We start from the raw sequence: 57671 nt of genomic DNA, 5'->3' as shown, positions 1-57671 counted from the left end.
AGCGTGGTGTCGGCAGCGACGCTGGGTGCGGTGAAGGTCGCGGTCGCGGTGTTCGCGTTGGCGAGCGTCACGGCCGGGCCGCCGGTCTGGGCCCAGGCGACACCCGTCGCGCTGCCCGACGCTACCGTGCCCGTCAGCGTGACCGTCTTGCCTGCCGATGTCGCGCCCGAAGCGCCGGCCTGCACCGTCACCGCACGCCGCGGGTCATCCTCGTCGCAACCCGCGAGCAGCATGCCGCCGAACACCGCGGCGGTCGCGGCGGACAGGCCGCCCATCAGCGTCTGGCGACGCGAATAGCGCACCGCGATCAGATCGTTCAGATGCGGATTGGCGCTGGTGTTCGTGTCGATATCGCCATCGTGATAGGCCATCGTCATGTTCGTCGGAATTTTCATACGTCCCCCCGGATCGGCCGATCTGACCGCTGCGGGGAGCTTTGGCCGGGTAAAGCGGCAGTGCGGTGAAGGAACGGAGACACCTCCGCGTCAGTCGCGTGACGGTTCCGCGACACACACCGGACCGCATCTGGGCGATTGACTTCGCGACAGATTCGGCTATGCGGCGGCTTCGTTCGGCGGGTCCGCTTGCCGAACTCCGTCCGAGACAGTGGGTGCACCGGGTTTGCCGGCGCTTAATCTCCCACCTAGACGGGGAATGAGATTTTGCGGAGCGCTTCCGGCGCCTGCCCTCTCCCATGCCCCATCGACGAGACACCCGGAAGCGCGGGCTTGTCTGCGCCTCCGGTTAGTAACCGGGTCCACTGTGCAAATGGTGAACCTGAAAACGTGGAGAATGGCATGGATCGTGATCAAAAGACCGCGGCCGTAGCCGAGCTGAACCGCACCTTCTCCGAGGTCGGCGTCGTCGTTGTGACGCGCAACCTCGGCCTGACCGTCGCACAGTCCACTGTGCTGCGGAACAAGATGCGCGACGCCGGCGCGACCTACAAGGTCTCGAAGAACAAGCTTGCCAAGATCGCAATGGACGGCACCGACTACAGCTCGCTGGGCGACATGCTCACGGGTCCGGTCGGTCTGGCCAGCTCCATCGATCCCGTCGCGGCCGCCAAGGTGGCCGTGGAATTCGCGAAGACGAACGACAAGTTCGAAATCGTGGGTGGGGCGATGGGCGCGACGACCCTCGACGTCGACGGTGTGAAGGCGCTCGCAACGCTGCCCTCGCTGGATGAACTGCGTGCCAAGATCCTCGGCCTCATCGTGGCACCTGCCACGAAGCTGGCGACGATCACGCAGGCTCCGGCAGCGCAGCTCGCGCGCGTGCTTTCCGCCTACGCGGAGAAGGAAGCCGCCTGATCTTGCAGGCTCTTTCGTTACTTTTTGAACTGATGGGGCACATGCCCCGAGATGGAGATTTATCATGGCAGACCTGAACGCGCTCGTTGAGAGCCTGAGCGAACTGACCGTTCTCGAAGCAGCTGAGCTTTCGAAGCTGCTCGAAGAGAAGTGGGGCGTTTCGGCCGCAGCAGCGGTCGCAGCACCGGCAGCTGGCGGCGGCGCAGCCGCACCGGCCGCTGAAGAGCAGACCGAATTCGACGTCATCCTGACCGGCGACGGTGGCAAGAAGATCAACGTCATTAAGGAAGTCCGCGCGATCACGTCGCTCGGCCTGACCGAAGCAAAGACGCTGGTCGAGTCGGCTCCCAAGGCCGTCAAGGAAGGCGTGTCGAAGGACGAAGCCGCCAAGATCAAGGCACAGCTCGAAGCAGCTGGCGCGACCGTCGAGGTCAAGTAAGCCGCAGCTGGAGAGACGATTTAGCTTCGGCTAAATCGCACTCCAGCAAGGCCGGCCGGCGGCATTCATGCCGACCGACGAAGCAGGGGCTTTGCCCCTGCTGGCCGCAGCTAAAGAAAGGGCGGCCCCAGCGATGGGGTCGCCCTTTTTTCGTGCCTGATAGAAAACGACGGGGCCGGATCGATGCGACCCGGCCCCTCGCCTGCGCCCGCCTAGACTTCGATAGCGGGCGCATGGGGACGCGCGGCGATCCCGTCATACATGCGCGCGGGGATATCGAGCCAGAACGGCGCAAGCTTGGCCGAGTCGACCCGCTCAACACCGATCGCCCAGGCACGCGCGGTCTGACCGGCAATCGCCCCGCTGGCATAGCGGATGTTGACCGCGACGATCGGCACGAACATCGGCCGGTCGGCCGCGGTCATGCTGTGGATCGCCTCGCGCGACATGGCCGAGACCGTCCGGATCGTGCGTGACTCGCCCGGCGCGAGCGTGAACGGCGCGGTCGCCGGACGCGCGACCTGACCCGCATTCACCGCCGTCAGATCGGCGTCCTGTCCAGCATGCGCGCTCAGCAGGACCGCCTGGACCCGGATCGCCTCCGCGACGCCTGCGCCGACGTTCGTCACCACGAGCTCACATTCAGCCGTCGCGCTGAGGAGGTTCAGTCCAGCACGAAGCGGGCGCAGCTCGACCGACAGACGCGCCCGCTCCGGCTCGCGCGCACGCCGGTCGAGAAATTGCGGGGTTGCCGACGTCGCGGGCTCAGGCGCTGACGGCGGTACGATTGCCGGGGTCGGCGTCACCACCCGCGCGGGGCTCGGCGGGACCGGCGCCGGCGTGGGTAGCGGTCTTGCCGGCGGTGCTTCGGCGTCAATCAGCGGTTCGGGCTCGTGATAGTCCAGCCGATCATGCCGTTTACGCGGCCCCCTGCGCAGCAACCACAGCGCAATGACGACGATCGGAATGACCGCCAGCCACAGCCAGAACGGCATCGCCCTGCCCTGCTGTGGCGCGGCGATCGTGCGTTCGTTGGAAGCGGAGGACGGCGCGACGGCGGGGGCGACTTCGGGGCTCGCGGTGGTTGCCGGAACGGCTGGTGCCGGCGTGGTCGCCACCGGGGTGACGGTCGATGCGGGTGCCGAATCCACCCGACTGTCCGCTGCGTCCCGCGGTGCGACCGACGGCACGGCCTCGGTCGCACGCCTGGACGCCGTCGCGGCATCGACCCGCGCGGCCCTCGGCGTATCCGGGTCTGCACTGCGTGTCGCCGGCGCCCGCGCGGGGGTGCGGCTGCGCGTTGGCGCTTCCGCGGTCGTCGGAGCCGGCAGAACCAGTCGCGGCGTATCGGGTACGGGAACCGCTGCCGTCCCCGTGTCGCGGGCCTGTAGCGGCTCGAGCCCGCGAACCGTTCCGGCGGGCGCCGGTGGGGTCGACTGCTGCGACGCGGCGTCCGACGTCTGGCCCGCCTCCTGCGCGACCGCGGGCGGCGCCAGCGCCAGGCCAGCCGGCACGATCAGAAGCGCGCGGCGCCATTGTATGCTCATCGTCGAAAATTCCCTCCTGCAACGCTAGCGCGGGGAGGCCGAACGGGTCGCGGCGGCAAGCCGCCATGCGATGAGCCGCGCCGCGAGGGCGACCAGATGATCGTCCGCATCGCGAACTGCTGGCCTTCAGATCACGCGGACGTGCGCGAAGCTCCCCGCCGCCATCGGCCGCCCCCAGTAGAAGCCCTGTGCACAGCGAGCGCCCAGGTCACAGGCGATCGCGAGATGCTCTTCGGTCTCGACCCCCTCGACGACCGTGCTCAGCCCCCGCGCGTGGCAGGACCGGACGACCTCGCGCAGGATGCCGAGTTCGTGCACGTGCCGTGCGCAATGGCCGAAAAAGTCCTTGTCGATCTTCAGCTCGGCGATCGGCAACGTGAAGACGCGATCGAAATTCGTCGCCCCCTTGCCGAAATCGTCGAGCGAGAACACCACGCCCAGATCGCGCAACCCGTTCATGTCGCGGACCAGCCGCTGGGTATCGACCGGCCGGGCATCCTCGGTGATCTCGATGATCAGGACGCCCCGTCCCGGCCCGTTCGACGCGACGCCGCGTCGGCGCAGTTCATCGCCCAGCGCCGCCTGGAACACCGGATCGGCCAGCACCGCTTGGCTGCAGTTGATCGCGACCGGCGCGGACCGTTGCTCGACGCTCAGCGCAAGCCAGAGGTCGAGCGCGGCGGTGACCGCCTTCATCGTCGCTGCCGCCTCGATCCCCGCGTCAGTCATCGCGGCGAACAGCCATTCGGGGTTCACCCCCGGGATGTTGCGCAGCCGGGCGAGCGCTTCATAGCCGGCAACCTGATCGGTCGTCAGGTCGATCTTGGGCAGGAACTCGTAATGCAGGTTCGGCAGCAGCCGCGATCCTGCAAGCAGCGCCGCGATCATGCGCCGGTCGCCCGCAGCGTCTTCCGACCGGCCCGTTCCGGTCGCGAGCGACGCGAGGATCGCGGTGAGTGCGCCGATCTTGTAGGTCCGCTCGAGCGACCCGACGAGCGGATGCTCGCCGATCATCGCCTCGCCGAGGACGGCGGACGGATATTCGCCCGGCGGCCGCAACTCGATCACCGGGCAGATCCGGCCGTCGTGCCCGATCTGATCGAGCACGGTGATCAGATCGTCGCCCCGCGATTGCGCGTCGGCAATCACGACGTCAGGCGCGAACGCCGTTCCCGCCGCGATCTCCGCCGCATGGCCGATCCAGGCGACGGCATAGCCGCGCGACCGGAGCTCGGCATGCGCCTGGCACGATGCCGCATCGGCGGCATGGACGAACAGCAATCGCGGCAGCACGGCGCGCCCCTCCCCCGCCACAGGCAGATAAGCGGAGGCCGGGCTTGCCAGCCCCAGGCCGAAACCTGCTGCCGCACCCGGTGGGGGCGCCAGACTGGGATCGGCGCTCACGCGGACGGGTCCGACCGGGCGGCTATCGACATGGGCGTGAACTCGGCAATAGGGTGGACGCTGACGAATGACGGCTGAACGACACCGGCAAGGCCCCGCCGTGCGGCGGATTCAATCCCGGTAGCCAATTGGTATCTACTAATCCTGATCAGGACTGTCATCCCCGCGAACAGCGTCGCGTCCGCGCCAGGTCGCTCGTCGCCCAATAAGCCGTTGCGTGGCATTGTGATTTTATTACAAATATTTTTCCACGAGCCACTGCGCCGCGCTTTCCTGGCCGCAAGGGCATCCCGTCTTCGACATTTTCAGCGCGAGACCGGACCGCTTTGACAAGCGCCGGCCACCGTCCTATATAAGCCACTCACCACAGCATCCGGGAAATGACAGGCCGTCGCGCAGCATGTCGATCGTATTGGATGCCGGGGTTTCATTCGCCGAAAGCCGCCGCATGTGATTGCGCGCGGCCTTTTTGCGTTACTGCACGCCCCGTCCGGGGGTTCCCGGGCACGAAATTACGGCTGACCCGTCAGTTTATTGAGGGCAAATAACCTATGGCTTCCAAGGCGATCAACGAGGGCGCTGCCAAGCAGCGTCGCGACGGCGGCACCGCAAAGCGTCGCATCCGCAAGGTCTTCGGCAACATCCACGAAGTCGTGCAGATGCCGAACCTGATCGAGGTTCAGCGCGAGAGCTACGAGCAGTTCCTGCGCTCCGACAAGTCGATCGGCCATGTCTCGGGCCTCGAGAAGACGCTGCGCAGCGTATTCCCGATCCAGGATTTCGCCGGCACCGCCTATCTCGATTTCGACGATTACGTCCTTGAGCCGCCGAAGTTCGACGTCGAGGAATGCCGCCAGCGCGGGATCACCTATGCCGCGCCGATGCGCGTCACGCTGCGTCTGACTGCGTTCGAGGTCGATCCCGATACCGAGGCCAAGTCGGTCATCGATATCAAGGAGCAGGACGTGTACATGGGCGACATGCCGCTCATGACCGAGAACGGCACCTTCTTCATCAACGGCACCGAGCGCGTCATCGTCAGCCAGATGCACCGTTCGCCGGGCGTCCTGTTTGACCACGATCGCGGCAAGACGCACGCATCGGGCAAGTATCTGTTCGCAGCGCGCGTCATTCCGTATCGCGGCTCGTGGCTCGATTTCGAGTTCGATGCCAAGGACATCGTCAACGTCCGCATCGATCGCAAGCGCAAGCTGCCGGTCACGGCGCTGCTCTATGCGCTCGGCATGACGTCGGAAGAGATCCTCAACTACTTCTACAACCGCGTGACGTTCGTCCGCGGCCAGGGTGGCTGGATCGTTCCGTTCCAGGTCGAGAACTGGCGTGGCCAGAAGCCGATGTTCGACATCGTCGATGCGAAGACCGGCGAAGTCGTGTTCCCGAACGGCCAGAAGATCTCCCCGCGCGCCGCGAACAAGGCGTTCAAGGATGGTCTCACCGACCTGCTGATTCCGACCGAGGAAATCTTCGGCCGCTATTCGGCATACGACCTGATCGACGAGTCGACCGGCCGCATCTACATCGAAGCCGGTGACGAAGTGACCGCCGAGAACCTCGAGCTGCTCGACCAGGCAGGCATAGAGCGCCTCGACCTGCTCGACATCGATCACGTCGCAACGGGTCCTTGGATCCGCAACACGCTCAAGGTCGACAAGGCCGAAGAGCGCGAGCAGGCGCTGTCCGACATCTACCGCGTGATGCGCCCCGGCGAGCCCCCGACGCTGGAGACGGCCGAGGCGCTGTTCTCGGGTCTGTTCTTCGATCCGGATCGCTACGACCTGTCGGCCGTGGGCCGTGTGAAGCTCAACATGCGTCTCGACCTCGACGTCGAGGACACCGTCACGACGCTGCGCACCGAGGACATTCTTGAGGTCATCAAGACGCTCGTGAACCTCAAGGACGGCAAGGGCGAGATCGATGATATCGACAACCTCGGTAACCGTCGTGTCCGTTCGGTCGGCGAGCTGCTCGAGAACCAGTATCGCGTCGGCCTGCTCCGCATGGAGCGCGCCGTGAAGGAGCGCATGTCGTCGGTCGACGTGTCGACGGTCATGCCGAACGACCTGATCAACGCGAAGCCTGCGGTTGCCGCGGTCCGCGAATTCTTCGGCTCGTCGCAGCTGTCGCAGTTCATGGATCAGACCAACCCGCTGTCGGAAGTTACCCACAAGCGTCGTGTGTCGGCACTTGGACCAGGTGGTCTGACGCGTGAGCGCGCCGGCTTCGAAGTCCGCGACGTTCACCCGACGCATTATGGCCGCATCTGCCCGATCGAGACGCCGGAAGGCCCGAACATCGGTCTGATCAACAGCCTCGCGTCGTTCTCGCGCGTCAACAAGTACGGCTTCATCGAGACCCCGTACCGCAAGGTCGTCGACCACAAGGTGACCGACGACGTCGTGTACCTGTCGGCGATGGAAGAGGCTAAGCACACGATCGCGCAGGCCAACGCCGATCTGACCGGTGATGGCGGCTTCACCGAGGAGCTCGTCTCGTCGCGTCAGGCTGGCGAATTCCTGATGGCGCTGCCCGACAACATCACGCTGATGGACGTCAGCCCGAAGCAGCTCGTCTCGGTCGCCGCATCGCTTATTCCGTTCCTGGAAAACGATGACGCCAACCGCGCGCTGATGGGCTCGAACATGCAGCGTCAGGCCGTGCCGCTCGTCCAGGCCGAGGCGCCGTTCGTCGGCACCGGCATGGAAGAGACGGTCGCGCGTGACTCGGGTGCAGCCATCTCGGCCAAGCGTGCGGGCATCGTCGACCAGGTTGACGCGGCGCGTATCGTGATCCGGGCAACCGGCGAGATCGATGCCGGCAAGTCGGGCGTCGACATCTACACGCTGATGAAGTTCCAGCGTTCGAACCAGTCGACCTGCATCAACCAGCGTCCGCTGGTAAAGGTGGGCGACGTGGTCCGTGCCGGCGACGTGCTCGCCGACGGTCCGTCGACCGAGTTCGGCGAGCTGGCGCTGGGTCGCAACAGCCTCGTCGCGTTCATGCCGTGGAACGGCTACAACTACGAGGATTCGATCCTGATCTCCGAGCGGATCGTGAAGGACGACGTGTTCACGTCGATCCATATCGACGAGTTCGAGGTGATGGCCCGCGACACGAAGCTCGGGCCTGAGGATATCACGCGCGACATCCCGAACGTCGGCGAGGAAGCGCTGCGCAACCTCGACGAAGCGGGCATCGTCTACATCGGTGCAGAGGTCGAGCCGGGCGATATTCTCGCCGGCAAGATCACGCCGAAGGGTGAATCGCCGATGACGCCGGAGGAGAAGCTTCTCCGTGCGATCTTCGGCGAGAAGGCCAGCGACGTGCGCGACACGTCGCTTCGCCTGCCGCCGGGCGTGTCGGGTACGGTCGTCGACGTTCGCGTCTTCAACCGCCACGGCATCGACAAGGACGAGCGCGCGATGGCGATCGAGCGCGAGGAGATCGAGCGCTTGAAGAAGGATTCCGACGACGAGCGTTCGATCCTGAACCGTGCGACCTGGTCGCGTCTTCGCGAGATGCTGCTCGACCAGACGGCCACCTCGGCGCCCAAGGGCGTCAAGAAGGGCGTCGTGATCGACATGGATCTGCTCGACAGCGTCGACCGCCACGAGTGGTGGAAGTTCGCGGTCGCCGACGACAAGATCCAGAGCGATCTGGAAGCGGTCAAGATCCAGTATGACGATGCCGCCAAGCTGATCACGGACAAGTTCCACGATCGTCGCGAGAAGCTGGAGCGTGGTGACGAGCTGTCGCCGGGCGTGCTGAAGATGGTAAAGGTGTTCGTCGCGGTGAAGCGCAAGCTGCAGCCGGGCGACAAGATGGCCGGCCGTCACGGGAACAAGGGCGTCATCAGCCGCATTCTGCCGGCGGAGGACATGCCGTTCCTCGCCGACGGGACGCCGGTCGATATCGTGCTCAACCCGCTGGGCGTGCCGTCGCGCATGAACGTCGGGCAGATCTTCGAGACGCATCTGGGCTGGGCCGCACGCGGTCTGGGTCAGCAGATCACTCACGCGCTCGAAACCTGGCGCGAAGAGAATCCGGAGGCCAAGGCCGGAGCGATGCCGGAGGCGGTCCGCGATCGTCTCAAGACGGTCTATGGTGAGCAGTATCACGACGAGATCGACGCCCGTTCGGGTGACGAGATCATCGAGCTGGCCAAGAACCTGAAGGGCGGCGTGCCGATGGCGACGCCGGTGTTCGATGGTGCGCGCGAGGCGGACGTGTCGGCGATGCTGGAGCTGGCGGGTCTCGACCCGTCGGGCCAGTCGGACCTGTTCGACGGACGTACCGGCGACAAGTTCGATCGCAAGGTGACGGTTGGGTACATCTACATGCTCAAGCTCCACCATCTGGTCGACGACAAGATCCACGCACGGTCGATCGGGCCATACTCGCTCGTCACGCAGCAGCCGCTGGGTGGTAAGGCGCAGTTCGGTGGTCAGCGCTTCGGCGAGATGGAGGTCTGGGCACTCCAGGCCTACGGCGCGGCGTACACCTTGCAGGAAATGCTCACGGTGAAGTCGGACGACGTGGTCGGCCGCACCAAGGTCTACGAGGCGATCGTCAAGGGTGACGACACGTTCGAGGCGGGCATTCCGGAGAGCTTCAACGTGCTCGTCAAGGAAATGCGCTCGCTGGGCCTGAATGTGGACCTGAAGCAGTCGGAGCCCGGCTTCGACAGCGACGGCATCCAGATCGCGGCGGAGTAACGCGGTTGAACTAGCTCCCCTCCCGCGACGGGTTCCCATCAAAGTAATACTTTGATGGGGCCCTTCCGGGAGGGGCCGGGGGTGGGCTCCCGGCCGGTGATGGAGCGCCAAGATCGAACCGGGTGCCCACCCCTTCCCAAGCAAGAGCTTGGGCCCCTTCCCCTCCCGCTCGCGGGAGGGGAGTTGGAAGGATCAATATATGAACGAAATGACCCCCTTCGCCAATCCGGTCGCCAAGGCCGAGACGTTCGACCAGATCCAGATCGGCATCGCATCGCCGGACAAGATCCGCAGCTGGTCGTTCGGCGAGATCAAGAAGCCCGAGACCATCAACTATCGCACGTTCAAGCCCGAGCGTGACGGCCTGTTCTGCGCGCGCATCTTCGGTCCGATCAAGGATTACGAGTGCCTGTGCGGCAAGTACAAGCGCATGAAGTACAAGGGCATCGTCTGCGAGAAGTGCGGCGTCGAGGTTACCGTCTCGAAGGTCCGCCGCGAGCGGATGGGCCATATCGAGCTCGCCGCCCCGGTCGCGCACATCTGGTTCCTGAAATCGCTGCCGTCGCGCATCGGCCTGCTGCTCGACATGCAGCTGAAGCAGCTCGAGCGCGTGCTGTACTTCGAGGCGTACATCGTCATCGAGCCGGGCCTGACCCCGCTCGAAAAGTACCAGTTGATGACCGAGGACGAGCTCCTCGACGCGCAGGACCAGTATGGCGAGGACGCGTTCTCGGCCGGTATCGGCGCCGAGGCAGTCCGCATCATGCTGGAGTCGCTCGATCTCGAGGGTGAGCGTACCACGCTGCTCGAAGAGCTCGCGGTCACCAAGTCGGAGCTGAAGCCCAAGAAGATCATCAAGCGGCTGAAGGTCGTCGAGAGCTTCATCGATTCGGGCAACCGCCCCGAATGGATGATCCTCGAGGTCGTTCCGGTCATCCCGCCCGAGCTGCGCCCGCTGGTGCCGCTGGACGGTGGTCGTTTCGCGACGTCGGATCTGAACGATCTGTATCGCCGCGTGATCAACCGCAACAACCGCCTGAAGCGCCTGATGGAGCTTCGCGCGCCGGACATCATCGTCCGCAACGAGAAGCGCATGCTGCAGGAGGCCGTCGACGCACTGTTCGACAATGGTCGCCGCGGTCGCACGATCACGGGCGCCAACAAGCGTCCGCTCAAGTCGCTGTCCGACATGCTCAAGGGCAAGCAGGGCCGCTTCCGCCAGAACCTTCTCGGCAAGCGCGTCGATTACTCGGGTCGTTCGGTCATCGTGACCGGGCCTGAGCTCAAGCTTCACCAGTGCGGCCTGCCGAAGAAGATGGCGCTCGAGCTGTTCAAGCCGTTCATCTACGCACGCCTCGACGCCAAGGGCCTCAGCATGACGCTGAAGCAGGCGAAGAAGTGGGTCGAGAAGGAGCGCAAGGAAGTCTGGGACATCCTGGACGAGGTGATCCGCGAGCATCCGGTCATGCTGAACCGTGCGCCGACGCTTCACCGTCTCGGCATCCAGGCGTTCGAGCCGGTGCTGATCGAGGGTAAGGCGATCCAGCTTCACCCGCTGGTCTGTTCCGCGTTCAACGCCGATTTCGACGGCGATCAGATGGCCGTCCACGTCCCGCTGTCGCTCGAAGCGCAGCTGGAAGCGCGCGTCCTGATGATGTCGACGAACAACATCCTGTCGCCCGCCAACGGCAAGCCGATCATCGTGCCGTCGCAGGACATGGTGCTGGGTCTCTATTATCTGTCGATGATGAAGGAGAACGAGCCGGGCCAGGGCATGCTGCTCGGCGACATGGCCGAAGTGCATCAGGCGCTGAACGCCCAGGCCGTGACGCTGCACAGCAAGATCATCAGCCGCGTTCCGCAGACCGATGAGAACGGCAAGCAGTATCTCAAGCGCTATGAGACGACGCCGGGCCGCATGCTGCTCGGCGAGTGCCTGCCGCACAGCCACAAGGTGCCGTTCGACACCGTCAACCGCCTGCTCACCAAGAAGGACGTGGGCGACGTGATCGACGAGGTCTATCGTCACACCGGCCAGAAGGAGACCGTGCTGTTCGCCGATGCGATCATGACGCTCGGCTTCCGTCACGCGTTCCGCGCCGGCATCTCGTTCGGCAAGGACGACATGATCATTCCGGATGCCAAGGTCGGTCTGGTCGACGACACCAAGGCGCTCGTGAAGGACTTCGAGCAGCAGTATCAGGACGGTCTGATCACGCAGCAGGAGAAGTACAACAAGGTGATCGACGCCTGGAGCCGTTGCGGCGACCAGGTCGCGAACGCCATGATGGACGAGATCCGTGCGGTGAAGGTCGATACGGAGACCGGCCGTGAAAAGCCGATCAACTCGATCTACATGATGGCCCATTCGGGTGCTCGTGGTTCGCAGGCGCAGATCAAGCAGCTTGCCGGTATGCGTGGCCTAATGGCCAAGCCGTCGGGCGAGATCATCGAGACGCCGATCATCTCGAACTTCAAGGAAGGCCTGACCGTCCTTGAGTACTTCAACTCGACCCACGGCGCTCGTAAGGGCCTTGCGGATACGGCATTGAAGACGGCGAACTCGGGGTACCTCACGCGTCGTCTGGTCGACGTGTCGCAGGATTGCGTCATCATCGAACCGGATTGCGGCACCACGCGCGCACTCGAAATGAAGGCGATCCTTCAGGGTGGTTCGACGATCGCAAGCCTCGGCGAGCGCATCCTCGGTCGTACGACCGCGGAGGACATCACCGATCCGAAGACCGGCAAGGTCATCATCCCGTCGGGCACGCTGCTCGACGAGCCGATGATCACGACGATCGAAGGCCTCGGCACGCAGTCGTGCAAGATCCGCAGCCCGCTGGTCTGCGAATCCAAGATCGGCGTCTGCGGCAAGTGCTACGGGCGCGATCTCGCCCGCGGTACGCCGGTGAACATCGGTGAAGCTGTCGGCGTCATCGCCGCGCAGTCGATCGGTGAGCCGGGCACGCAGCTGACGATGCGTACGTTCCACATCGGTGGTGCAGCGCAGCTCAACGAGACGTCGAACCTCGAGGCGCATGCCGACGGTACGGTGCAGTTCCGCGATCTGCGTATCATCGTCGACCAGCGTGGCCGTCGCGTGGTGCTCAGCCGCTCGGGTGAAATCGCGATCGTCGACATGGACGGCCGCGAGCTCTCGGTCGATCGTATCCCTTACGGTGCGTACGTGCTGTTCGACGATGGCCACATCGTGTCGCGCGGCGACCGGATGGCCGAGTGGGATCCGTTCACCATGCCGGTGATCACGGAGAACCCGGGCACGATCAAGTATGTCGACCTGATTGAGGGCAAGACGCTCACCGAGCAGACCGACGAAGCCACGGGCATCGCCCAGCGCGTCGTGATCGAATATCGTGCAGCGACGAAGTCGAAGGAGGATCTGCGTCCGCGCATGACCCTGCTCGACGAGACGTCGGGCGAGACCGGCCGCTACATGCTGGCGATCGGTGCGACGCTGTCGGTCGAGGATGGCGCACAGGTGTTCGGCGGCGACGTCGTGGCCCGCGTCAGCCGCGAGAGCGCCAAGACGCGCGACATCACCGGTGGTCTGCCGCGCGTTGCCGAGCTGTTCGAGGCGCGTATCCCCAAGGACTCGGCGATCATCGCCAAGATCTCGGGCCGCGTCGTGTTCGGCAAGGATTACAAGGCGAAGCGCAAGATCGGCATCCAGCCCGAGGATGGCGGCGACGTCGTCGAGTATCTGGTGCCGAAGTCGAAGGTCATCGACGTGCAGGAAGGCGATTACGTCAAGCGCGGCGACAACCTGATCGGCGGCTCGCCCGATCCGCATGACATCCTCGAGACGATGGGTATCGAGCCCCTCGCCGAGTATCTCGTGTCGGAAATCCAGGAGGTCTATCGACTCCAGGGCGTGAAGATCAACGACAAGCACATCGAGACGATCGTTCGTCAGATGCTGCAGAAGGTCGAGATCACCGATGGCGGCGACACCACGCTGCTGAAGGGCGAGCAGGTCGATCGCGAGGAAATGGACGCGACGAACGAGAAGCTCGACAAGAAGCAGACCCGTGCACAGGGCAAGCCCATCCTGCTCGGTATCACCAAGGCGTCGCTGCAGACCCGCAGCTTCATCTCGGCGGCATCGTTCCAGGAGACCACCCGCGTCCTCACTGAGGCCGCGGTCCAGGGTAAGCAGGACATGCTGATGGGCCTGAAGGAGAACGTGATCGTCGGCCGGCTCATCCCGGCAGGCACCGGCGCAGGTCTCAACCGCCTGCGGGTCGTGGCGAACAGCCGCGATGCCTCGATGCGCGTCGCCCAGCGCAAGATGGCCGAAGCCTCGATCATCGCGCCGAAGTCGGCGAAGGAAGAGCATGACGCCGAACTCGCCCGCTCGCCGCGCGATTCCGGCGGCACGGGGGACGACGCGCTTGGCGAAGTCGTGACCTCGGGCACCGGCACCGATGCGGATGCCGGCGANCCTTTGTCGTTTCTGGCGACTGGCGGGGCGAACGGGTCGAACCGCGCGCCTCGGTGGGTCAGCCGGTGCCTTCGCCCATCGTTCGCGGGATCGTCCGGAGCTGCTGGCCGGTGACGCGCAGCTCGTTGAACGCGGGCGGACTGCCGCGCGTCCGCTTGGACAGGGTGCCGGCACCGATCATGCGGATCTCCCGGCCGCTGCGTTCGACGGGAATGTCGAAGGGATCGTGGACATGACCTGACAGCACGGCATGCGCTCCCGCATCGGCCAGTGCGGTCAATGCGCTGTCACCATGGCGGGTCTTTGCTGTCCCGGTCGTGCCGCCTTCGATCAGCGGATGGTGCGCGGCAACGAAGACCAAGTGATCCTGCGGTACATCCTCGATCATCGCCAGCGCGCGCGACAGCGACCCCGGGCTGACACGCCCCTTCGACCAGTTCCAGCGCCACTGCGCGCGGGCCGTCGTCTTGAGCGGGACGATCGTGATCCCGGGCAGTTCCAGGGGCTTCTCGATCATCGACTCAACCGCGGCATAACGCTGATAGGGCGAGAAGAACCTGCGGAACGGGTCCCAATAATAGGGGATGTCGTGATTGCCGACCTCGAGCGTGACAGGCACGCCAAGGCTGCGCAACCAGTCGCCGCCACGCTGGAACTCCTCCTTCGTGGCGCGCATTGTCAGATCGCCGGTCATGATCACCGCATCGGGCCGCTCCGCCGCGACACAGGCGGAGAACCAGGCGAGCGCTGCCGGATCCTCCGCCCCGAAATGAACGTCGCTGACGTGAAACAGCGTGTGCGAGCGTCCTGAAACATCTGACATGTCAGGCAAGTTCGGCCAGCGTCTTGGGCTGGTGCATCGGACACCCGTTGAACGTCCCGCGGAATCCCGCCGAGAGCTCATAGGTTTCCTTGCGGACGCGATTGACGCCGCCCAGCGGCTGATGGTCGACCACGCCGTGCCACACGCTATACGCCAGCGCATCGTCGGTATGATCGGTCACGCCGTGCTCCCAGGAGATTTGTGGCGCCACCTCGAGCGTGGCGACCGTGACGAACGGGCTCGCCTGCTGATCCCATTCCACCGTCGCATCTTCGATCGGCATCGCGTCGAGATCGGTGTTCAACTGGACGCGCAGTTCCCAGACACCGCCATGCTCGATCAGCTGCTCGCGCACGACCTCGCGCAGCGCATCGGGGCGCGCGGTGATGTCGACCGTATCGCCGGTCAGGCGCGTCAGCGCGGGCGAGACCGGGAACAGCGCGACCTTGGCGATATAGTCGCCATAGCGCAGCGGCGTCTGCGAGAAATAGGTCTCGCCAAGCGGGTGAACGGGTTTAGCACCGCCGAGCGTCTTCAGCGTCGCAGACTCCGCCCCGACCGCCTCCAGTGCGGATTCGACGACGCGGAAGGTCGCCGACATCGCCTTCTTCACACCGTCGAACCGGTCGGTCGTCTTGGCGAGCAGCTTGAGGTTCATCGAGAACGCCTTGGGATCGGGTGCCGCAAAGACCGGCGCGTTGACCATGATGAAATCCTGCGTCGTCTCGCCTTCCGAGCCCGGCAGGCGATCGCCCTGGACATCCAGGATCTTCAGCGCGACGCCCCGCGGCAGGCTGACGCTGTCATCGAGAATGTCGCCCGCGTTCGTCGAGATGCGCAGCACCGCCTCATGACGCCCCGGCTGTGCGAAAATGCCCTGCGCGAGCGTTTCGGGCAGGCCGTCAGCGATGGTCAGCGTGCCGCGCGCGATGCCATGCGCCTTGGCATGAACCGCGCGCACGGCATGCGCATAGTCCTGCGACGTGGTCTCTAGGATCTCGCGAAAGCTGTCCTTGAGCGATGCCAGCGTCTCGGCCTCGTCGTCGGCGATGGTTTCGACCGAGGGGGCGAATCGTACGGGCTGGGTGGACATGCGGATCTCCTGTCGTTTCCGATCCAAACCCGCCGAACTCCGCGACGTTCCCGCTGCCCGGGCGATCGGTACGATCCCGCACGCTGTTGCAAAGCACCGCGCCCCGGTCCACGCGGTCGGCGCCCATCGAAGGAGAAACCGATGCAGATTCCCGTCGTCACCGCCCCCACGATCGCGATCGTCGGATCCGCGGCGCGGTTTCCGGTCCGCCGGATCTTCTGCGTCGGGCAGAATTACGCCGACCACGCGCGCGAAATGGGGTCGGATCCCGATCGGCAGCAGCCCTTCTTCTTCTCCAAGCCCGCCGATGCCGTCGTGCCCGGTGGCGGCACCCTGCCCTATCCGAGCATGACGCAGGATCTGCATCACGAGGTCGAACTGGTCGTCGCGCTGGGCGCAGGCGGACGGGACATCGATGCGACGGCGGCGACGGCGAAGATCTTCGGTCATGCGGTCGGTATCGACCTGACGCGGCGCGACCTGCAGGCGGTGGCCAAGGCGGCCGGGCGGCCATGGGACATGGCCAAGGGGTTCGACCGGTCCGCCCCGATCGGCGCGCTCACCCCCGGCGCGCCGCCCGAAACGGGTGCGATCGGGCTGACGATCGACGGCGAACCGCGCCAGTCGGGCGACCTGTCGATGATGATCTGGTCGGTTGCCGAAGTGATCGCCGCGCTGTCGCGTCAGGTCGAACTCGCCCCCGGCGATCTGATCTTCACCGGCACCCCCGCGGGCGTCGGGCCGATCCTGCCCGAGGCACAGGTTCGCGCGACGATCACCGATCTCGAGCCGCTCGAGATCCTGTTCGACGCCTGATCGACCCCTGATCGACGTGGCGGGGGCGATGTTTTTGTATAAATATAGTCGTCCCCGACCTTAGTCGGCTTTCCTTTGTCGCCGCCCGCCCGCATGCATCCCCTTCATAAAAAGGGGATGATGATGGCGGATGGATCAACCGGCGGGCTGCTCGACCGGGCACGGACGGTAGCAGGGCCGGGCTTTGATCGCTGGCTGGTGCCGCCCTGCGCGCTCGCCATCCATCTGTGCATCGGCATGGCCTATGGCTTCAGCGTGTTCTGGCTGCCGCTGTCGCGCGCGATCGGGATCACTGATCCGGTGGTCTGCGAAAGCATGACGCTGGCCCAGGCGCTGACGACCACGACCTGCGACTGGCGGGTCAGCGACCTCGTCTGGACCTACACGCTCTTCTTCGTCGTCCTCGGCGCCGCCGCGGCGATCTGGGGCGGCTGGCTCGAACGCGCCGGTCCGCGCAAGGCCGGCGTCGTCGCCGCCTTCTGCTGGTGCGGCGGGATGGGGATCGGCGCGATCGGCGTCTCGATGCACCAGTTGTGGCTCATCTGGCTCGGTTCGGGCGTGATCGGCGGCATCGGTCTGGGTCTCGGCTATATCTCGCCCGTCTCGACGCTGATCAAATGGTTTCCCGACCGGCGCGGCATGGCGACGGGCATGGCGATCATGGGCTTTGGCGGCGGCGCGATGATCGGCAGCCCGCTCGCCAACTCCTTGATGAAGCACTTCTCCGGCCCGACCGGCGTCGGCGTCTGGCAGACGTTCCTCGTCCTCGCGGTCATCTACTTCGTGTTCATGATGGCCGGCGCGCTCGGCTACCGCGTCCCTGCCGAGGGCTGGAAGCCCGCCGGCTGGACCCCGCCGACCGATGCCAAGGCAACGATCAGCCGGTTCAACGTCGATCTGAAGGATGCGCACAAGACGCCGCAATTCTGGCTCATCTGGATCGTCCTGCTGCTCAACGTGTCCGCGTCGATCGGCATCATCGGTGTCGCCTCGCCGATGCTCCAGGAGATCTTCGGCGGTCGCCTGATCGGCGCGCCGGGCGTGCTCTTCACCGCATTCAGCGACAGCCAGAAGGTCGCCGCGGCCGCGGTCGGCGCCGGGTTCGTCGGCGCGATCAGCCTGTTCAACATCGGTGGCCGCTTCTTCTGGGCGTGGTTCTCCGATCGTCTGGGTCGCAAGCCGCTCTACGCGGTGATCCTGGCGATCAGCGCTGTGCTCTACGGTATCGCCGCCCCGGCACTCGCCGGCAGCAGCCTCGGTCTCTTCATCCTCGTCTTCTGTATCCTCGCCTCCACTTATGGCGGCGGCTTCGCGACCGTGCCCGCCTATCTGGCGGACATATTCGGGACGAAGTTCGTCGGTGCGATCCACGGCCGGCTGCTGACCGCCTGGTCGACCGCGGGCGTTGTCGGGCCGCTGCTCGTCGCCAACATGCGCGACGGCCGGATCGCCGCAGGGATCCCGCGCGATCAGGTCTATCAGCCGATCTTCCTGATGCTCGCGGCGATGCTCGTGGTCGGCTTCGTCGCCAACCTGTTCGTCAAGCCGGTGGCAAGCCGCTTCCACATGCCGGTCACCGAGGGCGTGGCGTCGACGACTGCCGTCGACGCCACGACGGCCACCACCAGCGCACAGCATCGCGGCGGATCGCGGTCGACCGTCATCCTCGCTTGGCTGGCGGTGGGCGTGCCGATCCTCTGGGGGATCTACATGACGCTGTCGAAGGCGGTCATTCTGATCAAGTGACCGAACGCGACACCGCGGTCGCATCGCCGGACAGGCGATTGCGACCCGGTGGTCGGCGTGGAATGGGATTTGCGTTGGCGCCGACGGTGTCGGCGTGGAGCGGGTGAAGGGAATCGAACCCTCGTCACTTGCTTGGGAAGCAAAAGCTCTACCATTGAGCTACACCCGCATATCGACTGTGCGTCCGTGCGGCGGATGGGCGCCGGCGGTCGCGATGCGATGGCGAGCGTCTATCGGCTCGGCGAGAGCGACGCAAGATGCTTCTCGACGTGGAATGGCGCGCTGTCTTTGGAGATGCGCGGCCTGACGTAATGAAACTGTCACCGCCGTGTCACCACGCTGCCATTGGTCTGCAATAGGCACCCCGGCAAGCCAGCCCATAGCTGGACCAATCGGGGGACCATCATGATCATCGGCCTGTCACACCGCGCCCGCGGTCCTGCTGTCTTGCGCGCGCTTCTCATCGGCAGTGCGATGATCCCGCTCGCGATCGGGATTGCCCGTGCCGAACCGGTCGATGGCCCCGCCGCAGCCGCAGCCCCCGCCCCGCGTGGCAATGCCAGCATCACCGGGACGATCTCGCAGGCCGGCAGCGGCGATTATCTCGACGGCGCGTCGGTTTCGATTCCGGCACTGGGCCTCGCGACCGCGGCGGATCGCGCGGGCCGGTTCACGCTGGCCGGGATCCCCGCCGGGACGCATGACGTCGTCGTCCGCTATGTCGGCTTTCCCGATGCCCGGCGCAGCGTCACGGTCACCGACGCGGCGGTCGTGCTCGATGTCGCGATGACGATCGAGACCAGTGCCGACGGCGACGAGATCGTCGTTTCGGGATCGCGCCCCATCGCCGAGTCCGAAGCGGCAGCGCTGCAGATCCAGCGGACCAGCCCCTCGCTCGTCTCGGTAATCGCGTCGGATTCGATCGGGCGCCTGCCCGACCAGAATGTCGCGCAGGCGGTCAGCCGCCTGCCCGGCGTCGGCGTCCAGCGCGACCAGGGCCAGGCCCGCTACATCACGCTGCGCGGCAGCCCGATCAACTGGACGACGCTGTCGTTCGACGGGATCAACGTGGTCAGCCCGGAGGGGCGCGACGCACGGTTCGATTCGATCCCCTCGGCGATCGCGTCGCAGATCATCGTGCGGAAAGCGGTGACCCCCGACATGACCGGCGAGACGATCGCGGGCAATGTCGACATCATCACCCGCTCGGCGTTCGACTATCCGGGGCTCAAGGTTCAGGCCAAGGGCGGCCTCGGCCATGTCGAGCTCGGCAAGAAGACCGAATATGAAGGCTCGCTCGTCGTATCCGACCGGTTCGACACGGGGATCGGCGAATTCGGCATCGTCTCGTCCGCCAGCCTCTATCGCCGCGGCATGGTCACCGACAATTTCGAGACCGATTTCGAAGCGGTCGACCGCGACCTGCGCCCCGGGTACGAGACGCGCAACTGGGCGCGCGAGACCGAAAACAAGCTCTACCGGCTGACGCGCAAGAACTATTCGCTGTCGAGCCGGCTCGACTGGCGCCCCGCCCCCGGCCACAAGCTGTTCGCCGAGACGATCTACTCGGCGTTCGAGGATGACGAGCAGCGCAACAATTACATCTTCGATCTGGACGACCAGCAGTCGCGCACCCCGAACGGCACCGCAGCTTGCGCGGTCAATGCGCGCCCGGCCTCGGGCACCACGGGCTATGCCGATGTCTGCACGGGCAACACCCCCCTGCTCGGCACGGTGTACGGGATCGATCTCAATTCGAACTTCACGGTGCGCAAGTACAAGCAGTCGGTGTTCACCAACACGCTGGGCGGCGATCACGAACTCGGCGACTGGAAGGTCGCGTGGCGCGGCAACTACACCCGGTCGATCGACGACCGGTCGCAGCCTGCGCAGCTCAACTATGACAGCCCCTCGTTCGGCACCAACGGTGCGAATGCCGCCAACCGCCTGACCGTCGGCTATGACCTGACCGACCCGCAGCTCGCCAAGGTGCAGCTGTACCGGACGATCCGCAACGCAGATGGCAGCTTTTCGCGCGGCGACCGGGTCACGGCGATCGAGGATTTCCCGCGCACCCTGTCGCGCCTGCGCTCGCTCAAGGCGCAGGACGTGACCGAGGCCTATACCGCCAAGCTCGACATCAGCCGCGAGGCGTCGGTGTTCGGCGCCTCGACGATCCTCGCCGCCGGCGTGCGCTATGACGACCGCACCAAGACGTCGAACGAATATCTCCTCGACCTGTCGACGCCCGCGCAGTTCGCCGCGGCGGGTATCGCGACGAACTATTCGGCGATCGCCAAGCCCGGCGGGTTTCAGGGCGAGATCCCGCTCGGCTACACCTTCCAGTATTTCGACCGCGACAAGGTTCTCGGACTGGTCGATCAGGCCAAGGCGGTCGGCAGCTATGTTCGCAGCGACGCCAATTTCTACGACGTCGGCGAAAAAGTCTATTCGGCCTATGCGATGGCGACCGCGACGACCGGCTGGGGCAGCATCATCGGCGGCGCCCGCGTCGAGCATATCCGCAACGACGCACGTGCCTTCTCGATCGGCACGGTCGGCACCGGCAGCGCGGCGACGACGGTCACAACACCGATCGACGTGAAGTCGAGCCAGACGCTGGTCTATCCCAGCCTCCACCTCAACTGGGACGTCGACGACCGGATGAAGGCACGGCTGTCGTTCAACACCGGCGCCGCGCGTCCGGATTATGATCAGCTGCGCCCCAATCTCAGCTATAACGATGCGAACGCCACCATCTCCGGCGGCAATCCTGATGCGAAGCCCGAAAAGGCGAAGGGCGTCGATCTCTATGTCGAATATTACACGATGCCGCGCGGCTTCCTGTCGATCGGCGCCTATTACAAGGACGTCACCGACGTCCTGTTCGATTCGACGCAGACGTTCGGGCGGACGACGCTGAACACCGGCGGCGTCGATCGATCGGGCTATCTCTATTCGACGATCGTCAACGGCGGCAGCGGCTATATCATGGGCATCGAGGGTGCGATCCAGCAGCAGCTCGAGCCCTTCACCGCCGATCTCGGGCTGCCCGAATGGATGGGTGGCTTCGGCGTCCAGCTCAACGCGACGATCAACAAGAGCCGCGCCGAGACGCCGGGGACCGCGGCCCTGCCCTCGCGCAAGGTGCCGCTGCCCGGTGCGTCGGACGCGATCTACAATCTGATCGCCTATTACGAGAAATACGGTTTTTCGGCGCGGGTGTCCTATCAGAACCGCTCGGCATGGCTCGATGCGATCGGCGGCACCGACACGATCGGCGGCGTCGTCCGCGGCATCGACGGCGGCGATTTCTACTGGGCGAAGGACAATGAGCTCGACGCCAGCGTGCGGTACGCAATCAACAACAATGTCGAGATCTACGGCGATTTCGCCAACCTCCTGAACGGCCCGGGCCGCCGCTATGCCGGCTCGTCCGCCTATACGATCGAGCATGAGACGTTCGGGCGGCGCTATACCGGCGGCGTGCGGGTGACCTTCTGATGCGCGCTTTGCCGCTCGTCGCGCTGATCCTCGCCGGGTGCGCGACCACGAGCGTGCCCCAGACGGCCACCGCGCCGCTGGTCGCGGCGACCGCGGAAACCGATCCGGTCGACACCGCGGCGGATGCGGCGGACGATCCCGCGATCTGGCGCAACCCCGCGGACCCGGCGAAGAGCCTGGTCATCGGGACGGACAAGAAGGCGGGGATCCACGTCTACAGTCTGGCGGGCAAGCGGCTGAGTTTCACGCCCGCCGACCGGCTGAACAATGTCGACCTTCGCACGGTCGGCACGCGCGTCATCGCGGCGGCGAGCGACCGCGCCGATGTCGATACCGCGCATGTGTCACTGTTCACGCTCGACACCGCGGCGGCGAGGCTCGTGCCGCTCGGCCGCTTCCCGGTCGGCCCGGGCGAGGCTTACGGCATGTGCCTGTGGACGCGCGCGCGCGATCACGCGCTGTTCGGCTTCGTCGTACTGAAGGACGGGCGGATCGATCAGGTCGCCATCGACGTCTCGCGCACGGTCCCCAAGGTCACGACGGTCCGGTCGATGAAGCTCGCGAGCCAGGCCGAGGGCTGCGTCGTCGACGACCGGACCGGGCGGCTCTACGTCGCGGAGGAAGATGTCGGGCTCTGGCGGTTCGACGCGGATCCGGCGGCTCAGGGGACCGCGACGCCGATCGCGCAGGTCGACGGCAAGACGCTCGTCGCCGATGCGGAAGGCCTCGCGCTCGCGCCCTCGGGCCGCCGCGGCGGCTATCTGGTCGTCTCGAGCCAGGGCGACAACGCCTATACGCTCTACCGCCTGCCTGGCGTCACCTATGCGGGGCGGTTCCGGATCGGCGGCGGGGCGATCGACGGGACCAGCGACACCGACGGCATCGACCTGATGCTCGGCGATTTCGGCCCGGCCTATCCGGGCGGCCTGTTCGTCGCGCAGGACGGCGACAACGCCCCCGACACGCAGAACTTCAAGTTCGTCAGCTGGACCGCCGTGCGCCGCGCCCTGCGCCGCTAGCCCGCGACGTCCGCAGGGAACGTCTGGGGCCATCCCGCGCTATAGGAGCTGGCATCGATCGGCGTATCGAGAGGCCGCAGATCCGAGGACGATGATGACCCAGACCCGTACCGCGACGCTGCACCGGATGGTGCTGCCCGATCACACCTGCCCGTTCGGCGTCCGCGCGAAGCAGCTGCTTCAGGCCGAAGGCTATGACGTCGACGACCAGATCCTCCGCGATCGGGATGCGGTCGAGGCGTTCAAGGCCGAGCACGGCATCGCGACAACCCCGCTGATCGTCATCGATGGCGAGACGATCGGTGGCTGCGATGATCTCGAACGCTATCTGGCGGAGCGCTGAGCGATGGCCCATCCTGATCACCATCCGGTCGCGTCGCCCGTTCCGGCGCATGCGCCACCGCCACCGCCAGCACTGTCGCGGACCGCTGCCGCGCTGATCGTCGTGTCGGTCCTCGGCGTCAGCGCCGCGATCGGTCGCCGCAATGCGCCCGATCCCTCCCACCCGCGGACCCGCCGCTGGTACAAGCGGCTCGACAAGCCCAGCTATACCCCGCCCGATGCCGTGTTCGGCGCGGTGTGGCCGGTGCTCGAGACCGGGCTCGCGGTCGGCGGATATCGTCTGCTCCGCCAGCCCTCAGGGCCACGTCGCACGAGTGCGGTCGGGCTGTGGCTGCTCAACACCGCGATGGTCGGCGGCTGGACCGAGATCTTCTTTCGCAAGCGGGCGCTTCGATCCGGTGCAGTCGTCGCAGGCACGATGGTCGCAACTGGCGGCGCATATGTCGCGGCGGCGGCGAAGGTCGATCGTCCCGCGGCGCTGCTCGGCGTGCCGTTCGTGGGCTGGCTCGGCTTTGCGACGTTGCTCGCCACGCGCATCAGCGCACGCAACCCCGTCGCCGACGCGGCGGACGCCCGGTGACCGATCTGGTCGTCTGGCATGACGGCGACTGCCCGTTATGCCGGCGCGAGATCGCGCTCATGCGGCGGCTCGACCGGCGCGGCGCGATCACCTTCGTCGATGCCACCGATCCCGATGCGAGTTGCCCGATCGACCGCCGGGACCTTCTCGCGCGGTTTCATGCGCGTGAAGACGGGACGATGCTGTCGGGCGCGGCGGCGTTCGCCGCGATGTGGCGCGCAATCCCGGTCCTGCGGCCGCTCGGCCTGCTCGCACGCAACGGCACGGCGCTCCGCCTGCTCGAACGTGCCTATCTCGGCTTCCTCGTGGTCCGACCCCGCCTGCAGGCCGCGCTACGCGGCCGACAGGCGGGCGAGCGGCGGCGTTAAAGCCCGGCGTTGCGCCGGACGGCGGCGCCCACCGCCGACCAGTCGACATCCTCCCCCTCCTGCGCGATCGCGGCGCGCAGATGATCGCGCACCACGCCGAGCAGCGGCATCGGCGTACGCAGTCGGCCCGCCGCGGTGTCGACGAGGTTCATGTCCTTCAGCCCCAGTGGCGCGGCAAAACCTGCGGGCGTGAACCGCTGTTCGACCAGCATCTCGCCATACGTCTTGTAGACCGGGGCATTGAACAGCGTGCCCGTCAGCACCTCGAGCAGCAGCGCCGGTTCGACCCCGCCCTTTTCCGCGAGCGTCATCGCCTCCGCCATCGCCTCGACCGCCGCCATGATCATGAAATTGCCGCTGAGCTTCACCAGATTGGCGGCGGACGGCGCCTCGCCGACGCGGAACACGCGCTGGCTGATGGCATTCAGTGCGGGCTCGCACCGGGCGATCAGATCGTCGCGTCCCGCCGCAACGACGAACAGCATCGCCGCCGCCGCCGCGGGCGGACGACCGAAGACGGGGGCCGCGACATAGCCACCGGCCCCGTCCTGGTCCGCCGTCAGCCGCTCCGCCAGCGCGACGCTGATCGTGCTGTGCGATACATGTACCGCCGGCGCGCCGAGGATCCCGCCATCGCCGTAGACCACCGCCTCCAGCGCGGCATCGTCCGCCAGCATCGTCATCACCACGTCGCCCTGCGCCGCTTCGGCGGGCGTCGCGGCGCGAGTCGCGCCACGTTCGACCAGCGCATCGGCCTTGTCCGGCGAGCGGTTCCACACCGTCACCTCATGACCCGTCTCGACCAGATTGGTGGCCATCGCATGCCCCATCTGGCCCAGACCGATAAACCCGATTCTCATGATCATAATCCCTTGTCCGACCGCAGCAGGATCACCCGCCGGTCCTGCCCCGCCCAACGCGCGGGCGGCGCGGATGTTCGACGCGAGCGATCCGGTCGCTCGGTCCCGGAACGTCCGGGATACTGGACGTTTTTCCACTTGTGCCTATATACCGACTGGTATGAATAGCTTGTGCACGCTCACCGCCCCCAAGGGCCGCCCCCGCGAGTTCGATCTCGAGGAGGCGCTTGCGGCCGCGCTGCGCGTTTTCTGGCGAAACGGCTATGAGGCGGCGTCGATGGCCGAACTCACGGCCGAGATGAAGATCACCAAGCCGAGCCTCTATGCCGCGTTCGGCAACAAGGAAGCGTTGTTTCACAAGGCGCTCGACCTCTATGAGCGCGAAAAGCTCGCTTATATGACCTCCGCGCTCGATGCGCCGACCGCCAAGGCCGTGGCCGAGCGGCTGCTGCGCGGGGCACTCCAGATGCAGACGAGCACCTGCGATCCCAAGGGGTGCCTGAGCATCATCAGCAGCGTCGCCTGCGGCGTCGAGGCTGAACCGATCAAGGCCGAGGTCGCCAAACGCCGCGAGTCGTCGCAGGCTGCGCTGATCCGCCGGTTCGACGAGGCCAAGGCTGCGGGCGAGTTCCCCGACGGTCTCGAGTCGCCCGCTCTCGCGCGCTATCTGTTCGCGGTCATGCAAGGGCTGGCGATCCAGGGCGGATCGGGCGCCACCTGTGGCGAGCTCAATCAGCTTGTCGACACCTGCATGATGGTCTGGCCGACGCGCTAGGCGCCGGGGCACGCACGCCTCCGTCGCGCGCTCCCCTGCCCCCGGCACGGTCGCTGCCGGTCAGGATTACCCTCTGGTCTGTCCGTCTGACGCGATCTGCATCAGCACAGGTCCTTCGGCCGCAGTATCAGCCGGCGCTGGCCTGTCGATCGCCGCCTTCGACGCCGCCCTGACGACAGCCGAGCGCAGTGCCTCGACGCCATAGGGCTTTGGCAGCAGGATCGCCTGGGGATCCCACGGTACGAGTGCGACCTCGCTGTCGCCCGTTGCGAACACGACGCCGATCCCCGGCAGATGCACGCGGATCTCCTCGGCGAGCTCCGGGCCGGACAGCCCGGGCAGGTTGACGTCGCTGACCAGCACATCGACCGGGCTCGCCTGCAGCAGCGCCAGCGCCGCTTCGGCGCTGGCCGCCTCGATCACCGCCATGCCCAGATCGCGCAGCATCTCGGCCGCACCCGCACGGATCACCGCATCGTCCTCGACGAGCAGAACGCGAACCGGGACGTCGCTGTCCGACCGCTGCGCGTCATCGCAGCCATCCGCCGCGCGCCGCCGCGCGCGCTGCCCGGCGAGAACCTGTTCGAACTTCCGCGCGAGCGCCTCGCGCGTATAGGGCTTGGACAACAGCTCGACGCCCACGTCGAGCCGGCCGCCATGCACGATCGAATTCTCCGTATAGCCCGACGTGAACAGCACCGCGAGATCGGGGATCCGCTCGCGCGCGCGACGGGCGAGCTCGGGGCTCTTCAGCGTCCCCGGCATCACCACGTCGGTGAACAGCATGTCGATCGGCACGCCGCTTTCGATGACGTTCAGCGCACTGCCCGCGTCGACCGCCTTGAGCACGCCATAGCCAAGGTCGCCGAGCATCTCGACGACGGTCGCACGGACTTCGTCGTCGTCCTCGACCACCAGCACGGTTTCGGTCCCGCCGATGATCGGCCCACCGCTGGTCGCGACCTCGACGTCTTCGGGGCCCATCGCGCGCGGCAAATAGAGCTTGATCGTCGTGCCTTCGCCGACCTCGCTGTAGATCTTCACATGGCCGCCCGATTGCTTGACGAAGCCATAGACCATCGACAGCCCGAGCCCGGATCCCTTGCCCTCGCTCTTGGTCGAGAAGAACGGCTCGAACACCTTGTCGATGATGTCGGGCGCCATGCCGCTGCCCGTGTCGGTGACCGCCAGCATGACATATTGCCCCGCCGCGACCTCCAGATGGCCGCGTGCATAGGCGTCGTCGAGGCTCGCATTGCCGAGCTCGATCGTCAGCTTGCCGCGCCCCTCCATCGCGTCGCGCGCATTGATCGCGAGGTTGAGCAACGCGTTCTCGATCTGCGTCGGGTCGATGAACGTGTTCCACAGCCCACCACCGACGACCGTCTCCACTTCGATCGCCTCGCCGATCGCACGCCGCAGCATGTCGTCCATCCCGCGTACGAACCGCGTGACGTTGACCACCTTGGGTTCGAGCGCCTGACGTCGGCCGAAGGCGAGCAACTGCGCCGCAAGCTTGGCGCCGCGTTCGATCCCCGCCATCGCGTTGCTGACCCGGCGCTCGGCGCGCGCGTTCCCGGCGATGTCCTTGCCGAGCAGCTGCAGATTGCCTGAGACGACCTGAAGCAAATTGTTGAAGTCGTGCGCGACACCGCCGGTCAGCTTGCCGATCGTCTCCATCTTCTGCGCCTGGGCGAGCCCCGCTTCGGCAAGCCGACGCTCCTCGATCTCGCGGATGACGCGCGCCTCGAGCGTCTCGTTGAGGACGCGCAGCTGACGCTCGGCGCGTTCACGGTGGCTGATCTGTCGTTCGGGCTGCAGCGTGCGATTGACGCGCTCCTCGACGTCGAAGACCAGCACGTAGAAGCCGTTGATCGCCCCATCGGGTTCGATCCGCGGGATATAGCGCAGCTCGGACGCGCGGTCGCCGCCGTCGCGGTGCGGCAGCCGCGCATCGGCGGTTACCGTCTCGCCAGCCAGAGCCCGGTCCATCATCGGCTGGCGTACGGCAAAGGCGGGCTTACCGATGACGTCGCGGACATGCCGTCCGACGACCTGGGCGGGTGTCAGCCCGACCCAGTCCTCGTAAAAGCTATTGGCGAAACGATAGACATAGTCACGATCGATATAGGAAATCAGCACGGGCAGCGCGTCGGTGACGATCCGCAGCTCCGATTCGCTCCGAGCCAGCTGCCGTTCCGCCGCCACCCGCTCGCTATTGTCGATCACGGTACCCAGCACGCCGCCGACGCTGCCGTCGAAATCATGCACCGGGGTGTAGAAGAGGTCGAGCGTCACCGCGTGCGCCGCGCCGTCATGGTGGAGCGTCATCGGCTGGTCGCGAAACAGCATGACCTCGCCGCGCATCACCTCGCCCAGCACGTGGCGGTTGAAGTCCGCTTGCTCGGGCCAGACGTCGACGGCGCGCGCACCGATCGCGGCCGGGTGCTTGCCGCCCGCGATCCTGGCATAGCCGTCATTATACAGCATCAGGCCGTCAGCGCCCCACATCAGCACCTTGGCGACGGGCGAGTTGACCACCGTATTGACGGTCGAGCGAAGCTGCGGGGACCAGGCGTCGATCGCGCCGAGTGGCGTCGCGCTCCAGTCATGCGCTCGTATCGCTGCGCCACATGTCCCGCCGGCGATCGGCCAGGCCACCGGGGTGGCGGCGCCGGATCGCCCCAGCCGGTCGCGCAGCAGCGTCAGGGTCTCAGCGGCAACCGCATCAGCGCTCACGCCGGTGCCGGCAATTACCTGGGCATCGATGAAGCGGTCGAGTTCGGACGCGAGCACCGGGTTGCGGGTCTGTCGGGTAACCATGCCACCGGGGTAGCTTTCCGACCGCGCCTGTCAATCGCGCTTGGCATCGGCACCGGACTTGGCAGACGGAGCGAGCCGCGCGCACGACCGACGTGCACGCGGCGAGAAGCCCCTCAGTCGAGGGGCTTGGTCACCGGCCGCCACATCACGAAGGCGAGCGCCACCAGCGGCAAAACCGCCATACAGCCCACGATCATCAGCATCAGATTGCTTGCAGTCATCCAGCCTCTCCTTCGTATTTTTACGAAGGCTGACGGGTATTGCCGTGCTTTGCAAGCGGCTTGGCCCAGCGGGCCGTCCACCAACCTGGAGTACGCCCGCGGCGTCAGATGCCTTCGGGTGTCACCACGCGACCGGTCGCCTCGAGCGCGCTGACCAGATCGGCGATGCAGCGATCGACCAGCGCGGCATCCGCACTGCGCACGACGAAATTCGCGCCCGTCCGGCCGTCGCGGAAAAACGGGTAGCTGCCGACCGCGACGCCGTCATGCGCCTTTTCGGCATCGCGCAGCAGGTCGGCGACTTCGCTCTCCGCCACCCAGCAGCCGATCGTCTTCGACACGACCGGGCGTCCGCCCTCGAGCGTGCCGGTCAGCGCATCGAGCATGCCGGCGGTGATGTGCGGCACCCCCGCCATGATGAAGATGTTGCCGATCCGGATCCCCGGCGCGCCCGATACCTTGTTGTCGATCAGGTCCGCACCGACCGGCACGCGCGCCATCCGCGCACGCGCCTCGGTCAGCCCGCCGCGGGTCGCATAATAGGCCTCCAGCACCGCCATCGCCCGCGGATGATGCTCGACCGCGACACCCAGCGCCTCGGCGATCGAATCGACGGTGATGTCGTCATGCGTCGGGCCGATCCCGCCCGTGGTGAACAGATAGTCGTTGCGTGCGCGCAGGGTGTTCACCGCCTCGACGATCGCCTCGGTCCGGTCGGCGACGACGCGCACTTCGGCCAGCCGGATGCCCTGCACGTTGAGCCAGGCCGCGATCTGCGCGACGTTCTTGTCCTGCGTGCGGCCCGACAGGATCTCGTCGCCGATGATCGTCAGTGCGGCCGTCCAGATGCGTTCCTGTGTCATGGCCCTTCGCATAGCCTCGCAAAAGTTGCGCCGCCACGCTATATCGCTCGCCATGACCGAATATGTAACCGTCACGTCCGACGCGCCGGACGCGCGCACCGGCGCCATCAAGCTCCACGGCCCCGCTGCCTTTGAAGGCATGATGAAGGCCGGGCGGCTCGCCGCCGAGACGCTCGACATGATCGTGCCGCACATGGTGCCGGGCGTGACCACTGCGGAGATCGACCGGCTGATCTACGACTTCGTCACAGCCGCCGGCGCGGTGCCGGCGACGCTCGGCTATCGTGGCTATACGCACAGCGTCTGCATCTCGATCAACCATGTCGTCTGCCACGGCATCCCGAGCGAGAAGACGCTGAAGTCGGGCGATATCGTCAATGTCGACGTCACGCCGCTGCTCGACGGCTGGCACGGCGACACGAGCCGGATGTACCTGATCGGCGACGTGCCGATCAAGGCGCGGCGCCTCGTCGAGGTGACCTATGAATGCCTGATGCTCGGCATCGAGCAGGCGAAGCCCGGCAACCGCATGGGCGACGTCGCCCATGCGATCCAGCGTCATGCCGAGAAGCACCGCTACGGCGTGGTCCGCGATTTCTGCGGGCACGGCGTCGGCCGCCTCTTCCATGACGCCCCCGAAGTCGTCCATGTCGGCAAGCCCGGCACCGGCCCCGAACTGCGCCCCGGCATGATCTTCACGATCGAACCGATGATCAACATTGGCCGCCCCGACGTTAAGCTGCTCGACGACGGCTGGACCGCGGTGACGCGCGACCGTTCGCTGTCGGCGCAGTTCGAGCATTCGATCGGCATCACCGAGACCGGCTGCGACATCTTCACGCTCAGCCCCAAAGGTTACACGCAGCCGCCCTACGGGTGATACGCACGGGAGGGGGGCGCAATCGCCCCCCTCCCCTCAGCCTGACGAAAGTCAGGATCCAGAGCCGCAAGGCGCGTACCTCGTTACCCTAGATCCTGACGTCCGTCAGGATGACGACGCAAAGTGGGATGACGACTACAGGTCGCGGCAGAGGATCGCAGCCTTCCGCAACTCTACCTCCGCGCTTTCACCGGCGGCCGCATCACCCTTCGCTTCGAGACCCCTAGTCTGCACCGTCAGCTCGGCCGGCCCCTCGATCGGCACAGGATACCCTTGGGCGACTGGCTGCAGGCCTTCGTCGCCTTGTCATAGGCCGCCTGGGTCTGCTCGCCCGACGGCCGGACCATGAACGACACCATCGACGACCCGCCAAACAGATGCGATCCAAGACCCATCGTATTGACGCGCCATTCGGTGGCCCGCGCGGGCTTCGATCCGGCCTGCTTCATGTTGAGTTTGGGAGCAAGCCGCTCGCAGAAACTCGTCGGTGCCTGCGCGGGCAGTTGCATCGCCGTGCTCCCCAGCGCCGCAATCGCCAGTATCGACGCGAGCTTCATTTACCCCCCCCCCCGAATGACGACCGCCCTGCCATATACCGGGCGGTATCGACGGGAAGTCTGACGCCGTTTGATGACATGGCAATTGCACGTCGCCAATCCCTCGCGCTTCGAGCAGGATCGACGCTGGCAAGTCGCCCCCCACCCCGCTAAAGCCCGCCCCATGACCGAGATCACACCGCAGATCGTCGCCGACCACGGCCTGTCCCCCGAAGAATATGAGCGCGTGCTCCACGCGATCAGCCGCGAGCCCAATCTCGTCGAGCTTGGCATCTTCTCGGTGATGTGGTCCGAGCATTGCAGCTACAAGTCGAGCAAGATCCACCTGATGAAGCTGCCCACCAAGGGCGAGCGCGTCATCTGCGGCCCGGGCGAGAATGCCGGCGTCGTCGATATCGGCGACAACCAGGCGGCGATCTTCAAGATGGAGAGCCACAACCACCCGTCCTACATCGAACCCTATCAGGGCGCGGCGACCGGCGTCGGCGGCATCCTGCGCGACGTCTTCACGATGGGCGCGCGGCCGATCGCCAACATGAACGCGCTGCGCTTCGGCCGGCCCGATCACCCCAAGATGCGCCACCTGATCTCGGGCGTTGTTCACGGCATCGGCGGCTATGGCAATTGCGTCGGCGTGCCGACGGTCGGCGGCGAGGTGAACTTTCACGCGGCGTATGACGGCAACATCCTGGTCAACGCGATGACCGTCGGGATCGCTGATCAAGACAAGATCTTCTATTCGGCCGCCAGCGGTATCGGCAATCCGATCGTCTATGTCGGTTCCAAGACCGGTCGCGACGGCATCCACGGCGCGACGATGGCGAGCGCGGACTTCGGCGAGGATTCGGACGCCAAGCGCCCGACCGTCCAGGTCGGCGATCCCTTTACCGAAAAGCTGCTGATCGAGGCCTGCCTCGAACTCATGGCGACCGACGTCATCGTCGCGATCCAGGACATGGGCGCCGCCGGCCTCACCTCCTCATCGGTCGAGATGGCGTCGAAGGGCGGAGTCGGTATCGAACTCGTCATGGACGACGTGCCGCAGCGCGAGACCGGCATGACCCCGTACGAGATGATGCTGAGCGAAAGCCAGGAGCGGATGCTCATGGTGCTGAAGCCCGGCCGCGAGGCCGAGGCCGAGGCGATCTTCAAGAAGTGGGAGCTCGATTTCGCGGTGATCGGCCGCGTCACCGACACCGGCCGCATGGTGCTGACGTTCAAGGGCGAGACGGTTTGCGACATTCCGCTCGGGCCGCTGGCCGACGAGGCACCGCTCTACGATCGCCCGCACGTGCCGACGCCCAAGCCCGCACCGCTCGAAAACGTGCCGCACAGCAACGACATTGCTGCCGATCTGGTGACGCTGATGGGCTCGCCCGACATCGCCTCGCGCCGCTGGATCTGGGAGCAATATGACCACATGGTCGGTGCCGACACCGTGCAGCGCCCCGGTGGCGATGCCGCCGTCGTCCGCGTCCACGGCACGCAGAAGGCGCTGGCGATGACCACCGACTGCACGCCGCGCTATTGCTTCGCCGACCCCGTCGAGGGCGGCAAGCAGGCGGTCGCGGAAGCATGGCGCAACCTCACCGCGGTCGGCGCGCTGCCGTTGGCAGTGACCAACTGCCTCAACTTCGCCAACCCGCAGCGCCCCGAGATCATGGGCCAGATCGTCGGCTGCCTCGAGGGGATGAGCGACGCGTGCATCGCGCTCGACTTCCCGATCGTCTCGGGCAACGTCTCGCTCTACAATGAATCCAAGGCGACCGGCGGCGGCTCGGCGATCCTGCCGACGCCTGCAATCGGCGCAATCGGCCTGCTCGCCGACTGGCAGAAGAATGCGACGATCGCGTTCAAGGGATCGGGCGACATCATCCTCGCGGTCGGCACGCGACACGGCCATCTCGGCCAGTCGCTGTGGCTGCGCGAATGCCATGGCCGCGAGGAAGGCCCCCCGCCCGCGGTCGATCTGGCGGCGGAGCGTCGCGTCGGCGACCTCATCCGCAACGCGATCGCCGAGGGCCAGCTGTCGGCGGTCCACGACGTCTCGGACGGCGGCATCGCCGTGACACTGGCCGAAATGGCGCTCGCAGGCGGCATCGGCGCGATGATCGACCGCAAGCAGCCCTTCGACTGCGCACGCGCGTTCTTCGCGGAAGACCAGGGCGTCTATATCGTCACCGTCGAGGATCACGCGCTGCTCGACTTCCTCGGCGCCGCACATGCCGCCGATGTCGAGGCCGAACCGCTCGGCCGTACCGGCGGCAAGCGCCTGATCTTCGAACGCCCCGACCGCGACGACGTGATCGCACTCGACACGCTGCGCGCCGCGCATGAGGGCTTCTTCCCGAATTTGATGGGGGCAGACGCCGCGCTGGCCTGAACAACAACGCGGCATTAGTTGCGAATCAGACGCAAAAGCGCTTGCGACTGGTTCGCATTATCGCTAATTGGAAGCTCTCACGAGGGAGCTTCCATGGTCGTCTGCGTCTGCAATGCCATTCGAGAATCCGACGTCCGCAGCTGTGCGCGGGGCGGGTGCACGACGCCCTGCCAGGCGTTCCGTTCGCTGGGCCGTCAGCCGAAATGCGGTCAGTGCACATCGGTCGCCCGGGCGATCATCAACGAGGAACGCGCCGCAGCCTGACCGGGCGCGGCACCACGCGGCGCGATCCCGTCGCCCTTGCCGCCACGAACGTAAAACCGCTACATGCCGCTCAGAGGTGACGGAGTTATGGCAATGCGCGGCGATCCCACGGTAATTGATTTCCTGAACGAGGCGCTCAAGAACGAGTTGACCGCGGTCAACCAATATTGGCTCCATTATCGGATGCTCGAGCATTGGGGCGTCTACAAGCTCGCCCAGTATGAGCGCATGGAGTCGATCGACGAGATGAAGCATGCCGACTGGTTGTCGGAGCGCATCCTGTTTCTCGATGGCCTGCCCAATTTCCAGCTGCTCGGTCGGCTGCGCATCGGCGAGACCGTCGAGGAGGTTTTGAAGTCGGACCTCGCGCTTGAGGTCGAGGCGACGATCCAGCTGAAGAGCGCGATCGCCTATTGCGAAGAAGTGAAGGACTATATCAGCCGCGACCTGTTCGCGCGCATCCTTGCCAGCGAGGAAGAGCATGTCGACACGATCGAACGCCAGTTCGAGATGATCGCGCGGATGGGCATCCACAACTACATCCAGCTCAACTCGATCTCCGAGCATGATTCGCCCAAGGCCGGCGCAGCACCCTATTTGAAAGGCTGAACCCGTCTGCCGGTCGTCGTCCACGGCGACCGGCAGCGCGCGCCGCCGGCGTGCTTATTCGGCGCCAAACCCCGATGGGACGGCACGCCGCCCGAACCCGCCCGCCGCGGGACGGCGAGGGACCAGCGGATTGGCCTCGCGCTCGAGAAGCGTTAGCGTTTCGCCAAACAGCGGCCGCAACCGCGCGACATGCTCGAGCGCGGCATCCGGGGTATCGTGAAGCTCGACACAGTCGCGTGCGATCGTTTCGATCGTCTCGGCGAGATCGGCCAGCGGCTCGGCGCCAAACTGGCGCGCCTCGCCCTTAAGGGTGTGGGCTGGAATAATCAGCGCCGCCGCGCTGCCGGCGCGCATCGCCGCTTCGATCGTGGCGACCGATTTCACGCCGTCTTCGCGGAAATAGCCGAGGATGCGGATGAACCCGCCGCCAAGCTCGCTGCGGGCCTGTTGAAACGCCGGCCAGTCGACCAGGGTGTTTCCTTCGAATGACACTGACGCCTACTCCCGTTTGGCCGGCCCGCCATGAACGTCGACGGTCAGCCTATCGCTATTCCGTAAAGACATTGTTGCTGTCGGACCCGCGTGTCACGACAAATATTGGCGCGACTGGATCGGAAATGATCGCCATGTCCGCGCCCGCCGCCGCGGCGACCGCCGCCAGCTCGGTAGGCGCACGCGGATCATCGGCGCGGACTTCGATCCGAACAGCGGCCGGCATCCCGTCCGAGCCTGATCCCTCGCCCGCCTGACGCAGCGTTCTAGCCAGCCGCATCGCGGGCCAGGGGCACCGCATGCCCCGCGCGTCGATCCGGACCACCCCGGACGCCACCGCCTAGTAGCCGCCGCCGCCGCCGCGATTATCGTCATACGGGTTCTTCGGCGCGCGAAACATCAGCCGGACCGGCACCGCGCCGAAGCCCAGATCCTTGCGCATCGAATTGACCAGATAGCGCTCGTAGCTCGCCGGCAGCTGGTCGACGCGCGTGCCGAAGATCACGAAGCTCGGCGGACGCGTCTTGACCTGCGTGACATAGCGCATCTTGATCCGCTTGCCGCCCGGCGCCGGCGGCGGCGTCGCCTCGATCGCGCGTTCGAACCAGCGGTTGAGCTCGCCGGTGCCGACGCGCTTCGACCAGGCGTCGCGCGTGTCGAAACACGCTTGGAGCAGTTGGTCGATGCCCTTGCCGGTCGCGCCCGACACGGTCATCACGGTCACGCCCTTGACCTGGCTGAGCCCGTCCTCGAGCGCGCGCTTGACGCCGTTGAACAACGACGACGCGCTCTCGGCGATATCCCATTTGTTCAGTGCGATGACGAGCGCACGGCCCTCCTGCAGCACCTTGTCGGCAATCCGCAGATCCTGCGCCTCGAGCCCCAGCGTGGCGTCAAGCAGCAGCACGACGACCTCGGCGAAGTCGACCGCGTGGAGCGCGTCCTCGACCGACATCTTCTCGAGCTTGTCCTGGACCTTCGCACGCTTGCGCATGCCCGCCGTATCGATCAGCCGGACCTTGCGCGATTCGCCGCCGGTCGGATGCCAGTCGTAATCGACGCTGATCGAATCGCGCGTGATGCCGGCCTCGGGACCGGTGATCATCCGGTCCTCGCCCAAGATGCGGTTGACCAGCGTCGACTTGCCCGCGTTTGGACGTCCGACGATCGCGAGCTTCAGCGGCCCCTCATATTCATTGTCGGGCTGTTCCTCCGGAACCTCGTCCTTGCCTTCGAGCAGCGGGAGCAATGCCTCGAACAGGTCGCCCATGCCCTCGCCATGCTCGGCGGACAGTTCGACAGGATCGCCGAAGCCGAGCGCCAGCGACTCGAGCACGCCGTCATTGCCCGCGCGGCCCTCCGCCTTGTTGGCGACGAGCACGACCGGCACGTCGGCGGTGCGCAGCCAGCGGGCGATCTCCTCGTCGAGCGGCACGATGCCGGCGCGCGCGTCGAACAGGAACAATGCGACATCGGCCTGGCCGACCGCAGCCTCGGTCTGCTGACGCATCCGCCCGGGCAGCGTCTGCGCGTCATGATCCTCGTATCCGGCGGTATCGATGATGCGGAAATCGAGCCCTATCAGCGACGCATCGCCCTCGCGGCGATCGCGCGTGACGCCGGGCCGGTCGTCGACCAGCGCGAGCTTCTTGCCGACGAGGCGGTTGAACAGGGTCGACTTGCCGACATTGGGGCGGCCGACGATTGCGACCACAGGGAGTTTGGACATGCCGTGCCCTTAGCGCGGGAACGCTCCGTCGTCACCTGTTACCCCTCTCCCACCGGGAGAGGGGTGATGGCTCACCGATAGGCGGTGATCTTGCCCTTCTGGTCGAGCGTGTAGAGCGTCGAGTTCGCGACGATCGGCGGCAGCGTGAAGGGCGTCTTGGTCTCGATCGTGCTGCCGACCGCGCCATCGCCCGGATTGACCGAGACGATCTCGCCACGCGAATTGGTCAGGATCAGGCGTCCGCCCGCCAGGATCGGGCCATACCAGGTCACCGGCCCCTTCTTCTTCTTCTCGTTATCGAACCGCTGCAGCTGCGCAATCCAGCGTGCCTTGCCGTTCGACCGCGACAGGCAGACCAGCCGCGCATCGTCGGTGACCACGAACAGCCATTCGCCCGCGATCCAGGGGGTCGAGATGCCCGCGAAATTCTGTTCCCACAGACGCTGGCCGGTCGAGAGTTCGAGCGCGACCATGCGCCCGCCCTGCCCGACGGCGTAGACACGGCCGCCATCGATGACCGGGGCGGCATCGATATCCGACAGGCTCGACACCGATGTGGTGATCGACGTGCGCGACAACGCGTCCTGCCACAGGATACGGCCATTCTCGTAGCGATAGGCGCTGAGTTCGCCGCTCGAGAAGCCCGAGACGACCGTGCCCTGGCTGACCGCGGGTGCCGCGACGCCGAACACGCCCTGCGTCTCGAGCGTGCCCGACTGAACCCACTGGACCTTGCCGTCGCCCTGGTTGAGCGAGAAGATCTGGTTGTCCTGCGTCAGGACGTAGACCGCACCGTTCGACACGGTCGGCGAGCCACGCAGCGGGCCGCCGGGCTTCGCGCGCCACAGGATCGCGCCATCCGACGCGTTCATCGCGACCACGTCGCCGACGCCGTCGGTCGCATAGACCTTACCGTCGTCATAGCTCACGCCGCCGCCGAAACGCGCGGACTGGTTGATCTTGCCCTCGGTGATCGGCGTGGTCCACAACGCCCCGCCGGTGTCGGACTTGAACGCATGCGCGACGCCGTGGACGTCCATCACGAACAGCTTGTTCTCACCGACGACGGGCGGCGCGGCCATGCGTTCGCGGTTGGAGCCACCGTCGATCGAGGCCTGCCATGCCTTGGTGGGCTGCGCGGCGAGCGCAAGCTGGCCCATCGACTTGGCGGGATTGCCGCCCGGCTGTGCCCAGGCGTCGTTGACCGAGGGGGCGGGCAGAAGGACCTGCACATCGGCGATCGTCGCGTCGGTCTCGACCCCGTTTTCGGAGGTCAGGATCGATACCCGGTTTCCGACCGTCGGGGTCTTCTTGACGCCACCCTTGAAAATGCCGCAGCCGCTCAAGGCCATGAGCGCAGCCACCGCGACCGTCACCCGATAAGACTTCGTCATTGCGCGTTGGTATCCTCGTTTGATGCAGCAGCAGCGGCGGTCCCGGCCGTCCCGGTGCTGGCAACGGCGTCGACGCCCAGTACACCGGCCATCTGAACAGCGCGTTGACGAATCGTCTCGGGCACGCCGGGATCAGCCGCGATCTGGCCGAAAAGCGTCCCGGCCTGCTTAGTCTGGTTCATCCGGACATAGGCGACCGCGACCATCTCGCCCGCGCTGCCGAGCCAGGGATTGCCCGTGACCGCAAGCGGACGCAGCCGCTCGACCACGACCTGCGGCTTGAGCGTGTCATATTCCGCCGACGTCTGTCGGACCAGCGCAAGGTCGCGGAACGGCTTGGCGACCGACGTGTCAGCAGCGATCGCCGCCAGCTTGGCTGCGGCGCCCTTCATATCCTCTTTCTGAAGAAGGATATCCGCCTCGGTGAACCGCGCCAGCGCGCTGTACCCGGCACGGTCGGACGCGGCGAGCTTGGTCAGCGTCGTGTTCGCCTCGGCGACCTTGTCCGCGGCCAGCGCGTCATAAGCGGCCTGGAGCTGCTCACCCTCGACACCCGCCTGGGTTTCGGTGCGGTGCTGATAATAGAGGAATCCGGCCAGCGCGACGAGTGCTGCGACCACCCCGAGCGCGACCCATTTGCCCCAGGTCGTCCAGAAACCCGCGAGCTGATCGCGGCGCAGTTCTTCGTCGACCTCGCGGAGGAACGCTTCATCGGTTTTCGGCGGCAGGGCCAAGGGTGACTCCGGAGACAAAGGGAGGAAAGGATATCGGGGGATGGTGGAATGGCGCGGACCTTAGCCGCCACGCGTCCGAAACAAAAGCCGGATCAATCCACCTTGCCGGCGCGCGGCGCATAGCTCTGGTCGGGTCCCGGAAAGGCACGACTGCGAACCTCGTCGGCATAGGTCTCCGCCGCGCCCGAGATCTTGGCGGCGAGATCCTCGAACCGCTTCACGAACTTGGCGGTACGGTCGAACAGGCCGAGCATGTCCTCCGCGACGAGCACCTGGCCATCGCACTCGACCGATGCGCCGATGCCGATCGTCGGACAGGCGACCGCGCGCGTGATCTCGATCGCGATCGGCTCGACGACGCCCTCGATCACCAGCGCGAATGCGCCCGCCTCGGCAACGGCCTTGGCATCCGCGACGATCTTCGCCGCCTCTTCGGGCGTACGGCCGCGCGCGCCATAGCCGCCCAGCACGTTGACCGCCTGCGGGGTGAGGCCGACATGCCCCATCACCGGAATCCCGCGCTCGACCAGGAACTGCACGGTCGGCGCCATCGCGGTACCGCCCTCGAGCTTCACCGCCGCCGCGCCGGTCTGCTTCAGCAGCCAGGCGGCGCTTTCGAACGCCTTTTCGGGAGACGCTTCATAGCTGCCGAACGGCATGTCGATCACGACCACCGCGTGATAGCTGCCGCGCACCACCGCCGCGCCGTGCGCCGCCATCATCTCGAGCGTGACGGGCACGGTCGAGGGCAGGCCATAGATCACCTGCCCCAGGCTGTCGCCGACCAGCAGCATGTCGCAATGCGGATCGAGCAGCTGCGCGTTGCGCACCGTATAGGCGGTGAGCATGACGAGCGGCACCTGCCCCTTTTGCCGGCGGATCGCGGGGATCGTCAGCCGCTTGAGCGGGGCGGGCGTCGGGTTGGCGCGACTCGTCGCGGTGTCGAGCGTGTAGGTCGTGGACATGGGCGCGCGTTCTAGCGAAGCCGACGCCGCTCGCCCAGCCCGCCCGGTCGCGCCCGCCCAGGCGGCGCGGCTCAGCCGACCGTCACGCCCTTCCAGAAGGCATAGCGATCCTTGATCTCGGCCGCGGCGGATTTGGGATCGGGATAGTACCAGACCGCATCGACGTTGCGCTTGGCGTCGACGACCAGCGTCTTGTAGCGCGCGGTGCCCTTCCACGGGCAGTTCGACTGCGTCGCGCTGTCTTCGAGCAGCGTGGGATCGACGCTGTCCGCGGGGAAATAGTGATTGCCCTCGACGACGACGGTATCGTCGGACCGGGCGATCTCTTGGCCGTTCCATGTAGCGACAGGCATGCTCGTCTCCTTCAGGCGTTCCCCAGCCCCGCCGCCTCATACCGCTCGGGCTTGAACCCGACCAGCAGTGTCACGCCGGTATCGAGCACGGGGCGCTTGATCATCGACGGCTGCGCGACCATCAGCGCGACCGCCTTGTCCGCGTCCAGATCGGCGCGGTCAGACTCGGGCAATGTCCGGAACGTGGTGCCGGCGCGGTTCAGCAACGCCTCCCATCCGACCTGGCAGATCCAGTCGCGCAGCCGTGCGTCATCGATCCCGGCAGTCTTGTAGTCATGAAACACATAGGCGACACCGTGCGCATCGAGCCACGCGCGCGCCTTCTTCATCGTGTCGCAATTCCTGATCCCGAACAGCGTGATCGTCAAAATCGCTTCCCCCAAAAACACCCTGCCGCGCACCCCGCGCGCCATCGCCTGTTAGTTCCGATAGCAGATACGCCTGCCGATCGCACAACGGCCGTGGTGCGGATTTTTGCCAGGGACAGTGGAACCTCGACGCCGCGAAATGGCTGTACGATGTACGGAATGACCAAGACAAGTTGCGGACATAGAAGGCTTTTCGGCGGGATGCTGTGAAAGACCTGTCGAGTCCGATGACGGCAGGCGATGGGAGCGGGATGATGACGGACAAGGCTGCAGAAGCGCGACAACTGAACCTCATCACCCTCTTATTCGCAATCCTCGCATTTGGCGGCATTCTCGCGCTGGGCAGTGTCGACGCGAAGACGAAGCAGCAGCGGTACCGGATTGCGAAGACCTACCAGATCTCCGAACGGCAGAAGCTCGAACGCCGGCGCGCCCGTGCCGTGCAGGGGGTTATTGCCTCCACCTCTGCGCAGAGCGCCCCCTGACAGCAGCCTCCGCATATCCGGCCGGTGAAGCCGGTAGCATGAACCCGCCCGCGCGTTTAACGATGGAGCCATGACGCATTCATTCTACGCGATCCACACGCACGGCCTGATCCGGGTTGCCGCAGCGACCCCGCGGGCATCGGTCGGGGATACCGCCGCCAATGCCGCGGCGACGATCGCGCTGGCGACGCAGGCGGATGCGCAGCATGTCGACCTCGTCGTCTTTCCCGAACTCAACCTCACCTCCTATGCGCTCGACGATCTGCATCTGCAGACCGCGCAGCAGCGTGCGACGGTGGCGGCGATCGATCGCGTCGTCGCGGCGAGTGCGACGCTGCGGCCGGTGCTGCTGGTCGGCGCGGCGCTGGTGCGCGCGGGGCGGCTGTATAATTGCGCGGTGGCGATCGCGCGCGGTCGCGTGCTCGGGGTCGTGCCCAAGACCTTCCTGCCCAACTACCGCGAATTCTACGAAAAGCGCTGGTTCGCGAGCGGAGCGGGCATGACGGGGCTGTCGATCGATCTCGGCGGCGAGTCCGTGCCGTTCGGCACCGACCTGATCTTTGCGGCGCGCGACCTGCCCGGCTTCGTGGTCCATGCGGAGATCTGCGAGGATTACTGGGCCCCTACCCCGCCGTCGACCGCGGGCGCGCTGGCCGGCGCGCTGATCTGCTGCAACCTGTCCGCGTCGAACATCGTCATCGGCAAGGCGCGTGAGCGCGAGATGCTCGCGGCGGCGCAGTCGGCGCGCGCGGTCTGCGCCTATGTCTATTCCGCGGCGGGCCCGGGCGAGAGCACGACCGAGGTCGCATGGGACGGCCAGGGGCTGATCCACGAGCTCGGCGAACAGCTCGCGCAATCGCGCCGCTTCGCGACCGAGCCGGATCTGGTCGTCGCGGACGTCGATTGCGAGCGGATCGCGCAGGAACGGCTGCGGACCGGCACGTTCAACGACGCGGCGGCGTTTGCGGGGCATCCCGAGACGCGCGTCCGGCGGATCGCGTTCGATCACCTGACCGATCCTGCCGTCGCGGACGTCGGGCTCGAACGCGTCGTCCCCCGCTTCCCGTTCGTCCCCAACGACCCCGCCCGCCGCGACGAGGATTGCTACGAAGCGTTCAACATCCAGGTGGAGGCGCTGGCGAAGCGGCTCGAGGCGGCGCGGGCGCGCACGCTGGTGATCGGCGTGTCGGGCGGGCTCGATTCGACGCACGCGCTGATCGTCGCGGCCAAGGCGATGGACCGGCTCGGCCGCCCGCGCGCCGACATCCTCGGCTTCACCATGCCCGGCTTCGCGACGGGCGAGGGCACGAAGGCGAATGCCTGGGCGCTGATGCGCGCGCTGGGCATCACCGCCGAGGAAATCGACATCCGCCCCGCGGCGCGGCGGATGCTCGAGGACATGCGGCATCCCTTTGCCGATGGCGAGCCGACCTATGACATCACCTTCGAGAACGTCCAGGCGGGGTTGCGGACCGATTATCTGTTCCGTCTCGCCAACCAGCGCGGCGGGATCGTGGTCGGCACGGGCGACCTTAGCGAGATGGCGCTGGGCTGGTGCACCTACGGGGTCGGCGACCAGATGAGCCATTATGCGGTCAACGCGGGCGTGCCCAAGACGCTGATACAGTTCCTGATCCGCTGGTGCATTCGGACCGGCCAGTATGACGCGGCAACCGATGCGATCCTGTCGACGATCGTCGCGCAGGAAATCTCTCCCGAACTCGTCCCCGCGGGGGCGGACGGCGCGCTGCAAAGCACCGAATCGATGATCGGGCCTTATGCACTGAACGATTTCTTCGCGAATTACGTGATCCGCTATGGCCTCGCGCCGTCGAAGATCGCGTTTCTCGCCTGGCATGCCTGGCGCGATGCGGAGCGCGGGGCATGGCCCGCGGACCTGCCGGCGACTGCGCGCGTCGCCTATGACCTGCCGACGATAACCGCATGGCTCGAAAGGTTTCTTCAGCGCTTTTTCGCGACGAGCCAGTTCAAGCGATCTGCATTGCCGAACGGGCCAAAGGTCTCCGCGGGCGGCGCATTGTCGCCGCGCGGCGACTGGCGCGCACCGTCGGATGGAACCGCGCGGGTCTGGATCGACGAATTGCGCTCAGCCGTTCCGCAGGCCGAGCCGGGCGACCTTGCATAAATTGCGTGCCGCGCGCATTATGAAAATCCTATGACAGTGGCTCCACCGGATGGATCGCGCGATCGCCGGATCGAGATCCCATCTAACCTTTGGCTGATTCACCCGGCAGGCCGCGCGCTTTTGCCCCTCGCACTCGCGCGTCGCATCTCGGCGAACACGGTGTCGGTGGCCGGACTGGTCCTGGGGGGCGCCGCTGCGCTGGCTTATACGCATTGGGGCAATCCTGCCTTGGCGCTGGTCGGCCTGGCCCTGTCAATCGGGTGGCTGATCGCCGATGGTCTGGACGGCATGGTCGCCCGCGCGACCAAGACCGCGAGCCCGCTCGGGCGGATGCTCGACGGTCTGTGCGATCACGGCGTGTTTGCGCTCATCTATATCTCGCTGGCCCTCACCATCGACACGCCAGAGGCCTGGATCCTCGCGGTGGCGGCCGGTGGCGCGCACGCGGTGCAGTCCAACATGTACGAGGGTGAGCGCTCGCGCTTCCATCGCCGGATCCGCGGTGTCGCACTCGACGCGCCGCCGGTGCCGACCGGCAACGCGCTCGTCCGCTTCTATGACGGGGTGGCCGGCAGCATCGACCGGATCGCGATGCCGTTCGAACGCACGCTCGGTCAGGCCAGCGATCCTGTCGCGCTTGGCCAGAGCTATGCCGCGCGCGCAGTGGCGCCATTGCGCTTCATGGCCTTGCTAACCGCGAATGTCAGAGTATGGGCGATCTTCGTCGCCTGCTTTGCGGGCAACCCGCGCATCTTCTGGTGGTTCGAGATCGTCCCTCTGACGCTCGTCGCCATCGTCGGGCTCGTCTGGCACCGTCGTGTCGAACGGGCTTTCGTCCGTAATACCACACCGCCGCGATCGAAGACCGCGTCGCGCATGCATCTTTCGTAAGGAACAGGGTCAGTAATGAATAGCATTCGGATCGCCGTGGTCGGCATCGGCAACTGCGCGAGCTCGCTCGTCCAGGGTCTCGAGCATTATCGCGAGGGGGCAAACGACCAGGTCGGCCTGATGCATTTCGACATGGGTGGCTACAAGCCGAGCGACATCAAGGTCGTCGCGGCCTGGGACGTCGATCGTCGCAAGGTCGGCAAGGACGTCGCCGAGGCGATCTTCGCCAAGCCCAACTGCACCGCAGTGTTCGCCCCCAATGTCGGCAACACCGGCACCATCGTGAAGATGGGCAAGACACTCGACGGCGTCGCCGACCACATGTCGGACTTCAAGGACGACCGCACCTTCCTCCTCGCCGACGCCGCAGAGCCGACGCGTGAGCAGGTCATCGCGGATCTGAAGGCGTCGGGCGCCGACGTGCTGATGAACTACCTGCCCGTCGGTTCGCAGGAGGCGACCGAATTCTATGCCGACTGCGCGATCGAAGCGGGCGTGGCGTTCGTCAACAACATCCCCGTCTTCATCGCATCGAACCCCGTCTGGGCGAAGAAGTTCGAAGACGCCGGCGTCGCGATCATCGGCGACGACATCAAGGCACAGCTCGGCGCGACGATCGTACACCGCGTGCTGACCGACCTGTTCGCCAAGCGTGGCGTGAAGCTGGATCGCACCTACCAGCTCAACACCGGCGGCAACACCGACTTCCTCAACATGTCGAACCATCGCCGTCTCGAGTCGAAGAAGATCTCGAAGACCGAAGCCGTCCAGTCGGTCGCGGCCGAGCGGATGGACGACGACAACGTCCATATCGGTCCGTCGGACTATGTCCCCTGGCAGAACGACAACAAGGTCTGCTTCCTGCGCATGGAAGGCCAGCTGTTCGGCGGCGTGCCGATGAACCTTGAGCTGCGCCTTTCGGTCGAGGATTCGCCCAACTCGGCGGGTGTCGCGATCGACATGATCCGCTGCGCCAAGATCGCCAAGGATCGCGGCATCGCCGGCGTGATCGACCCCGCATCGGCCTATTTCTGCAAGCACCCGCGCACGCAGATGACCGACGATCTCGCGCAGATCGAGGTTGAGCGGTTCATCAAGGCCGCCTGACATGATCGAGACGGCTGTCATCCTCGCCGCCGGGGAGGGCAGCCGTCTTCGCGCCTCGGCGCCCTATAAACCACTCTGCCCGGTCGCCGGCCGCCCCCTCATCGCGCATGCGCTCGAGGGTCTTGCGGAGGCCGGCCTCAAGCGTGTGATCGTCACGCTGAGTTACGGCCGTGACGCGATCGAGGCCTATCTCGCCAGCCGCGCCTGGCCGCTCCGTGTCGAAACCGTCCTTGCGGACCACCGCGAGCCCAATGGCGTATCGGTGCTTGCCGCGACCGAGGCGCTGGCCGGGCAGGACGCGGTTCTCGCGATGTGCGACCACCTCGTCCTCCCCGCGCTGTATCGCCGCATGGCCACCGCCGGATCGGGTAACGGGCTTCGGCTCGGCATCGACCGCCGGCTCGGCCATCCCTGGGTCGACCCCGAAGACGTCACGTGTGTCGCGACCAACGGGTCGGCGATCGTAGCGATCGGCAAGGGCCTCGAACCGCATGACGCCTATGACACGGGCGTTTTTGCGATCTCGCCGCGCCTCGGCGACGCGCTCGCCACGCTGGCGAGTCCCTCGCTGACCGAAGGCGTCCGCATGCTCGCCGCGCAGGACCGTGCCGACGTGGTCGACTGCAGCGATATCGACTGGATCGACGTCGACGACGCAGCCGCCCTAGCACATGCCGAACGCTGGATGAGCCGGGCCGCCTGAACAGGCCCCGGGCTCGTCAGCCCAGCGGGCGATCGAGCGACGTGGGGGGCACGCTGAACCAGCTCGGCCCCGCTTCGGTCATGTGGAAGCAATCCTCGATCCGGATGCCATAGCGCCCGGGGATGTAGATGCCGGGCTCGTCGCTGAAACACATGCCCGCCGCGAGTTTCGTCGCCTCGCCCCGCACCAGATTGACCGGCTCGTGCCCGTCCATGCCGATCCCGTGCCCCGTCCGGTGCGACAGCCCGGGCAGCTTATAGCCCGGACCATAGCCCAGCGCCTGGTAATGCTGCCGCACCGCATCGTCGACGCTGCCCGCGGTCGCGCCGATCCGCGCGGCGGCAAACGCGATCTGCTGGCCGCGTATCGCCTGGTCCCAGGTCTTGCGCTGGTCGGCGGTAGCCGATCCGTGAACCCAGGTGCGCGAGACGTCCGACTGATAGCCCTGCACGGTGCACCCGCAATCCATCAGCACGACCTGCCCGTTCGCGACGCGGTGGATCTCGCGGCTGCCATGCGGATAGGCCGAGGCTTCGCCGACCAGCGCCATCGAGAATTCGGGCGCCCCGCCGAGCTTCCGGGTCGCGGCGGTCATCAGCGCGCCGATCTCGGGACCGGTCATCCCCGTCTCGACGCGCGCATACGTCCAGCGATAGGCCGCGAGCGTGACGTCCGTCGCCGTCTGCATCAGCGCGATCTCGGCAGGCGTCTTGATCATCCGACAACCGCGCACCACCGGATTGGCGGACACGATCCGCGCCTCCGGTACCAGCCGACGCAGCGCGTCGACGGCGAAGAAGCGCATCGTCTCCTCGATCGCGATCGGCCGCGCAATCAACCGGCGATCGCGCAGGAAGCCCGCCACCACCGCGAGCGGGTTCTGATCCTCCTGCCAGACACGGACCTCCGCCGGCACCGCTAGCGTCTCGCGCACCGACGGCTCCTCGAAAAACGGCGTGACGATACAGGGCTGCCCCTCGACCGGCAGGATCGCGGCGGTCAGCCGCTCGCTCCGGCTCCAGCGGACACCGGTGAAATAGAGCATCGACGATCCCGGCTCGATCAGGACCGCGCCGATTCCCGCCGCCTTCATCAGCGCCTGGGCGCGCGACAGCCGGGCGGCGCGCTCGTCCGCATCGATCGGTTTGGCACCCCCCGTGAGATCGGACAGCGCCGACAGGTCGGGCTCGGCGGCGCGCAGCACCGCGCCGATCGACAGCAGCGGGAGCGCGGCGGCGGCACCGAGGAGCGTGCGCCTGGTGGGTAAATCGGGAGAGATTGCCATGCCGGGACGATAGGGTCCTTGACCCGGGCGCCGCAATCCCCTTCCCTCCTGCGCGAGTTTCGGGAGCGTTTAATGGCCAAGCGGCTAACCTATTATATCCTGTTCGGGCTGGTCGCCGGCATGGTCGTCGGCTGGATCCTCAACGCGTCGATTGACGACGGCAGCGCGCAATCCGCCGCGCAGCTGAAGGACATTGCCGGCTATTTCTCGATCGTCACGTCGCTGTTCCTGCGGCTGATCAAGATGATCATCGCGCCGTTGGTCTTCTCGACGCTGGTCGTCGGCATCGCGCATATGGGCGATACCGGCGCGCTCGGCCGCGTCGGCCTGCGCAGCCTCGGCTGGTTCATCTGCGCGAGCCTGTTGTCGTTGACGCTCGGCATGATCCTGGTGAACGTGCTGCAGCCAGGGGTCGGCCTCGCGCTCGCCATCCCGCCGGCGACTGCGTCGAGCGGCGTCGACCGAGCCGCCTTCGATCTCGCCAAGTTCATCACCCATATCGTTCCCGACTCGATGATCTCGGCGATGGCGAGCAACGAGATTCTTCAGATCGTCGTCTTCTCGGTGTTCGTCGGCGTCGCGATCACCGCGGTCGGCGAAAAGGCCGCCCCGCTCGTCAAGGCGATCGAGGCGCTCGTCGCGGTCATGCTGCAGATCACGAATTACGTGATGCGGTTCGCGCCGTTCGCGGTGTTCGCCGCGGTGACCGCGACGCTCGCCGAACGGGGCCCCAGCATCCTCGGCGATCTCGGCTATTTCATGCTGACCTTCTATCTCGGGCTGGCGCTGCTCTGGCTGATGCTGATCGGCATCGCCTTCCTGCTCATCGGCCCGCGGACGCGGCTGCTGGTGCGCTATATCCGCGACCCGCTGATCCTCGCCTTCTCGGCCGCGTCGTCGGAGGCGGCCTATCCGCGTACGCTCGAGGCGCTCGACCGGTTCGGCGTGCCGCCGCGGATCGCCAGCTTCGTCCTGCCGCTCGGCTATTCGTTCAATCTCGACGGCTCGATGATGTACATGACGTTCGCGTCGCTGTTCATCGCACAGGCCTACGGCATCGACATGCCGATCGGGCAGCAGATCGCCATGCTGCTCGTGCTGATGGTTACGTCGAAGGGCATTGCCGGTGTGCCGCGTGCGTCGCTCGTGGTGATCGCCGGGACGCTGTCGATGTTCAAGATCCCGGAAGCGGGCATCCTGCTGATCCTCGCCGTCGATCACTTCCTCGACATGGGTCGGTCGGCGACCAACGTCATCGGCAATGCGGTCGCCGCGACCGTGGTCGCGAAATGGGAGGGCGGGCTCGACGAGCGCGAACCCGCCGACCGCGACCCGCCACATGCACCGACCGGGCATGGCCCGAAGGTGAATGTCGACAGCTATGAGAAGATCAAGCCCGGCCAGGCCTGAGCGGCACGGGACGTCAGGAGACGATCGGCCCGCCCGCTTCTTGGCGTGTACCCGGGTCAGGCATAGGCATAGGGCCCGCCCTCCTTGAGCCCCGCCTGATAGGCCGGCCGCGCGTGGACCTTGCCGAGCCAGGCGATCGTCGCGGGGCGTGATTCGTCGAGCCCCGCACGGCTGCGCGCCGCTTCGAGCGGAAAGCTCATCATGATGTCCGCCGCGGTCATCTGATCGCCGGCAAACCAGGGACGCTGCGAGAGCTCTGCCTCGACATAATCAAGATGGACATCGATCATCGGCTGGATGCGCTTCAGCGCGATCTTCCCCATCACCGGAATCCTCGCGAGCACCAGCTTGAGCAACAGCGGCGGCATCATCGAGCCTTCGGCATAATGCAGCCAGAACCGATAGCGCAACGCATCCGCGCGCTTGGCGGGGGCCCCGAGCCGACCGTCCGCCTTGTCGACGAGATACTCGACGATAGCGCCCGTCTCCGTCACGACCCGGCCTCCCTCGACGTCGCGGTCCTCGATCACCGGCGACTTGCCGAGCGGATGGACCGCCTTCAGTTCCGGGGGTGCGAGCATCGTCTTCGTATCGCGCGCATAGCGCTTGATCTCATAGGGCAGCCCAAGTTCCTCGAGCATCCACAGGATCCGCTGCGATCGCGAGTTTTCGAGATGGTGGACGGTGATCATGGCAGGCTCCCTTGGCTGTCGCGCGCCCTGTGTGCCGTCCATATCCAGGCGGCGGCCGGAAATTCGACCGCATCCCCGGCCAGACGATCGACGCACGCGCTGGTCAGACGCGCCAGCGCCTGTTCGCGTTCCGCGCCGTGCGTCTCGCGGATCCGCGACGCAGCGGGGCCGATCCGGCTGAGATAGTCGACGGCGTCCGCCACCGGATCCGCGCCGCCTCCCGCCCGATAAGCGAATTCGACACGCTGTGGTGTCGTCGCGCGCCACCCGGCCTGCTTCAGTATCTCCGCGACATGGGCCGGATCGGCAAAGGCAAAGGGCCCCGGCGCGGTCATGGCCCCCGTCGGTCCGGATGCGTCATCCGCACCCGCGACGGTTTCCACCGCCCAGCGATTGGCGGCACGCTCGGCAAAGCACGAGAAGACGAGCGCAGCGCCAGGCGCGGCGGCCTCAGCGAGCTGGGCAAAGGCGGCCACCGGATCGGCGAAAAACATGACCCCGTGCCGCGATATATAGAGGTCGACCGGCGCGTGCATGCCGACGGCGGATGCGACGTCGGCGCAGTGGAACGCGACATTGGTCAGATGCCCGGCGCGGTGGTTCGCCACCGCGATCAGTTTCGGGGAGAGGTCGATGCCGATCACCTTCCCGTCCGGCAGCGCCTGCGCGCTCGCCAGCGACGTGGCGCCGGCGCCGCAACCGATATCGACGATAGTGCGAGTCTGCGGTCCTGCCGCCGCAAGGATCGCAGCGTTCAGTACGGGCGCAAGCCCCTCGAAGCTGCGGTCGGTACGGCGCCATTCCGTGGCCCAGGTGTCGCCGACGCGTCCGGTCCAGTCTCGATCACTGGTCATGATTGGCCATATCGCATGGTCGAACTCCCGTCTGTGCGCACAAGATCAGCTCTTGTGGCGCGTTTAACGCAAGTCGTGAAGCACATGCCCGCTAGGGCTCACTGGATTTCCGGACGATCGCCCAACACGCGTCCCGCTGCGGCCCATCAGCTCAACCAGGCGAGACGAGACCCGCCCGAACCATCAGCCCTGGACGCTGCCTCGCCCTGTCACAGGACGCGGAGCCCTTCCCCGCGAGGAAAAGGGCTCCGACTCTCACTCAGGCGTCGTCTTCGGCGTCGGGACCGACCATCATTTCCTCGGCGACCTTGTCGGTGCGCGCACGGATCTGCTTTTCGAGACGATCGGCGGTCTCGGGATTGTCCTTGAGGAAGGTCTTCGAATTCTCGCGACCCTGACCGAGCCGGACGCTGTCATAGCTGAACCACGCACCCGATTTCTCGACCAGCCCGGCCTTCACGCCGAGATCGAGGATCTCGCCGAGCTTCGAGACGCCCTGTCCGTACATGATGTCGAATTCGACCTGCTTGAACGGCGGCGCGACCTTGTTCTTCACGACCTTCACGCGCGTCTGGTTGCCGGTGACCTCATCGCCCGCCTTGACCGCGCCGATGCGGCGAATGTCGAGACGGACCGAGGCGTAGAACTTCAGCGCGTTGCCGCCCGTCGTCGTCTCCGGGTTGCCGTACATGACGCCGATCTTCATGCGGAGCTGGTTGATGAAGATCACCATGCAGCGCGACCGGCTGATCGAACCGGTCAGCTTGCGAAGGCTCTGCGACATCAGACGCGCCTGAAGCCCGACATGGCTGTCGCCCATCTCGCCCTCGATTTCGGCGCGCGGCACGAGTGCTGCGACCGAATCGACAACGAGTACGTCGATCGCGTTCGAACGGACCAGCGTATCGACGATCTCGAGCGCCTGCTCACCGGTGTCCGGCTGCGACACGATCAGCTCGTCGATGTTGACGCCGAGCTTCTTGGCATAGACCGGATCGAGCGCGTGCTCGGCGTCGACGAACGCGGCGGTGCCGCCATTCTTCTGCGCTTCGGCAATGACGTGGAGCGCGAGCGTGGTCTTGCCCGAGCTTTCCGGACCGTAAATCTCGATCACGCGGCCGCGCGGCAGGCCGCCGACGCCGAGCGCAATGTCGAGCCCGAGCGAGCCGGTCGAGATCACCTCGACCTGCATCGTCTCCTTCGAACCCAGACGCATCGCCGAGCCCTTGCCGAACGCGCGGTCGATCTGCGCGAGTGCGGCATCGAGCGCCTTCTGCCGGTCGTTGGTTGCTGTTGCCATGCCGGTGTCGATCACTTTCAGATTAGCGGCCATCGATAAGCTCCCATCGCTAAAGCAAGCGCGCGTGCCATTCAACGCGTCAAACGCCATGTATTGCTTTTGTTCTCACGGAACAAGTGCGGAACATCGGGAATGTGAAAAAGGGCGGCCGCCTTTCGGTGACCGCCCTCCCATCATGGGTCCGCTTCGGCGTCTTGGGAGAAACCTTGGGCCGGTCGGCAAACCATGGCGCCGATCCGGTAGTGGACATCACGATTTGACGCCGCCGACCGGTAGGATGCAATCGATTTTACAGCGTCCGGAGTCCCAAAGCCGAACAGTTTCAACGCGGCATTTACCCCGCGTTCAGCGCAGCGTGCACGCCAGCGTCCACCAGCCCTGCGCAGCAGCATCCGTCGCCGCGGAATCGCGGGCCGCGATGCTGTCGAACAGCGCAAAGCAGGTCGCCCCCGACCCCGACATGCGCGCGAGCAGCACGCCCGGCGCCGCATCCAGCAGCGCGCGGACGCGGGCAATCTCCGGCGCGATCGCGCAGGCCGGCGCCTCGAGGTCGTTCCGCCCGGCGATCGCGCGTTCGAGCAGCGGCCCCTCGCCGATCGGCCCGCGGTCGATCCCGTTCCACGCGCCGAATACCGCCGCGGTCGACACCGCCACCCCCGGATTGACGCACAGCAACGGCGTTCCCGCCAGCCCGTCGAGCTCGACGAGCATGTCGCCTCGCCCGGTCCCGAACGTCGTCCGGTTGACGAGGCAGGCAGGCACGTCCGCACCCAGTCGGGCGGCAATGTCGTGAAGAGCCGGATCCTTCACCGCGACGCCATGCAGCCGCGCCAGCGCGCGCAGCGTCGCCGCGGCATCGGCGGACCCGCCACCGATCCCGGATGCGATCGGCAACCGCTTGTCGAGCGTGATCGCGTGATGCGCGGCGATCCCGAACGTCGCGACGAAAGCATCCGCCGCGGCCGTTACCAGGTTGCCGTTCCACGGCGCCGCGTCCGTGTCCCCTGCTTGCGGGCGCAATGCCGCGGCGAACGGCCCGATGATGGCAAAGCTGTCCGCGTCCGCCGTGCGCACCGTGACGACGTCGCCATGCTCGGCAAAGGCGAACAGCGTCTCGAGCTCGTGATAGCCGTCCGCGCGGCGGTGACGCACATGCAGCGCGAGGTTGATCTTGGCTGGTGCGGTTTCGGTCGTCGTCGGCATCGGGATCTCGGGATCAGGGGTCAGCGGCGCGCAGCGATCGGCAGGCCGGTGTCGATCTTCGCGGCGATGCGCGCGCGCTCCTCGGCATCGCCGGTGACGATCGCGGCCTGCCACGCATAGCGCGCCTCGTAGCGTCGGCCCATGCTCCAATAGGCATCGCCGAGATGATCGCCGATTTCGGTATTGGTCGGCTCCGCCTGCGCGGCACGCTCGAGCAACGGCAGCGCGCGTCGCGTATCGCCGGCGCGGTGATAGGCCCAACCAAGCGAGTCGGTGACGGACGGATTGGCGGGATCGAGCCGGCTCGCCCGCTCGAGCAGCCGGATCGAGCCCGCGATGTCGTCGCCATGCTCGACCTGCGCGAATCCCAGATAATTCAGCGCGAGCGGTTGCGTCGGGGCGAGGGCAACCGCCTTGCGGAGCGCGACGCGCGCCTCGGGCCAGCGCCCCGCCTGATCGAGCGCCCCGCCATATTGCAGCCACGCCCCCCAGCCGCCGCGCGCGGCCGCCGGCGCGCCGTGATCCGCCGCCAGAACCCGGCCATACCACTGCGCCGCCGCCGCCGCATCGCCGGTCGTCAGCAACAGGTCAGCGTAACGCTGCCAGTCACCGGCGACCGCCTCCTGCCGCTCGGCGCGTGTCCTCGCGATGGCCAGCGCCGCCTCGTCACGGCCGGCGACCGACAGGATTTCGAGACGCTTGGCGATCGCCGCCTCTGCGGACGGCGACGTGCCATCGACCCTGTCGAGCACCACCAGCGCGCGGTCGACCCGGTCGCTATGCGCAAGCGCGTCGGCAAGGACGATTCGCGCGGGGGCATAATCGGGATCGGCCTCCACCGCAGCCTGGGCGAGCGCGATTGCCAGCGGCGACGGCGCCCCTGCAATAAGGTCTCCCGCCAGCCCCGCGAACGTTTGCGCGACGGCAAGGCCGAGTGGCTGGCGCGCGGGGGCGGCAGCGATGCGCTTACGCGTCTCGGCGGCGAAGCGGCGTGCAACCGGGTCATTGCCTGCGGTCGCCAGCGCCGCGCTCGGATCGCGGTGCTCGGCGCGCGAGACCCATGCGTTCAATGATGGTGCGAGGACGACCAGCGGGCCCTTGCCGAGCGTGGCGATCGCCGTCCGGGTCGCCCGGGTGTCGCCCTTGCGCGCGGCGGCGGCGAGCGGGAACAGTGCGGCGTCCGCAGGCGCGACTCCGGCTCTCGCCAGCACCCCCGCCGCGCGCGCGACGAGCGGCATGTCACCCGCCTCGATCCCCTCCCGGTAGGCGCGGATCGCAACGACCGGATCGTCGGGCGCCGCCGCCAGTGCCAAAGCATACTGGTCCGCGGCAATCGTCACCCGCCCGTCCGCATCCGCGGCGCGCGCCTTGAGATAGGCAGAGAGAACGCCGGTGTCGGCCAGCGCCGCCGTCGGGGCGGTCAGCAGGCCGATCGCCAGCAGGGCATGCTTACATATTGGGATAGTTGGGGCCTCCACCGCCCTCGGGCACGACCCAGTTGATGTTCTGCGTCGGGTCCTTGATGTCGCAGGTCTTGCAGTGGACGCAGTTCTGCGCGTTGATCACGAACTTCGGATCGCCCGTCTCTTCGCCCACCACCTCGTAAACGCCGGCGGGGCAATAGCGTTGCGCGGGCTCGTCGTACATCGGCAGGTTGTAGGCGATCGGCACCGCCGGGTCCTTCAGCGTCAGGTGGACCGGCTGGTCCTCCTCGTGATTGGTGTTCGAGATGAACACCGACGACAGCCGGTCGAACGTCAGCACGCCGTCCGCCTTGGGATAGACGATCGGCTTGACCAGATCCTTGCGCCACAGGCTTTCGTGATCGGGATGATGGTGCATCGTGAACGGCACCTTCAGACCCCAATGTTCGAGCCACATCGTCACACCGGCAAGCCCGGACCCGAGCATGTCGCCGAACTTCTTGACCAAGGGCACGACGTTGCGGACGACCGACAGCTCCTTCTTCACCCAGCTGCGTTCGAACGCCTCCGGATAGGCGGCGAGTTCGTCATGCCCGCGCTGCGACACGATCGCCTCGACCGCGGCCTCGGCCGCCATCATGCCCGACTTCATCGCGGTGTGCGTGCCCTTGATCCGCGGCACGTTGAGGAAGCCGGCGCTGTCGCCGATCAGTGCGGCACCCGGCATCACCAGCTTCGGAATCGACTGCAGCCCGCCGTCGCTGATCGCGCGTGCGCCATAGCTGACACGCTTGGCGCCCTTCAGCAGCGCCGCGATCTCGGGATGCGTCTTCCAGCGCTGCATCTCGTGGAACGGCGACAGATGCGGGTTGGTGTAGTTCAGCCAGGTGACGAACCCGATCGAGACCTGGCCATTGGCTTGGTGATAGATCCAGCCGCCGCCGTTCGACCCGTCGGTCTCGCTGAGCGGCCAGCCCTGCGTATGGATGACGCGGCCAGGCGAATGGAGCGCGGGATCGATGTCCCACAGTTCCTTGATGCCCAGGCCGTAGACCTGCGGGTCGCTGTCCTTGGCGAGATCGAACTTCGCGATCAGCTGCTTGGTCAGGTGACCGCGGCAGCCTTCGGAAAAGAAGGTGTATTTGGCGTGGAGTTCGAGCCCCGGGGTATAGTCGCCCTTGTGCGTGCCGTCGCGCGCGACGCCCATGTCACCGGTCGCGACGCCCTTCACCGACCCGTCGTCGTTGAACAGGATCTCGGCAGCCGCGAAGCCGGGGAAGATCTCGACGCCGAGCTCCTCCGCCTTGCCCGCCATCCAGCGGCACAGATTGCCGAGGCTGCCGGTATAGGTGCCCTTGTTGTGCATGAACGACGGCGTGACGAAGTGCGGCATCTCGCTCTTCTTCGTCTTGCTGAGGATCCAGTGGTGATTCTCCGTCACCGGCACTTCCGCCAGCGGGCAGCCATCCTCGCGCCAGTCGGGCAGCAGCTCGTCGAGGCTCTTGGGATCGATGACCGCGCCCGACAGGATGTGCGCGCCGACCTCGGATCCCTTTTCGAGCACGCAGACCGAGATGTCCGCGTCCTTCTCGGCCGCCAGCTGTTTCAGCCGGATCGCTGCCGAAAGCCCCGCCGGACCTGCGCCGACGATCACTACGTCGTAGGGCATCGATTCACGTGTCGTCATCATCGTCTCCCGGGGGATGGTCCCTGTCTGCCCGGCTTCCCGCCCCTCCCGTTCGTTCGGGCTCGGGCCGGCACCGTCTTGTCCGTGTCGCGTCTATTTAGGCGATTGCGCGAGTTGACCGCCACGTCAACCACGCAGCATAGGAGACATATGGGGGCGGATCAGACCATCGACTGGCGCAACGCCGCGGTCAGCGTGCTCGACTGGTGGCACGATGCCGGTGTCGACATGCTCGTCGACGACGCCCCGCGCGACTGGTTCGCGGCACCCGAACCGCTGGTTATCGCGCCGCCGGCGCCCGCCGGCGTGCCCGTCGCACCGCCGGTGGCGGTCGCCACGATGCCGCTGTCGCTGACCGAATTCCTGGCCTGGCGCACCGGCGCGGACGTGCCCGAGGCGGGATGGAACGGCATTTCGCTGGCGGCCGAAGGGCCGGCTGACGCTACGGTCATGGTGCTTGCGGACTGCCCCGATCGTGACGACGGCACGGACAATGGCGGCGCCGGTCAATTGCTGAGCGGCGCATCGGGTCGCCTGCTCGACCGCATGCTCGCGGCCATCGGGCTGACCCGGTCGGAGGTTCATGTCGCGGCGGTCTGCGCCAAGCGCCCGACCGCGGGTCGCATCCAGCGCGAGGTCGAGGACCGGCTGGCGGAGATCGCCAAGCATCACATCGAACTTGTTGCGCCCAAGCGGTTGCTTCTGCTCGGCAATGCGGCGAGCCGTGCCATCCTCGGGATGGAATTGCAGGCCGCGCGGGGACGTTTACATGGAATTAGCCATAAGGTCGGAGAAGCAGGCGTGGTCGCCAGCTTTCACCCGCGCTTTCTGATCGAGAAGCCGGCGGCCAAGGCAGAAGCCTGGAAGGATTTGCAGATGTTGATGGGGGGCCAGATGTCTCAGGAGACGCGGGCATGACCCGCACGCTCGCAATCCTGCTCGGTTGTGCGGCATTGCCGCTGCCCGCTCTGGCGGCACCGATCGCCGACAGCGGTACGGGCGATGCCCGACTCGTCGCCGGTGCTCCGACCGCCGAACAGATTCCCGATCAGCTCGATCCGGCGCAGCGTGACGCCTATCGCGCGGTCTTCGGCGCGATCCGCGACGGCAAATGGACCGATGCGCAGATCCAGCTCGATACCATGAAGCCCGGCCCGCTCCATGCGATCGCGCGCGCCGAGATGTACATCGCCAAGGGATCGCCAAGGATCGAGATGGCGCCGCTCGTCGCGCTGCTGAACGAGGCCCCCGAGCTGCCAGAGGCGGAACAGATTGCACGCCTCGCCGCGGTCCGCGGTGCGGTCGATCTGCCTCCCCTGCCCGTCGCACAGCGTTTGATCTGGCAGGACGGCGCACCGCGTCGGGTGCGCGCGAAGAGCCTCAAAGGCGATATGATCGCCGCCGACCTCGCGCTGAAGATGCAGCCTTACGTCAAGGCGGACATGGGCCGCGAGGCACAGTCGCTGCTCGACAGCACGCCCGGGCTCACGCCCGAAACGCTGACCGAATGGCAGCAGAAGATCGCGTGGATCTATTTCCTCCAGGGTGACGACGCCAATGCGCGCGTGATGGCCGCCAAGGGCCAGGACGGTGTAGGCGAATGGGCGGTCCAGGCCCGCTGGGTCGGCGCGCTGGCTGCGTGGCGACAGAATGACTGTGCCAACGCCGGCACGGGGTTCGAAGGCGTCGCGGCACGCGCGGGCGATGTCGACCTGCGTGCGGCGGCGCTCTACTGGGCGTCGCGCGCCGACATGGTCTGCGCGCGTCCCGACAAGATCCAGGGCCGGCTGAAGGCTGCGGCGCAGTTCGGCGAAAGCTTCTACGGCCAGCTCGCACGCCAGCAGCTCGCGATGGCCGATCCCGCGCGGGTCGGCGGCAGCGGTCCAGGCGGCGTGGTCGCTCGCGACTGGAAGGTCGTCGAGAAGCGCCCCAATGTCCGCGTCGCAGCCGCGCTCGTCGAGGTCGGCGAGACCGATCTGGCCGATACCGTCATCCGCCAGCAGGCGAAGATCGGCGATCCCC

At 66.4% G+C, this 57671-nt stretch carries 47 protein-coding genes, 1 tRNA gene and 1 pseudogene (2 of these 49 running past the window's edge); 24 read left to right on the top strand and 25 right to left on the bottom strand.

From position 1 onward, the window contains the following. On the bottom strand, positions 1-395 hold the 5' end (the start) of the coding sequence (locus IFS44_RS04660; RefSeq protein WP_192097687.1) for a PhoX family protein. The gene continues 2110 nt to the left of window position 1, outside the view; 395 of the gene's 2505 nt are visible here — the first part of the coding sequence; its start codon is at positions 393-395; its stop codon lies off the left edge, out of view. Between the two features lie 402 nt (positions 396-797). On the opposite strand from IFS44_RS04660, the gene rplJ reads away from it, so the two are divergent. Together rplJ and rplL are read left to right on the top strand one after the other, a co-directional pair. Next, positions 798-1313, top strand: coding sequence for a 50S ribosomal protein L10 (gene rplJ / locus IFS44_RS04655; RefSeq protein ID WP_031392843.1), 516 nt, complete (start codon positions 798-800; stop codon positions 1311-1313). Between the two features lie 64 nt (positions 1314-1377). Beyond that, a complete protein-coding gene (gene rplL, locus IFS44_RS04650) occupies positions 1378-1752 on the top strand; it encodes a 50S ribosomal protein L7/L12 (RefSeq protein ID WP_031392842.1) in 375 nt (124 codons plus the stop codon). A gap of 212 nt (positions 1753-1964) precedes the next feature. Here the strand turns inward: rplL and IFS44_RS04645 are convergent, their stop codons facing one another. After that, positions 1965-3299, bottom strand: coding sequence for a hypothetical protein (locus IFS44_RS04645; RefSeq protein WP_192097686.1), 1335 nt, complete (start codon positions 3297-3299; stop codon positions 1965-1967). A 126-nt stretch (positions 3300-3425) separates the two neighbouring features. Next, positions 3426-4703, bottom strand: coding sequence for an EAL domain-containing protein (locus IFS44_RS22755; RefSeq protein WP_192097685.1), 1278 nt, complete (start codon positions 4701-4703; stop codon positions 3426-3428). Positions 4704-5254: 551 nt separating this feature from the next. Between IFS44_RS22755 and rpoB the strand changes: the two genes are divergently transcribed. Both rpoB and rpoC read left to right on the top strand, forming a co-directional pair. Beyond that, positions 5255-9436, top strand: a complete 4182-nt coding sequence (gene rpoB / locus IFS44_RS04635; protein WP_192097684.1) for a DNA-directed RNA polymerase subunit beta — start codon at positions 5255-5257, stop codon at positions 9434-9436. Positions 9437-9635: 199 nt separating this feature from the next. After that, positions 9636-13900: pseudogene (rpoC, locus tag IFS44_RS04630) on the top strand (DNA-directed RNA polymerase subunit beta'); the annotation flags it as partial. Positions 13901-13959: 59 nt separating this feature from the next. Here the strand turns inward: rpoC and IFS44_RS04625 are convergent. Together IFS44_RS04625 and IFS44_RS04620 are read right to left on the bottom strand one after the other, a co-directional pair. Beyond that, positions 13960-14724, bottom strand: a complete 765-nt coding sequence (locus IFS44_RS04625; RefSeq protein ID WP_192097683.1) for a metallophosphoesterase family protein — start codon at positions 14722-14724, stop codon at positions 13960-13962. Position 14725: 1 nt separating this feature from the next. Continuing rightward, entirely contained in the window at positions 14726-15817 is a 1092-nt protein-coding gene (locus IFS44_RS04620; RefSeq protein ID WP_192097682.1) for a catalase family protein, read from the bottom strand. 141 nt (positions 15818-15958) lie between these two features. Here IFS44_RS04620 and IFS44_RS04615 point away from each other — a divergent pair, with 141 nt between their 5' ends. Then, the gene (locus tag IFS44_RS04615) at positions 15959-16633 is read left to right on the top strand and encodes a fumarylacetoacetate hydrolase family protein (RefSeq protein ID WP_192097681.1); all 675 of its coding nucleotides are present in this window, start codon (positions 15959-15961) and stop codon (positions 16631-16633) included. Between the two features lie 123 nt (positions 16634-16756). Beyond that, a complete protein-coding gene (locus IFS44_RS04610) occupies positions 16757-18379 on the top strand; it encodes an OFA family MFS transporter (protein ID WP_197977762.1) in 1623 nt (540 codons plus the stop codon). Between the two features lie 95 nt (positions 18380-18474). Here the strand turns inward: IFS44_RS04610 and IFS44_RS04605 are convergent. Further along, positions 18475-18548 (bottom strand) — tRNA-Gly (locus tag IFS44_RS04605). A gap of 278 nt (positions 18549-18826) precedes the next feature. On the opposite strand from IFS44_RS04605, the gene IFS44_RS04600 reads away from it, so the two are divergent. The 5 genes from IFS44_RS04600 (at position 18827) to IFS44_RS04580 (ending at position 24192) form a co-directional block, all read left to right on the top strand. Beyond that, positions 18827-21883, top strand: a complete 3057-nt coding sequence (locus IFS44_RS04600) for a TonB-dependent receptor (protein ID WP_159511178.1) — start codon at positions 18827-18829, stop codon at positions 21881-21883. Further along, on the top strand, positions 21883-22902 hold the full coding sequence (locus IFS44_RS04595; RefSeq protein ID WP_192097680.1) for a phytase: 1020 nt from the start codon (positions 21883-21885) through the stop codon (positions 22900-22902). The genes IFS44_RS04600 and IFS44_RS04595 overlap by 1 nt, the downstream gene beginning before the upstream one ends. A 91-nt stretch (positions 22903-22993) precedes the next feature. Then, positions 22994-23245 (top strand): glutaredoxin domain-containing protein, encoded by a 252-nt coding sequence (locus tag IFS44_RS04590; protein WP_244649927.1) that lies wholly within the window; start codon positions 22994-22996, stop codon positions 23243-23245. A 3-nt stretch (positions 23246-23248) separates the two neighbouring features. Beyond that, positions 23249-23824: a TspO/MBR family protein gene (locus IFS44_RS04585; protein WP_192097679.1), complete on the top strand. Its 576-nt coding sequence runs from the start codon at positions 23249-23251 to the stop codon at positions 23822-23824. Further along, positions 23821-24192: a DCC1-like thiol-disulfide oxidoreductase family protein gene (locus IFS44_RS04580; protein WP_192070582.1), complete on the top strand. Its 372-nt coding sequence runs from the start codon at positions 23821-23823 to the stop codon at positions 24190-24192. Before IFS44_RS04585 ends, IFS44_RS04580 begins: the two co-directional genes overlap by 4 nt. Here IFS44_RS04580 and IFS44_RS04575 read toward each other — a convergent pair. Then, positions 24189-25190, bottom strand: a complete 1002-nt coding sequence (locus IFS44_RS04575; RefSeq protein ID WP_342366333.1) for an NAD(P)-dependent oxidoreductase — start codon at positions 25188-25190, stop codon at positions 24189-24191. The genes IFS44_RS04580 and IFS44_RS04575 overlap by 4 nt on opposite strands. A 22-nt stretch (positions 25191-25212) precedes the next feature. Between IFS44_RS04575 and IFS44_RS04570 the strand changes: the two genes are divergently transcribed. Then, a complete protein-coding gene (locus IFS44_RS04570) occupies positions 25213-25827 on the top strand; it encodes a TetR/AcrR family transcriptional regulator (RefSeq protein WP_031441750.1) in 615 nt (204 codons plus the stop codon). 66 nt (positions 25828-25893) lie between these two features. On the opposite strand, the gene IFS44_RS04565 is transcribed toward IFS44_RS04570, so the two are convergent. Further along, entirely contained in the window at positions 25894-28650 is a 2757-nt protein-coding gene (locus IFS44_RS04565; RefSeq protein ID WP_192097677.1) for a response regulator, read from the bottom strand. A 325-nt stretch (positions 28651-28975) separates the two neighbouring features. After that, the gene (locus IFS44_RS04560; RefSeq protein WP_037527778.1) at positions 28976-29734 is read right to left on the bottom strand and encodes a competence/damage-inducible protein A; all 759 of its coding nucleotides are present in this window, start codon (positions 29732-29734) and stop codon (positions 28976-28978) included. Positions 29735-29786: 52 nt separating this feature from the next. Here IFS44_RS04560 and map point away from each other — a divergent pair, with 52 nt between their 5' ends. Continuing rightward, a complete protein-coding gene (gene map, locus IFS44_RS04555) occupies positions 29787-30614 on the top strand; it encodes a type I methionyl aminopeptidase (RefSeq protein WP_031395631.1) in 828 nt (275 codons plus the stop codon). 236 nt (positions 30615-30850) lie between these two features. Here map and IFS44_RS04550 read toward each other — a convergent pair whose 3' ends face one another. Continuing rightward, complete coding sequence (locus IFS44_RS04550; protein ID WP_192097676.1) at positions 30851-31171, bottom strand: hypothetical protein; 321 nt, start codon at positions 31169-31171, stop codon at positions 30851-30853. 163 nt (positions 31172-31334) lie between these two features. Here IFS44_RS04550 and purL point away from each other — a divergent pair, with 163 nt between their 5' ends. From purL to bfr, 3 genes are all read left to right on the top strand, one after another. Further along, positions 31335-33554 carry a phosphoribosylformylglycinamidine synthase subunit PurL gene (gene purL / locus IFS44_RS04545; RefSeq protein WP_192097675.1) on the top strand — a complete coding sequence of 740 codons (2220 nt, stop codon included), beginning with the start codon at positions 31335-31337 and terminating at the stop codon, positions 33552-33554. Between the two features lie 93 nt (positions 33555-33647). Then, positions 33648-33818 (top strand): (2Fe-2S)-binding protein, encoded by a 171-nt coding sequence (locus tag IFS44_RS22120; RefSeq protein ID WP_037527780.1) that lies wholly within the window; start codon positions 33648-33650, stop codon positions 33816-33818. A 93-nt stretch (positions 33819-33911) separates the two neighbouring features. Continuing rightward, positions 33912-34427 carry a bacterioferritin gene (gene bfr / locus IFS44_RS04540; RefSeq protein WP_042467738.1) on the top strand — a complete coding sequence of 172 codons (516 nt, stop codon included), beginning with the start codon at positions 33912-33914 and terminating at the stop codon, positions 34425-34427. A 54-nt stretch (positions 34428-34481) separates the two neighbouring features. Here bfr and IFS44_RS04535 read toward each other — a convergent pair whose 3' ends face one another. The 8 genes from IFS44_RS04535 to IFS44_RS04500 all read right to left on the bottom strand — a co-directional run bounded on the left by IFS44_RS04535 (position 34482) and on the right by IFS44_RS04500 (position 40462). Further along, on the bottom strand, positions 34482-34919 hold the full coding sequence (locus IFS44_RS04535) for an Hpt domain-containing protein (protein ID WP_031395627.1): 438 nt from the start codon (positions 34917-34919) through the stop codon (positions 34482-34484). Between the two features lie 55 nt (positions 34920-34974). After that, positions 34975-35244: a sulfurtransferase TusA family protein gene (locus IFS44_RS04530; RefSeq protein WP_342366332.1), complete on the bottom strand. Its 270-nt coding sequence runs from the start codon at positions 35242-35244 to the stop codon at positions 34975-34977. A gap of 15 nt (positions 35245-35259) precedes the next feature. After that, entirely contained in the window at positions 35260-36648 is a 1389-nt protein-coding gene (gene der / locus IFS44_RS04525; protein WP_031395626.1) for a ribosome biogenesis GTPase Der, read from the bottom strand. Positions 36649-36719: 71 nt separating this feature from the next. Next, positions 36720-38042: an outer membrane protein assembly factor BamB family protein gene (locus IFS44_RS04520; RefSeq protein WP_056406153.1), complete on the bottom strand. Its 1323-nt coding sequence runs from the start codon at positions 38040-38042 to the stop codon at positions 36720-36722. Next, positions 38039-38776, bottom strand: coding sequence for a tetratricopeptide repeat protein (locus IFS44_RS04515; protein WP_031441741.1), 738 nt, complete (start codon positions 38774-38776; stop codon positions 38039-38041). The genes IFS44_RS04520 and IFS44_RS04515 overlap by 4 nt, the downstream gene beginning before the upstream one ends. Before the next feature lie 92 nt (positions 38777-38868). Next, a complete protein-coding gene (gene panB / locus IFS44_RS04510; protein ID WP_192097673.1) occupies positions 38869-39741 on the bottom strand; it encodes a 3-methyl-2-oxobutanoate hydroxymethyltransferase in 873 nt (290 codons plus the stop codon). Between the two features lie 71 nt (positions 39742-39812). Continuing rightward, positions 39813-40094 (bottom strand): DUF427 domain-containing protein, encoded by a 282-nt coding sequence (locus tag IFS44_RS04505; RefSeq protein ID WP_192097672.1) that lies wholly within the window; start codon positions 40092-40094, stop codon positions 39813-39815. Between the two features lie 11 nt (positions 40095-40105). Continuing rightward, on the bottom strand, positions 40106-40462 hold the full coding sequence (locus IFS44_RS04500) for an ArsC family reductase (RefSeq protein ID WP_192097671.1): 357 nt from the start codon (positions 40460-40462) through the stop codon (positions 40106-40108). 254 nt (positions 40463-40716) lie between these two features. On the opposite strand from IFS44_RS04500, the gene IFS44_RS04495 reads away from it, so the two are divergent. From IFS44_RS04495 to IFS44_RS04475, 5 genes are all read left to right on the top strand, one after another. Next, entirely contained in the window at positions 40717-40947 is a 231-nt protein-coding gene (locus tag IFS44_RS04495; protein ID WP_156363278.1) for a hypothetical protein, read from the top strand. A 70-nt stretch (positions 40948-41017) separates the two neighbouring features. Beyond that, positions 41018-43093: an NAD(+) synthase gene (locus IFS44_RS04490; protein WP_192097670.1), complete on the top strand. Its 2076-nt coding sequence runs from the start codon at positions 41018-41020 to the stop codon at positions 43091-43093. A 120-nt stretch (positions 43094-43213) separates the two neighbouring features. Then, positions 43214-43984 (top strand): CDP-alcohol phosphatidyltransferase family protein, encoded by a 771-nt coding sequence (locus IFS44_RS04485; protein ID WP_244649925.1) that lies wholly within the window; start codon positions 43214-43216, stop codon positions 43982-43984. Positions 43985-43999: 15 nt separating this feature from the next. Further along, the gene (locus tag IFS44_RS04480; RefSeq protein ID WP_031396675.1) at positions 44000-45091 is read left to right on the top strand and encodes an inositol-3-phosphate synthase; all 1092 of its coding nucleotides are present in this window, start codon (positions 44000-44002) and stop codon (positions 45089-45091) included. Between the two features lies 1 nt (position 45092). Next, the gene (locus IFS44_RS04475) at positions 45093-45794 is read left to right on the top strand and encodes a phosphocholine cytidylyltransferase family protein (protein ID WP_192097668.1); all 702 of its coding nucleotides are present in this window, start codon (positions 45093-45095) and stop codon (positions 45792-45794) included. A 16-nt stretch (positions 45795-45810) separates the two neighbouring features. Here IFS44_RS04475 and IFS44_RS04470 read toward each other — a convergent pair whose 3' ends face one another. After that, positions 45811-47079: a M24 family metallopeptidase gene (locus IFS44_RS04470; protein WP_037532969.1), complete on the bottom strand. Its 1269-nt coding sequence runs from the start codon at positions 47077-47079 to the stop codon at positions 45811-45813. Between the two features lie 72 nt (positions 47080-47151). Between IFS44_RS04470 and IFS44_RS04465 the strand changes: the two genes are divergently transcribed. Beyond that, the gene (locus tag IFS44_RS04465; protein WP_037532961.1) at positions 47152-48489 is read left to right on the top strand and encodes a dicarboxylate/amino acid:cation symporter; all 1338 of its coding nucleotides are present in this window, start codon (positions 47152-47154) and stop codon (positions 48487-48489) included. A 56-nt stretch (positions 48490-48545) separates the two neighbouring features. Here the strand turns inward: IFS44_RS04465 and IFS44_RS04460 are convergent, their stop codons facing one another. The 6 genes from IFS44_RS04460 to IFS44_RS04435 form a co-directional block, all read right to left on the bottom strand. Next, the gene (locus IFS44_RS04460) at positions 48546-49181 is read right to left on the bottom strand and encodes a glutathione S-transferase family protein (protein WP_192097667.1); all 636 of its coding nucleotides are present in this window, start codon (positions 49179-49181) and stop codon (positions 48546-48548) included. Further along, entirely contained in the window at positions 49178-50035 is an 858-nt protein-coding gene (locus IFS44_RS04455) for a methyltransferase domain-containing protein (RefSeq protein ID WP_192097666.1), read from the bottom strand. Before IFS44_RS04455 ends, IFS44_RS04460 begins: the two co-directional genes overlap by 4 nt. Before the next feature lie 259 nt (positions 50036-50294). Continuing rightward, positions 50295-51368, bottom strand: a complete 1074-nt coding sequence (gene recA, locus IFS44_RS04450; RefSeq protein ID WP_031396669.1) for a recombinase RecA — start codon at positions 51366-51368, stop codon at positions 50295-50297. Between the two features lie 312 nt (positions 51369-51680). Beyond that, a complete protein-coding gene (locus IFS44_RS04445) occupies positions 51681-52538 on the bottom strand; it encodes a 4-(cytidine 5'-diphospho)-2-C-methyl-D-erythritol kinase (RefSeq protein ID WP_192097665.1) in 858 nt (285 codons plus the stop codon). A gap of 20 nt (positions 52539-52558) precedes the next feature. Beyond that, a complete protein-coding gene (locus IFS44_RS04440) occupies positions 52559-54016 on the bottom strand; it encodes a tetratricopeptide repeat protein (protein WP_342366331.1) in 1458 nt (485 codons plus the stop codon). Continuing rightward, positions 53988-55649: an electron transfer flavoprotein-ubiquinone oxidoreductase gene (locus IFS44_RS04435; RefSeq protein ID WP_192097664.1), complete on the bottom strand. Its 1662-nt coding sequence runs from the start codon at positions 55647-55649 to the stop codon at positions 53988-53990. The genes IFS44_RS04440 and IFS44_RS04435 overlap by 29 nt, the downstream gene beginning before the upstream one ends. Positions 55650-55799: 150 nt before the next feature. Here IFS44_RS04435 and IFS44_RS04430 point away from each other — a divergent pair, with 150 nt between their 5' ends. Both IFS44_RS04430 and IFS44_RS04425 read left to right on the top strand, forming a co-directional pair. Further along, positions 55800-56567 (top strand): uracil-DNA glycosylase, encoded by a 768-nt coding sequence (locus tag IFS44_RS04430; protein ID WP_031394585.1) that lies wholly within the window; start codon positions 55800-55802, stop codon positions 56565-56567. After that, positions 56564-57671 carry the 5' portion of a lytic transglycosylase domain-containing protein gene (locus tag IFS44_RS04425; RefSeq protein WP_107929884.1) on the top strand. Its footprint extends 764 nt past the window's final position, so only the first 1108 of its 1872 coding nucleotides appear in the window; its start codon is at positions 56564-56566; its stop codon lies off the right edge, out of view. The genes IFS44_RS04430 and IFS44_RS04425 overlap by 4 nt, the downstream gene beginning before the upstream one ends.

The organism is Sphingomonas sp. CFBP 13706, assembly GCF_014842355.1.
GTDB lineage: Bacteria > Pseudomonadota > Alphaproteobacteria > Sphingomonadales > Sphingomonadaceae > Sphingomonas > Sphingomonas aerolata.
The sequence above is the reverse complement of the archived record's forward strand: the minus strand, read 5'-3'. Positions and strand labels throughout refer to the sequence as shown.

What these genes read in the sequence shown, in the direction of transcription:
- IFS44_RS22120 (WP_037527780.1), top strand. Translation starts at nt 33,648, where the DNA reads ATGGTCGTCTGCGTCTGCAATGCCATTCGAGAATCCGACGTCCGCAGC.
- IFS44_RS04620 (WP_192097682.1), bottom strand. Translation starts at nt 15,817, where the DNA reads ATGTCCACCCAGCCCGTACGATTCGCCCCCTCGGTCGAAACCATCGCC.
- IFS44_RS04560 (WP_037527778.1), bottom strand. Translation starts at nt 29,734, where the DNA reads ATGACACAGGAACGCATCTGGACGGCCGCACTGACGATCATCGGCGAC.
- IFS44_RS04570 (WP_031441750.1), top strand. Translation starts at nt 25,213, where the DNA reads ATGAATAGCTTGTGCACGCTCACCGCCCCCAAGGGCCGCCCCCGCGAG.
- IFS44_RS04495 (WP_156363278.1), top strand. Translation starts at nt 40,717, where the DNA reads ATGACGGACAAGGCTGCAGAAGCGCGACAACTGAACCTCATCACCCTC.
- rplL (WP_031392842.1), top strand. Translation starts at nt 1,378, where the DNA reads ATGGCAGACCTGAACGCGCTCGTTGAGAGCCTGAGCGAACTGACCGTT.
- IFS44_RS04615 (WP_192097681.1), top strand. Translation starts at nt 15,959, where the DNA reads ATGCAGATTCCCGTCGTCACCGCCCCCACGATCGCGATCGTCGGATCC.
- rplJ (WP_031392843.1), top strand. Translation starts at nt 798, where the DNA reads ATGGATCGTGATCAAAAGACCGCGGCCGTAGCCGAGCTGAACCGCACC.
- IFS44_RS04610 (WP_197977762.1), top strand. Translation starts at nt 16,757, where the DNA reads ATGGCGGATGGATCAACCGGCGGGCTGCTCGACCGGGCACGGACGGTA.
- IFS44_RS04625 (WP_192097683.1), bottom strand. Translation starts at nt 14,724, where the DNA reads ATGTCAGATGTTTCAGGACGCTCGCACACGCTGTTTCACGTCAGCGAC.
- IFS44_RS04590 (WP_244649927.1), top strand. Translation starts at nt 22,994, where the DNA reads ATGATGACCCAGACCCGTACCGCGACGCTGCACCGGATGGTGCTGCCC.
- der (WP_031395626.1), bottom strand. Translation starts at nt 36,648, where the DNA reads ATGTCCAAACTCCCTGTGGTCGCAATCGTCGGCCGCCCCAATGTCGGC.
- recA (WP_031396669.1), bottom strand. Translation starts at nt 51,368, where the DNA reads ATGGCCGCTAATCTGAAAGTGATCGACACCGGCATGGCAACAGCAACC.
- map (WP_031395631.1), top strand. Translation starts at nt 29,787, where the DNA reads ATGACCGAATATGTAACCGTCACGTCCGACGCGCCGGACGCGCGCACC.
- IFS44_RS04480 (WP_031396675.1), top strand. Translation starts at nt 44,000, where the DNA reads ATGAATAGCATTCGGATCGCCGTGGTCGGCATCGGCAACTGCGCGAGC.
- IFS44_RS04585 (WP_192097679.1), top strand. Translation starts at nt 23,249, where the DNA reads ATGGCCCATCCTGATCACCATCCGGTCGCGTCGCCCGTTCCGGCGCAT.
- panB (WP_192097673.1), bottom strand. Translation starts at nt 39,741, where the DNA reads ATGTCCACGACCTACACGCTCGACACCGCGACGAGTCGCGCCAACCCG.
- IFS44_RS04645 (WP_192097686.1), bottom strand. Translation starts at nt 3,299, where the DNA reads ATGAGCATACAATGGCGCCGCGCGCTTCTGATCGTGCCGGCTGGCCTG.
- IFS44_RS04490 (WP_192097670.1), top strand. Translation starts at nt 41,018, where the DNA reads ATGACGCATTCATTCTACGCGATCCACACGCACGGCCTGATCCGGGTT.
- IFS44_RS04430 (WP_031394585.1), top strand. Translation starts at nt 55,800, where the DNA reads ATGGGGGCGGATCAGACCATCGACTGGCGCAACGCCGCGGTCAGCGTG.
- IFS44_RS04435 (WP_192097664.1), bottom strand. Translation starts at nt 55,649, where the DNA reads ATGACGACACGTGAATCGATGCCCTACGACGTAGTGATCGTCGGCGCA.
- IFS44_RS04460 (WP_192097667.1), bottom strand. Translation starts at nt 49,181, where the DNA reads ATGATCACCGTCCACCATCTCGAAAACTCGCGATCGCAGCGGATCCTG.
- IFS44_RS04595 (WP_192097680.1), top strand. Translation starts at nt 21,883, where the DNA reads ATGCGCGCTTTGCCGCTCGTCGCGCTGATCCTCGCCGGGTGCGCGACC.
- IFS44_RS04475 (WP_192097668.1), top strand. Translation starts at nt 45,093, where the DNA reads ATGATCGAGACGGCTGTCATCCTCGCCGCCGGGGAGGGCAGCCGTCTT.
- IFS44_RS04505 (WP_192097672.1), bottom strand. Translation starts at nt 40,094, where the DNA reads ATGCCTGTCGCTACATGGAACGGCCAAGAGATCGCCCGGTCCGACGAT.
- bfr (WP_042467738.1), top strand. Translation starts at nt 33,912, where the DNA reads ATGCGCGGCGATCCCACGGTAATTGATTTCCTGAACGAGGCGCTCAAG.
- rpoB (WP_192097684.1), top strand. Translation starts at nt 5,255, where the DNA reads ATGGCTTCCAAGGCGATCAACGAGGGCGCTGCCAAGCAGCGTCGCGAC.
- IFS44_RS04465 (WP_037532961.1), top strand. Translation starts at nt 47,152, where the DNA reads ATGGCCAAGCGGCTAACCTATTATATCCTGTTCGGGCTGGTCGCCGGC.
- IFS44_RS04565 (WP_192097677.1), bottom strand. Translation starts at nt 28,650, where the DNA reads ATGGTTACCCGACAGACCCGCAACCCGGTGCTCGCGTCCGAACTCGAC.
- IFS44_RS04520 (WP_056406153.1), bottom strand. Translation starts at nt 38,042, where the DNA reads ATGACGAAGTCTTATCGGGTGACGGTCGCGGTGGCTGCGCTCATGGCC.
- IFS44_RS04470 (WP_037532969.1), bottom strand. Translation starts at nt 47,079, where the DNA reads ATGGCAATCTCTCCCGATTTACCCACCAGGCGCACGCTCCTCGGTGCC.
- IFS44_RS04455 (WP_192097666.1), bottom strand. Translation starts at nt 50,035, where the DNA reads ATGACCAGTGATCGAGACTGGACCGGACGCGTCGGCGACACCTGGGCC.
- purL (WP_192097675.1), top strand. Translation starts at nt 31,335, where the DNA reads ATGACCGAGATCACACCGCAGATCGTCGCCGACCACGGCCTGTCCCCC.
- IFS44_RS04445 (WP_192097665.1), bottom strand. Translation starts at nt 52,538, where the DNA reads ATGCCGACGACGACCGAAACCGCACCAGCCAAGATCAACCTCGCGCTG.
- IFS44_RS04550 (WP_192097676.1), bottom strand. Translation starts at nt 31,171, where the DNA reads ATGAAGCTCGCGTCGATACTGGCGATTGCGGCGCTGGGGAGCACGGCG.